The 57,671-nt window shown below is 51.7% G+C and carries 51 protein-coding genes and 2 tRNA genes (1 of these 53 running past the window's edge); 21 read left to right on the top strand and 32 right to left on the bottom strand.

Features of this window, described 5'->3' with window-relative positions:
- The 10 genes from NGM66_RS09040 to NGM66_RS08995 form a co-directional block, all read right to left on the bottom strand.
- Positions 1-915, bottom strand: partial view of an APC family permease gene (locus NGM66_RS09040; protein ID WP_208910857.1) — the 5' portion only. It extends 489 nt beyond the left edge of the window; only the first 915 of its 1,404 coding nucleotides appear in the window; it begins with the start codon at positions 913-915; its stop codon lies beyond the left edge, outside the window.
- Between the two features lie 62 nt (positions 916-977).
- Positions 978-2,012, bottom strand: a complete 1,035-nt coding sequence (gene ptcA / locus NGM66_RS09035) for a putrescine carbamoyltransferase (RefSeq protein ID WP_208910859.1) — start codon at positions 2,010-2,012, stop codon at positions 978-980.
- Between the two features lie 385 nt (positions 2,013-2,397).
- Positions 2,398-3,255: a hypothetical protein gene (locus tag NGM66_RS09030; RefSeq protein WP_258115561.1), complete on the bottom strand. Its 858-nt coding sequence runs from the start codon at positions 3,253-3,255 to the stop codon at positions 2,398-2,400.
- A 270-nt stretch (positions 3,256-3,525) separates the two neighbouring features.
- Entirely contained in the window at positions 3,526-5,037 is a 1,512-nt protein-coding gene (gene gltX / locus NGM66_RS09025) for a glutamate--tRNA ligase (RefSeq protein ID WP_209279984.1), read from the bottom strand.
- A 65-nt stretch (positions 5,038-5,102) separates the two neighbouring features.
- Positions 5,103-6,548: a glutamate decarboxylase gene (gad, locus tag NGM66_RS09020; RefSeq protein WP_208910862.1), complete on the bottom strand. Its 1,446-nt coding sequence runs from the start codon at positions 6,546-6,548 to the stop codon at positions 5,103-5,105.
- 59 nt (positions 6,549-6,607) lie between these two features.
- Entirely contained in the window at positions 6,608-8,113 is a 1,506-nt protein-coding gene (locus tag NGM66_RS09015; protein WP_208910863.1) for an amino acid permease, read from the bottom strand.
- Between the two features lie 210 nt (positions 8,114-8,323).
- Positions 8,324-8,914: a TetR/AcrR family transcriptional regulator C-terminal domain-containing protein gene (locus NGM66_RS09010; protein WP_208910864.1), complete on the bottom strand. Its 591-nt coding sequence runs from the start codon at positions 8,912-8,914 to the stop codon at positions 8,324-8,326.
- A gap of 279 nt (positions 8,915-9,193) precedes the next feature.
- Positions 9,194-9,757 carry a GNAT family N-acetyltransferase gene (locus NGM66_RS09005; RefSeq protein ID WP_208910865.1) on the bottom strand — a complete coding sequence of 188 codons (564 nt, stop codon included), beginning with the start codon at positions 9,755-9,757 and terminating at the stop codon, positions 9,194-9,196.
- Between the two features lie 77 nt (positions 9,758-9,834).
- A tRNA-Gln gene (locus tag NGM66_RS09000) sits at positions 9,835-9,906 on the bottom strand.
- Between the two features lie 10 nt (positions 9,907-9,916).
- A tRNA-Glu gene (locus NGM66_RS08995) sits at positions 9,917-9,989 on the bottom strand.
- 199 nt (positions 9,990-10,188) lie between these two features.
- On the opposite strand from NGM66_RS08995, the gene NGM66_RS08990 reads away from it, so the two are divergent.
- The 6 genes from NGM66_RS08990 to NGM66_RS08965 all read left to right on the top strand — a co-directional run bounded on the left by NGM66_RS08990 (position 10,189) and on the right by NGM66_RS08965 (position 14,218).
- Entirely contained in the window at positions 10,189-10,722 is a 534-nt protein-coding gene (locus tag NGM66_RS08990; RefSeq protein ID WP_208910866.1) for a helix-turn-helix domain-containing protein, read from the top strand.
- 30 nt (positions 10,723-10,752) lie between these two features.
- The gene (locus tag NGM66_RS08985) at positions 10,753-11,556 is read left to right on the top strand and encodes a hydroxymethylpyrimidine/phosphomethylpyrimidine kinase (RefSeq protein WP_258115560.1); all 804 of its coding nucleotides are present in this window, start codon (positions 10,753-10,755) and stop codon (positions 11,554-11,556) included.
- The gene (locus NGM66_RS08980; protein WP_208910870.1) at positions 11,553-12,053 is read left to right on the top strand and encodes an ECF transporter S component; all 501 of its coding nucleotides are present in this window, start codon (positions 11,553-11,555) and stop codon (positions 12,051-12,053) included. The genes NGM66_RS08985 and NGM66_RS08980 overlap by 4 nt, the downstream gene beginning before the upstream one ends.
- An 18-nt stretch (positions 12,054-12,071) precedes the next feature.
- The gene (locus tag NGM66_RS08975; RefSeq protein ID WP_373418485.1) at positions 12,072-12,632 is read left to right on the top strand and encodes a TIGR01440 family protein; all 561 of its coding nucleotides are present in this window, start codon (positions 12,072-12,074) and stop codon (positions 12,630-12,632) included.
- A gap of 162 nt (positions 12,633-12,794) precedes the next feature.
- The gene (locus tag NGM66_RS08970) at positions 12,795-13,964 is read left to right on the top strand and encodes an acetyl-CoA C-acyltransferase (protein WP_208910874.1); all 1,170 of its coding nucleotides are present in this window, start codon (positions 12,795-12,797) and stop codon (positions 13,962-13,964) included.
- A gap of 62 nt (positions 13,965-14,026) precedes the next feature.
- Positions 14,027-14,218, top strand: coding sequence for a hypothetical protein (locus NGM66_RS08965; protein WP_208910876.1), 192 nt, complete (start codon positions 14,027-14,029; stop codon positions 14,216-14,218).
- Between the two features lie 52 nt (positions 14,219-14,270).
- On the opposite strand, the gene addA is transcribed toward NGM66_RS08965, so the two are convergent.
- Both addA and NGM66_RS08955 read right to left on the bottom strand, forming a co-directional pair.
- Entirely contained in the window at positions 14,271-18,059 is a 3,789-nt protein-coding gene (gene addA / locus NGM66_RS08960; protein WP_208910877.1) for a helicase-exonuclease AddAB subunit AddA, read from the bottom strand.
- Complete coding sequence (locus tag NGM66_RS08955; RefSeq protein ID WP_258115559.1) at positions 18,043-21,648, bottom strand: PD-(D/E)XK nuclease family protein; 3,606 nt, start codon at positions 21,646-21,648, stop codon at positions 18,043-18,045. Before NGM66_RS08955 ends, addA begins: the two co-directional genes overlap by 17 nt.
- 182 nt (positions 21,649-21,830) lie before the next feature.
- Here NGM66_RS08955 and NGM66_RS08950 point away from each other — a divergent pair, with 182 nt between their 5' ends.
- A complete protein-coding gene (locus NGM66_RS08950; protein ID WP_258115558.1) occupies positions 21,831-22,973 on the top strand; it encodes an ArgE/DapE family deacylase in 1,143 nt (380 codons plus the stop codon).
- Between the two features lie 66 nt (positions 22,974-23,039).
- Here NGM66_RS08950 and NGM66_RS08945 read toward each other — a convergent pair whose 3' ends face one another.
- The 3 genes from NGM66_RS08945 to NGM66_RS08935 all read right to left on the bottom strand — a co-directional run bounded on the left by NGM66_RS08945 (position 23,040) and on the right by NGM66_RS08935 (position 25,991).
- The gene (locus tag NGM66_RS08945; RefSeq protein ID WP_208910885.1) at positions 23,040-24,062 is read right to left on the bottom strand and encodes a polysaccharide deacetylase family protein; all 1,023 of its coding nucleotides are present in this window, start codon (positions 24,060-24,062) and stop codon (positions 23,040-23,042) included.
- A gap of 264 nt (positions 24,063-24,326) precedes the next feature.
- Positions 24,327-24,704, bottom strand: coding sequence for a hypothetical protein (locus NGM66_RS08940; RefSeq protein ID WP_208910888.1), 378 nt, complete (start codon positions 24,702-24,704; stop codon positions 24,327-24,329).
- Between the two features lie 684 nt (positions 24,705-25,388).
- Positions 25,389-25,991: an SDR family oxidoreductase gene (locus tag NGM66_RS08935; protein ID WP_208910889.1), complete on the bottom strand. Its 603-nt coding sequence runs from the start codon at positions 25,989-25,991 to the stop codon at positions 25,389-25,391.
- 149 nt (positions 25,992-26,140) lie between these two features.
- Here NGM66_RS08935 and NGM66_RS08930 point away from each other — a divergent pair, with 149 nt between their 5' ends.
- The 3 genes from NGM66_RS08930 to NGM66_RS08920 all read left to right on the top strand — a co-directional run bounded on the left by NGM66_RS08930 (position 26,141) and on the right by NGM66_RS08920 (position 29,252).
- On the top strand, positions 26,141-27,124 hold the full coding sequence (locus NGM66_RS08930; RefSeq protein WP_208910890.1) for an aldo/keto reductase: 984 nt from the start codon (positions 26,141-26,143) through the stop codon (positions 27,122-27,124).
- A gap of 219 nt (positions 27,125-27,343) precedes the next feature.
- On the top strand, positions 27,344-28,654 hold the full coding sequence (locus tag NGM66_RS08925) for an NCS2 family permease (RefSeq protein WP_208910891.1): 1,311 nt from the start codon (positions 27,344-27,346) through the stop codon (positions 28,652-28,654).
- A gap of 88 nt (positions 28,655-28,742) precedes the next feature.
- The gene (locus NGM66_RS08920) at positions 28,743-29,252 is read left to right on the top strand and encodes a hypothetical protein (RefSeq protein WP_208910892.1); all 510 of its coding nucleotides are present in this window, start codon (positions 28,743-28,745) and stop codon (positions 29,250-29,252) included.
- A 185-nt stretch (positions 29,253-29,437) separates the two neighbouring features.
- On the opposite strand, the gene NGM66_RS08915 is transcribed toward NGM66_RS08920, so the two are convergent.
- Entirely contained in the window at positions 29,438-30,046 is a 609-nt protein-coding gene (locus NGM66_RS08915) for a TetR/AcrR family transcriptional regulator (protein WP_208910893.1), read from the bottom strand.
- 119 nt (positions 30,047-30,165) lie between these two features.
- Here NGM66_RS08915 and NGM66_RS08910 point away from each other — a divergent pair, with 119 nt between their 5' ends.
- On the top strand, positions 30,166-31,053 hold the full coding sequence (locus NGM66_RS08910) for an NAD(P)H-binding protein (RefSeq protein WP_208910894.1): 888 nt from the start codon (positions 30,166-30,168) through the stop codon (positions 31,051-31,053).
- A gap of 180 nt (positions 31,054-31,233) precedes the next feature.
- On the opposite strand, the gene NGM66_RS08905 is transcribed toward NGM66_RS08910, so the two are convergent.
- The 5 genes from NGM66_RS08905 to NGM66_RS08885 all read right to left on the bottom strand — a co-directional run bounded on the left by NGM66_RS08905 (position 31,234) and on the right by NGM66_RS08885 (position 37,076).
- Positions 31,234-31,620: a hypothetical protein gene (locus NGM66_RS08905; RefSeq protein WP_208910896.1), complete on the bottom strand. Its 387-nt coding sequence runs from the start codon at positions 31,618-31,620 to the stop codon at positions 31,234-31,236.
- Positions 31,621-31,638: 18 nt separating this feature from the next.
- Complete coding sequence (locus NGM66_RS08900; protein WP_208910898.1) at positions 31,639-32,097, bottom strand: hypothetical protein; 459 nt, start codon at positions 32,095-32,097, stop codon at positions 31,639-31,641.
- Positions 32,094-32,582 carry a hypothetical protein gene (locus NGM66_RS08895; RefSeq protein WP_208910899.1) on the bottom strand — a complete coding sequence of 163 codons (489 nt, stop codon included), beginning with the start codon at positions 32,580-32,582 and terminating at the stop codon, positions 32,094-32,096. Before NGM66_RS08895 ends, NGM66_RS08900 begins: the two co-directional genes overlap by 4 nt.
- Positions 32,583-32,985: 403 nt before the next feature.
- On the bottom strand, positions 32,986-33,900 hold the full coding sequence (locus NGM66_RS08890; RefSeq protein ID WP_208910900.1) for a prenyltransferase: 915 nt from the start codon (positions 33,898-33,900) through the stop codon (positions 32,986-32,988).
- 98 nt (positions 33,901-33,998) lie between these two features.
- Positions 33,999-37,076 (bottom strand): YfhO family protein, encoded by a 3,078-nt coding sequence (locus NGM66_RS08885; RefSeq protein ID WP_208910901.1) that lies wholly within the window; start codon positions 37,074-37,076, stop codon positions 33,999-34,001.
- 200 nt (positions 37,077-37,276) lie between these two features.
- On the opposite strand from NGM66_RS08885, the gene NGM66_RS08880 reads away from it, so the two are divergent.
- Entirely contained in the window at positions 37,277-37,798 is a 522-nt protein-coding gene (locus NGM66_RS08880; protein WP_208910902.1) for a QueT transporter family protein, read from the top strand.
- A gap of 625 nt (positions 37,799-38,423) precedes the next feature.
- On the opposite strand, the gene cls is transcribed toward NGM66_RS08880, so the two are convergent.
- Positions 38,424-39,881 carry a cardiolipin synthase gene (cls, locus tag NGM66_RS08875; protein ID WP_373418484.1) on the bottom strand — a complete coding sequence of 486 codons (1,458 nt, stop codon included), beginning with the start codon at positions 39,879-39,881 and terminating at the stop codon, positions 38,424-38,426.
- A gap of 119 nt (positions 39,882-40,000) precedes the next feature.
- Here cls and NGM66_RS08870 point away from each other — a divergent pair, with 119 nt between their 5' ends.
- Positions 40,001-40,156 carry a hypothetical protein gene (locus tag NGM66_RS08870; protein ID WP_208910903.1) on the top strand — a complete coding sequence of 52 codons (156 nt, stop codon included), beginning with the start codon at positions 40,001-40,003 and terminating at the stop codon, positions 40,154-40,156.
- Positions 40,157-40,349: 193 nt separating this feature from the next.
- Here the strand turns inward: NGM66_RS08870 and NGM66_RS08865 are convergent, their stop codons facing one another.
- Entirely contained in the window at positions 40,350-41,168 is an 819-nt protein-coding gene (locus NGM66_RS08865; protein WP_208910904.1) for a DNA/RNA non-specific endonuclease, read from the bottom strand.
- A 260-nt stretch (positions 41,169-41,428) separates the two neighbouring features.
- Here NGM66_RS08865 and NGM66_RS08860 point away from each other — a divergent pair, with 260 nt between their 5' ends.
- The 3 genes from NGM66_RS08860 to NGM66_RS08850 all read left to right on the top strand — a co-directional run bounded on the left by NGM66_RS08860 (position 41,429) and on the right by NGM66_RS08850 (position 42,591).
- Entirely contained in the window at positions 41,429-41,968 is a 540-nt protein-coding gene (locus NGM66_RS08860; protein WP_208910905.1) for a hypothetical protein, read from the top strand.
- Between the two features lie 57 nt (positions 41,969-42,025).
- A complete protein-coding gene (locus NGM66_RS08855; RefSeq protein WP_208910906.1) occupies positions 42,026-42,199 on the top strand; it encodes a hypothetical protein in 174 nt (57 codons plus the stop codon).
- A gap of 68 nt (positions 42,200-42,267) precedes the next feature.
- Positions 42,268-42,591 (top strand): transposase, encoded by a 324-nt coding sequence (locus NGM66_RS08850; protein ID WP_208910907.1) that lies wholly within the window; start codon positions 42,268-42,270, stop codon positions 42,589-42,591.
- A 533-nt stretch (positions 42,592-43,124) separates the two neighbouring features.
- Here NGM66_RS08850 and NGM66_RS08845 read toward each other — a convergent pair.
- From NGM66_RS08845 to NGM66_RS08825, 5 genes are all read right to left on the bottom strand, one after another.
- The gene (locus NGM66_RS08845) at positions 43,125-43,769 is read right to left on the bottom strand and encodes an HAD family hydrolase (RefSeq protein ID WP_208910908.1); all 645 of its coding nucleotides are present in this window, start codon (positions 43,767-43,769) and stop codon (positions 43,125-43,127) included.
- Positions 43,770-44,028: 259 nt separating this feature from the next.
- Entirely contained in the window at positions 44,029-45,360 is a 1,332-nt protein-coding gene (locus NGM66_RS08840; RefSeq protein ID WP_208910909.1) for a C1 family peptidase, read from the bottom strand.
- Between the two features lie 237 nt (positions 45,361-45,597).
- Positions 45,598-46,242 (bottom strand): TetR/AcrR family transcriptional regulator, encoded by a 645-nt coding sequence (locus NGM66_RS08835; RefSeq protein ID WP_208910910.1) that lies wholly within the window; start codon positions 46,240-46,242, stop codon positions 45,598-45,600.
- Between the two features lies 1 nt (position 46,243).
- Positions 46,244-47,425, bottom strand: coding sequence for an ABC transporter permease (locus tag NGM66_RS08830; protein ID WP_208910911.1), 1,182 nt, complete (start codon positions 47,423-47,425; stop codon positions 46,244-46,246).
- The gene (locus NGM66_RS08825; protein ID WP_208910912.1) at positions 47,403-48,146 is read right to left on the bottom strand and encodes an ABC transporter ATP-binding protein; all 744 of its coding nucleotides are present in this window, start codon (positions 48,144-48,146) and stop codon (positions 47,403-47,405) included. Before NGM66_RS08825 ends, NGM66_RS08830 begins: the two co-directional genes overlap by 23 nt.
- Before the next feature lie 472 nt (positions 48,147-48,618).
- Between NGM66_RS08825 and NGM66_RS08820 the strand changes: the two genes are divergently transcribed.
- Complete coding sequence (locus NGM66_RS08820; RefSeq protein ID WP_208910913.1) at positions 48,619-48,861, top strand: hypothetical protein; 243 nt, start codon at positions 48,619-48,621, stop codon at positions 48,859-48,861.
- Between the two features lie 220 nt (positions 48,862-49,081).
- Here NGM66_RS08820 and NGM66_RS08815 read toward each other — a convergent pair whose 3' ends face one another.
- Both NGM66_RS08815 and lepB read right to left on the bottom strand, forming a co-directional pair.
- Positions 49,082-49,549: a MarR family winged helix-turn-helix transcriptional regulator gene (locus NGM66_RS08815; RefSeq protein WP_208910914.1), complete on the bottom strand. Its 468-nt coding sequence runs from the start codon at positions 49,547-49,549 to the stop codon at positions 49,082-49,084.
- Positions 49,550-49,710: 161 nt separating this feature from the next.
- Positions 49,711-50,304, bottom strand: a complete 594-nt coding sequence (gene lepB, locus NGM66_RS08810) for a signal peptidase I (RefSeq protein ID WP_208910915.1) — start codon at positions 50,302-50,304, stop codon at positions 49,711-49,713.
- Between the two features lie 350 nt (positions 50,305-50,654).
- On the opposite strand from lepB, the gene NGM66_RS08805 reads away from it, so the two are divergent.
- Entirely contained in the window at positions 50,655-51,848 is a 1,194-nt protein-coding gene (locus NGM66_RS08805) for a multidrug effflux MFS transporter (protein ID WP_373418483.1), read from the top strand.
- 625 nt (positions 51,849-52,473) lie between these two features.
- Here NGM66_RS08805 and NGM66_RS08800 read toward each other — a convergent pair.
- Positions 52,474-53,682: a condensation domain-containing protein gene (locus NGM66_RS08800; RefSeq protein WP_208910916.1), complete on the bottom strand. Its 1,209-nt coding sequence runs from the start codon at positions 53,680-53,682 to the stop codon at positions 52,474-52,476.
- Positions 53,683-53,855: 173 nt separating this feature from the next.
- On the opposite strand from NGM66_RS08800, the gene NGM66_RS08795 reads away from it, so the two are divergent.
- The gene (locus NGM66_RS08795; RefSeq protein ID WP_208910917.1) at positions 53,856-54,380 is read left to right on the top strand and encodes an acyl-CoA thioesterase; all 525 of its coding nucleotides are present in this window, start codon (positions 53,856-53,858) and stop codon (positions 54,378-54,380) included.
- A gap of 152 nt (positions 54,381-54,532) precedes the next feature.
- Positions 54,533-55,654, top strand: a complete 1,122-nt coding sequence (locus tag NGM66_RS08790) for a D-alanyl-D-alanine carboxypeptidase (RefSeq protein ID WP_208910918.1) — start codon at positions 54,533-54,535, stop codon at positions 55,652-55,654.
- Positions 55,655-55,836: 182 nt separating this feature from the next.
- Here the strand turns inward: NGM66_RS08790 and NGM66_RS08785 are convergent, their stop codons facing one another.
- Complete coding sequence (locus NGM66_RS08785; protein ID WP_208910919.1) at positions 55,837-56,388, bottom strand: GNAT family N-acetyltransferase; 552 nt, start codon at positions 56,386-56,388, stop codon at positions 55,837-55,839.
- A 123-nt stretch (positions 56,389-56,511) separates the two neighbouring features.
- Between NGM66_RS08785 and NGM66_RS08780 the strand changes: the two genes are divergently transcribed.
- The gene (locus NGM66_RS08780; protein ID WP_208910920.1) at positions 56,512-57,159 is read left to right on the top strand and encodes an NAD(P)-dependent oxidoreductase; all 648 of its coding nucleotides are present in this window, start codon (positions 56,512-56,514) and stop codon (positions 57,157-57,159) included.
- Positions 57,160-57,671: the final 512 nt, after the last annotated feature.

Genomic DNA, 57,671 nt, shown 5'->3' with positions numbered 1-57,671 from the left:
TTTACCAGCGTAATCGGCAACGTAGTTCACACCTAACGCCCAGGAGATCATTTCAGAAACCAAGATGTATAGGAAGAAGATCCCAATCAAAATGACAAACCAATTCATGTGACCAATCAACAGAACGAAGCTGTCGATCAAGCCGCTGGATGCAGACAACTTGTCCGTTGGAATCGCGGCCCCCATCCCAAAGGCTCCTAACAGGTAGGAAACGGCAATCAAGATACCACCAATAATGATGGCTTGAGGAATCTGCTTCTTGGGGTTGTCCATGTCATCAGCCATAGTGGCCACAACTTCAAACCCTAAGAAGTTGAAGATAATAACGGATAAATTGCTTAAACCGGAGAGATTCATTTGTGGTAATAAACTGTGAACGGTGAAACTGTTTGCGACACCGCGCGTTGCGGCGACGTAGATACCCAAGCCACCTAAGGCCAGGATCGTGACGATCTTGGCAAATGCCGCCAGGTTCATGATCCATTTACTCTCAGAAACTGGCTTATTGCCAACTAACACGACAAACCAAACGAATGCGAGTTGAATGAGGATCGAGCCCCAGGTGTTCACCTTAAATTTAAAGATTTGCTCGGCAATTTGGACGAATAGTACCGCCAAACTGGCCATCCACAATGGATAGTTGATCCAGTACAACCAAGCCAGCCGACCGCCCCAGCGGGGACCAAATGCCTTTTTGACCCAATCGTACAGGCCCCCATCACCAGTGTAGGTTGTCCCTAGCTCGGAAGAAATCAAGCCATATGGGATAAAGAACAAAATCAGTAAGAAGAACCACCAGAAGAACTGGGAGGGTCCAATGGCAGCTGCGGGCGCAACTGACTCGACGACCATTACGACGACGACCGCCATCAGGACGGCATCGAATAATTTAAATTTTTTCTTGTTAGTGTCCATGATCCTATCTCCTCTAGTCCGCGAACGTTTGATGCCGTGCGGATCTCAAACTGAAAAACGGGTTATTTCGCATTCCGTTCATCAACGGCGTTCCGTAGCATCAGTTCAAATTCAGCATCGTACTTGTCAGCAACGGCCTTAGAAGCATACTTTAAATCTGGATTCAACAGGTAAACGAAGATTGCGCGCATCGCCGTCTTACGGTTTTCAGCTTCATCCCAAACAATGGAGTAATCGGAATCGATGACTTCATCGGTCACTTCTTCGCCACGGGTAGCTGGCAAGCAGTGCATGAACTTCACGTGATCGGAGGCCTTGGCAACTAAGTCAGCATTGACTTGGTACTTCGGGTAGAAGATCTTCATCCGGTCATCCTTGGATAATTCGGCTTCGTACAGACCGTACCAAACATCGGTGTAGATAAAGTCGGCATCCTTCAAGGCTTCGTCAGCGTCTTCCGTAACTAAGACAGAACCGCCAGAAACTTCGGCGTTCTTCTTACCAATTTCCAGGGTTTCAGGCTTGATTTGGAAGCCTTTAGGGCCAAATTGTACGAAGTCCATCCCCATCTTGGTAGCCATGAACATAGTGGAAACACAAACTTGAGTCGCATCACCGACGAAGACAATCTTGCAATCGCTAAGCTTCTTGCCCTTTGGTAAATGTTCCGTCATGGTAATGATGTCGCCAAGCTCTTGGGTTGGGTGGTTGTAATCACTCATGAAGTTAACGACTGGCACCTTGGCAAATTTACCAACTTCGGCAACGGTGTGGTGACGTTCAACCCGGGCACCGATGATGTCTAAGATCCGGCCGAGGACTTGTGAGGTGTCTTCGATGGATTCATGACCACCTAATTGGATTTGGCCGGGAGCTAAGTATTGGGCATGGCCACCTAATTCGGTCATGGCTGCTTCAGCAGAAGTCCGAGTCCGCGTGGAAGATTGTTCAAAGATCATGCCCAGTGTCTTGTTCTTCAACAGTGGTGGGTAGTAACCATTCTTGATGGATTCCTTAATCTTGATCCCCAAGTCGATCATGTATTGGATTTCGTCTTTCGTGTAAGTGTTGGTGTCAATAAAATCACGTTTAGTCATTTCAATTACCCCTCTGTAAGTTTATTTGTGTAGTTCGTATCAATTGATTACGTGCTTAGCATAAAGGAAATATGCACTCTTGGGAAGCGTTTTCAACGAAGCTGACACCCACTATACTGGGGTGTTTCTCGTTTCATTTGGTGAAACATGTTTCATCGGTTGGGGCGCTAAGGCCCACGCTGACTGGACTTATTGATTTGGTGCCAACACGTCTTTATTACATATCGTGAAATATGAAACAAGATAGCACAATACCGATGTACCGGCTCTGCTGCCGCGTTTTTATGCACAGGTCGGTATTTTATTCATCAGATTCACTCACCCACTAGACGAAAAAGCCCGCTAATCCGCTGACCACGGATTAACGAGCTTTATTGCATTCTATCTATTCTTCTTGGTCAAAATTCTTTACCCAGTTGTGTAGATCAATGCTGGCCTGGTGTCGGTTCACTTCCGCCCAGGTATAGGGAAAATAGTTTTTCCAAATATCATCTGTAAAAGCCGCTTCGTAAGGTTCCAATTGTGGGACCACCGTCCGATCTGGCTTTAGCAGGTTAGCAATGATTTCAAGACCAACTGTTGAGAAACAAGTAGTCACAATCTTGCCAGATTCATTGGTGACAAACCCATTTTCATCACCGTTCAGGAAAGAAAAGACATCTCGTTCGACTTCTTCTAGCTTCCGTTTTTGTTGGACCTTGTAGATATTCCATTCATTCAGCGTTGGGTAATACAGCCAGAAGTAATAGTCTTGGAGAAACAGCGCATAGTTACCAGAAAATTTCGTTGCGGGTTGAATGTCTGGACCCGATGCCCGTGAAAATACCGAAGTCGTATCCAACAGATTTTCAATCGTCCCAAACGGATTTCCTTGCTTGATGAACATCGACAGGTACCGCATTTGGCGGCGATATAGCGCAATGGCTTCTTCAGGAGTCATTGCCCGGACCGTCGTCAACGCTAAGGACAAATCGACCTTGTCAATATAGCGAATTAAATCGTCAGACAATTGCCCTGTTTCTCGCAAATGCATGACATTATTTTTGAATTTAGCCAAGAGTTTTTGCCGTTGATGATCATTGGGCAATTCGTCCTTGGGAAACGATCTAGCGTAGACATACGTGTCTCCAATTGAGGAATTCCAAGGAAGCTTCGAATGCAAGTAACACTTCATAGCTTCGGCTTGTGTCAACGGGTAGCTGGGAAAACTCTCAGTAGCATCGTCGTTCTTTTGCTGCTGCATTCTGTCCACTCCTTTATACACAAATAGGTAGTAACCTAATCCTGCCGCTAATAGTACACTGCTATACATATTCAAAGCTCCCTTCTATAATTTGTTATCTAATACGATACACCAAACTGTCCAAAAATAAAGTAAAGCCCGTTATTTTTTTAAAGTTCAATCGTAATTTTACTTAAGTATCCGCTTATTTGCCCAGCACAAAAAAGGGTAATCCCGTCAAAAAATCTAACGGCATTACCCTTTTTTATTCTTCCTGAAAGAAGCTGAAGCTTACAATGCTGAAATTGCTTTATTCAGCAAGGCAATAATCGTGCTAGTTGAGTAGAGTTGAAGAATTTCATTGATTTGCGGTGCCGATTGCGACCCCGTAAATGAAACGTTCAATGGGAAGTAGAGGTTCCGGCCCTTAACCCCCGTATCTACGCTAACATCTTTGATGATTTGGTTAAAATCACGAGCAACCACATCTTCTTGTAACGCTTGAACATGGCTCCTGAAGCTCTTCAATACTGCTAGTGTTTCGTCTCTGTCAAATTGATTGAGTTGACTGTAATCAATCTCTTCGTCCAGAATATTCGAGTACCAAACAATCTTCTTCATAATTTGACTCAGTTGATAAACTTCTGATTGATAGATCTTGCAAATTTGCTTTGTAAATCCACGTAAGTCAGGCAACTGTAAGCCTTGAACTTGCTTAGCAATATCTGTTTGACCTTCATCTACCAGGTTCAACACCCGATCCGTCATATCATCTAAATCAAGTTTCTTAATGTACTCCGCGTTTGTCCAATCCAATTTGTTTTGATCAAAGTAAGCTGGCGACTTCGACATCCGACTAGGATCATACAATTTAATTAACTCTTCCCGTGAGAAGATTTCCTTTTCACCAACTGGTGACCAACCTAAGAAAGCAATAAAGTTAAAGATTGCTTCGCTCAAGTAGCCTTGGTTCTTGTATTGGCTAATAAATTGCAGGGTTTCCTTGTCTCGCTTACTTAACTTCTTTCGCGTCTTTGGATTGTAAATCAACGTAATGTGGCCAAAGTTAGGCGGTGTGATTCCCAAAGCTTCGTATACGGCGATTTGCTTAGGCGTGTTCGCAATGTGGTCATCCCCACGTAAGACATCCGTGATATCCATCAAGTAGTCGTCAATAACAACAGCAAAGTTGTAGGTCGGCATCCCATTACTCTTTTCAATAATGAAGTCACCACCCATGTTGTCAGAGTTAAATGACACATGTCCCTTGATGATATCGTCCCACGCGTATTCATGATTGGCAGGCATGTGCAGGCGAACACTTGGCTTCAGTCCTTGTGCTTCTGCAGCTTGTTGTTCGGCTTCACTCTTGCCATACCAACGGCCATCATAATGCGGTGCTTCGCCTTTGGCGCGTTGTGCGTCCCGCATTTCCGTTAATTCTTCTTCGGTTGCGTAGTCCTTGTAAGCCAGTCCCTGATCCAATAGCTGTTTAATGTAACGGTGATAGAGGTCTTTTCTCTCGGTTTGGTGATAAGGCGCATACTTAGGATTAGGCTTATCTGGCCCTTCATCCCAGTCGATCCCTAGCCAATGCAAGTTTTCAATTTGGCTATCTTCACCATGTGGTACATTCCGCTTAACATCAGTATCTTCAATCCGTAGCACCATCGTTCCGTTGTAGTGACGCGCAAACAAATAGTTAAACAAGGCGGATTGGGCGTTACCGATATGCAGGAAACCAGTTGGACTGGGGGCATATCTCACCCGTACGTTCTTTCTCAATCCTGAATTTTCACTCACACTAATTCCTCCTCTATGCTCTTACATTTACTAACTATTATTCAAGTGCTGGCTTAGCTTAAAACTTAGTTGTGAACTGTCGTCTTGTTATCAGTATCCGCATTAGCGGCATCTTCTGTACCAAAACTGTGATTCAACCCATCAATAGCTAACTTCAAGTCATCCAAGAAATCATCCGCAATCGTCATGGTCATTGAAGGCCGTACAACGATCCGACTGATGGTAACATCGTCACGGTTCTTTGGTAGTGGGTAGGCAGGTACTTGCCAACCGTACTTAGCTAATTCAGATTCCAAATCATACAACGTCCACTTAACATTAGCGTCATCAGCTAATTTCCAGCAATTGATTGGTAATTGTGAACCGTCGACTAAAATGTCAAAGATCCCGAATTTCTTTAAAGCATCGGTCAGTTTCAGAGAAACCTTCCGAACATTTTGCATAATAGCCTTGTACCCATCTTTACCGAACCGGATAAAGTTGTAGTATTGTGCACTAATATGCGCCCCACTGTGGGAGAAGTTAATGGCAATGGAGTCAACCGTCTTGCCTAAGTATGGAACTTGGAAACGCATTTCTTCTGGCAGCGTATCAGCATTGTTGTGACGCCATACGATCCACCCTAAACCAGGGTAAACCATGCCGTACTTGTGACCAGAAACGTTGATTGAAACAACGTTCTTCAGACGGAAGTCCCAAGGCTTGAACCCGTCAACGAATGGGGCAAATAACCCACCGAAGGCAGCATCCACGTGAATGTGTACAGGCATTACGGCAGTCTTGTTGTACTCAGTAACTAATTGATCCAAGGTTTGGATATCATCAACTGAGCCAGTGTACGTAATCCCTTCAATACCGATAATACCAATAGTATTTTCATCAACATAACCCATAACACTATCCATATCCAAAGATACTTGATCACCGTTGATTGGCACTTGACGCATTTCAACGTTCCAGTACGTGCAGAACTTTTCCCAAACAACTTGGTAACCAGACATGATAACCAAGTTTGGCTTGTGGGTGTGTAAGTCATCAATGTCAAAGCCTAAGTCCTTGGCACGGTGCTTCCAACTGTGTAGTAAGGCCAAGCCACCTAACATGCAACCTTCAGAAGACCCAACTGTCGAAGTCCCGATAAAGTCATCGTAGATCTTTTCGCTTTCAGGAATGCCCCAAAGGTGAGCAATCATGCTAACACAGTAGTTTTCCATGGCCGCCGTCTTAGGGTACTCGGACTTGTCAATCGCGTTCGTGTTCAACGCGTTCTTCATTAATTCATCTGCTTGTGGTTCCATTTGCGTGGTGCAGAACGTTGCCAAGTTTTGGTTGGCTTTTGCTTCGTTCAACCGGTAGTGTTCTACCAATTGTGCGGCAACATCCGGTGCCATTGGGTGCTCTGGCAACGTGTTCGTTGGCAATGACTTGCCGGCTTCAACGCTACCTAAGAACGTCTTTTCTAAATCAACATCACTGATAATCTGCTGCGTTTCCTGATCCTGTTTAGTCATAATGTGTTGTCATACCTAGCATGCAGGTATGGCTTACCTCCTTAATAAATATATTTAGCTTACTTAGTTTCCTTTTCCAATGATTCATCCGCTGCGACACCTGGTACTTCATCAACATTGATACCCAATTGATTAGCCCACCGTTCATGGAACCGATACAGAATAAATGGTAAGACCAGCATAACCACGAACGCACTAATCAAGAGAATTGAGTACGTATGCTTGGACGCTAGTGACAAATCAGCTGGTGGGAAGAAAGTAACGACAAATCCAAAGGCTGACAAAATAAATCCTAAACCACCGTAAACGATCCGTAAGGTACTTGACTTAGAAGCCACAAAGCTTCGGTGAAGATCCTTGTAACGGAACTGTAAGACTAAGTAACTGATGAACATCAGCATGTACATCAAGGTGTACAGTGCCACCGTCAGACTCATAGCGATTTGGAAGGAAAGGCTCGACTTATTCCCCCCAGCACCAAAGGTCAACAGTGCACCAACGATAGAAACAATTACCCCTTGAAGAATCATGACATTGGTTTCAATGCCATACTTATTGGCCTTAGAGAACCGTGGTGGTAAGTAACCCGCCTTAGCGGCTTCAAACATCCCGGAGTTTGGACCAACTACCCAGCTGCTAATTTCACCAAGAACACCAACAGCCAGTAAGAATCCAGTTAATTTTTCAACAAAGACGACGCTGACGCCGTAATCTTTAACCAATGCACCGTACGCGTAAACGATCCCGTTGCTCAATTGAATTTGATCGTTAGGAATCGTCATGGCAATTGCCATACTACCGATAATATCGGAGCAAATAGCGGCGATTGCCAAGGCCATCATAACCTTCGGGTAGACGCTAGGCTTGTCCAAGTCCTTAACGTGAGGTGCAGAACCTTCTGCCCCCGCAAACGCTAGGATGAATGGCACAAACCCAACTAACACACTACCGCTCCAATTCTTAGGCAGAATCGTGTGTACGTTAACATCGATCATGGTTGGATTGCCTTTAACTAAATACATAATGAATAAGAAGAGCAAGAAGAAAACAGGAATAATAACGCCCAACGTGAAGCACCATTGTGCAATCTTACCAGTAACACTTGTCCCTCTTTGTTGCAGAGCAATCAATCCCCAGAGAATAACCATCATCAAAATAAATTTGACGAGCGGATTATCTGTGATGATTGGCAACCCAAACGTTACGGAGAAACAACCGATAATGAAGTACATCATCGTGTTCATACCCACCGTAATGTGAATCCATTGATAGAACAATGCCGACCAACCAGCGCGTTCACCTAACATATTCCGTGACCAAGTAAAGATACCACCTTTACTCCAGCCATCGATAGAGGCCATTTCCCCTGAAGTTCTCGTTACTGGTAAAAACCAGAGAATCCCAGCTAGGAAGAGGTAAAAGAACGCTGTCGGTCCTTGCTTAGCAAATGCCGCAAATCCGTAAACCGTCATGACCATGGAGGTAGTCATTGAAAATAACTGGAACCCAGTTATCCGGTTAGCTTTTTGCGTATCAATCTGCTGTCCAGACTTATTTTCATCCACTTTGTACAATCCCTTCGCATCAAATTGAAACGATTGACCGTCTCGCCATTGAAACGATTGTTAGCGTTTTCAATTTGAATATTGAATACTCGGCCGAGTATCGAAGATTACCCACAAAACCAGTTTGCAGATAGTTATTTTGTTAACAAGTTCAGGGTAATCCCCCGGCCCAAAATAGAGAATAGACAGTGAATGTGTTATGTATAAGAGTTAGACAGATAATACTTGTTGTTTAAATAATGTCAGTGCTTCATCGCTTATGCCATCAAACAGTGTACCCATTTGTTGCCTACTGACTTTACTGACACTTTCAACCAATATTGCTGGATTCTCTCGTAACCCATCGCGAAACCAGTTGCGGACTATACCTTGTAGCCCATATTCAAATAACAACAACCCAGACTGATCCTTAATTCTCAGCTGGGGACACACCTGCTGCAACGATTTTGTTAATTTAGTAACAATCAAATCGATGACTTGCAAGATAAAATCGTCCCCATACGAATACGCATGCGATTCACTAATGTGCTGAAAGAAGTTCTGATGCGTATCAATGTAGCGGAACAAACTTAGATATAACTCTAACCAATTAGCAGCCGTAACTTCTCCCACTAAGCGATTGGCATCCTGATACAGCTGATACTGCAAGCAGTCATACTTATCTTGAAAGTGGTAATAAAAAGTTTGCCGATTTACATGACTTTCTAAAACCAATCGTTTAACTGTGATTGCGTCAAATTGTTCATCTGAAGCCATTTTTTGTAGCGTCGCCCCCAGAATGTCCTTCGTTCTTGATTCCATACCCTCATCTCCATTTCCATAGGTTGCTCCAAGGTCAATTTTGCCCCGTGGCTATTCAATTTAGTATAGACACATTTGATGATTTGTATAGGATACTGGCTAAAATGAATTAACTCGGATAATTTTCACATTTTTTAGTAGTTTTTGGAAAAACTATCACCCCATAACGTCATCTCAGTTGTTAGCCAACCGTAAACCTGCGTAAAAAGCCGGTTTGCTTTCAAATGATTCTTGAAAACTAACCGGCTTTTTAAACTAAAATATGTCGAATTTTATAAATTAATCAACTAATGACTCACTAAATTGTTTTTGATGAACATTAGTGTTTAACCGTTCATAGGCGAAATTGTTTGTATGTGGTTTCCCAATTGCTGTCAAATTGACCGTTCCAATTTGGGTGAAGCCACACTTCTTAATGATGTGTTGCATCGCCTTATTTTGTGGATGGGTATCAATCCGCACACTCGCAAAGTGATCTGACTTTTCAATTTCCTTCAATATTTGACGGATCAAATTTTCAGCCACGCCCTCGCCATGATGCTCAGTCGACACCATCACGCGATGAATCGCTAAATACGCCGAGCCATCTGTCAGCCATTGTCCTGTCATAATTTGCTGATAGGTTGGATCAAGGCCTGGAACGACTGCCGCTGCACCTAAAATCTGATTTGCTTGTACCAACACGTAGGTGTGCTGGTGCTGTATGTCGGCGACTAATGTTGCGGTCTTAGGATAGACTCCTTGCCATTGATCAATTCCTTGCGCCGCTAAAAATTGCCTACCATCCCCAACCATCTTTAAAATTTGTGGTAAGTCGTTCATTTGTGCTTGTCTTAACAGCATGCCAGCACCACCTTCTAATTTATTTTAAAAGGAGGTATCTGCACAATCCCTGACGCTTCGCAGATACCTCCTTTTGATTGGGCTAGCTGGATTCGAACCAACGCATGACGGGATCAAAACCCGTTGCCTTACCGCTTGGCTATAGCCCAAATATAAAAATGACCCGTACGGGATTCGAACCCATGTTACCGCCGTGAAAGGGCGGTGTCTTAAACCACTTGACCAACGGGTCATACAAGTTTGTCAGCTAAGTTGTTCTTGCTTAACTCAACAAATACATTATGCGCCCGCTACTGCATTTCGTCATTATACAGAACGCTTGATTTGTCAAAAGAACCACTCCTTTTGACAATACTGCTGAGTTGTCTAAGTCAATTTATCCCGGCCTCACCTACAATTAACTTATTCCCTTAGAAGAAAGGAAGCGCATAATGGCACCCAATCAACTCTATTTATCTTTCAAAATCAGTCAGATTCGTCAACGCCGTTTTGCTGATAACTATTCACGCTTTACGCAGGAAATCATGACACTTACTGGAAAAAGTGTCGGTCGGGGTACGCTCATTCGTTGGGAAAGAGGGCAGTCCATTCCCCGACTTCCCTTCCTTATCGCTATTGCAGAATTAGGGGCGACTAGCTTGGACAACATGCTGAAACCTAGTTACGACCTCTCAACCACTGACGTTCCCCCGGAACTGTTGACACAACTGTCAATGGAGGGACTACAGGATGTTCCAGCGAAATTTTTTCAAATCCAAAATTATCCGCAAAAGCGTAGTGTTACTAAATTTTCTCGAGATATTTTTAATCAGTTTGGCTATCAGATTAGTACGACCAAACTGGCCTATTGGATCAGTGGGGACCATCGCCCCAACCCGCTTTACCTCTATCCATTAGCCCACATGGCAGATATTTCCGTCGACGAACTACTTGTTCACCCTTATCCTTTGGACTTAAATCGATGAGGCATCTTTAAGTATTGGAGGTCTAAACTCTTGGAAAATGTCCTAACAATTGCTGGTTCTGATAACTTGGCTGGTGGAGGGATTCAGGCAGACTTGAAAACATTTGAAGAACTCGATGTCTTCGGTGTTAGTGCATTAACTAGTGTGGTCAACGTTGTTCCTGGTGAGATTCATCCCCATACATTATCCTCGGAACTTTTAGCTGAACAGCTGGACGCCACACTATCTCAGCTCCCGATTCACTTTGCTAAAATTGGGTTAATTGGTAGTTTTTCTAATTTATTAGTTATTATTAAAAAACTAATGAATACTGATATTGAATTAATAGTTGATCCTGTTTTATTCTTCAAAGAAGGCACGCATCACTTTCAAAAACTCTACGCGGATGCCATGAAATCATTGCTCCTCCCCATTGCCTACCTGGTGACGCCCAACCTAGAAGAAGCTGCCTACCTTAGCGATACCAGTAAGCTTGAAACTCAGTCTGACATCCAACAAGCCGCCCAAAAGATCCAGGCCTTGGGCTGTCCCAACGTCGTCATTAAGTTCGGCAGTCGCTTTCCTGGCGACACCGCCTACAATTACTTGCTGACCGAATCTGGTGATTACTGGTTCGACACACCAAAATTAGCTGTTACTACGACTGACGGTGCTGGCTGTACTTTTTCCGCAGCCATTACGGCCTTGCTAGCGCGTGATTACTCCCTGGTGGAAGCTGTTCGCCTGGCCACACGCTTTGTTTACCTGGGCATTCAGGCAGGCATCCCCATCAGTCCACGCCTCGGTAGCGTTTGGCAGGGCGCCTACCGTCAACAAAAGGAGGTCCACCCATGACTCATGCACATCTCAAGCAAGACATTCTCGCCGCAATTCTGACCGCGATGACCGTCGCACTTTCAATCCTAGTCGTGATTCCCGTTCCTGCTACCAATGGCTTCGTTACCCTTTGCGAAGTGGGTATCTACACCAGTGCGATTCTCTTTGGCCCCAAGGTTGGCGCCATCGTGGGCGGCGGTAGCGGTTTTCTAATCGACATTATCACGGGCTATCCCGTTTGGTGTCTTTTTTCGCTAGTCATCCATGGTACTCAAGGATTTACCGTCGGCTACCTTACCTCCCAACAGCAACCAAGGCTCAAAACCTATCTGGTGCCGCTCCTAATTGGAAGCGCCATCATGGTAGCTGGTTATTTCTTCGCGACAGCTTTACTCTTCGGCTGGCCTGCTGGCTTAGCCTCTGTATTTGGCAATTGCCTACAAGTCGCTTTCGGCATGGCAGTCACGACCGCAATGGTTGGCAGTCTGCGCAAACTTGTACCTCATTCAATTTAAGAAAGGATTTTCATTATGATTTCAATTGACACTGTTGAATTTACCAAGCAACTTACCACTGACATTCAAAATATTCTCACCACCGCGCAACTTCACCGCGGCGACATCTTTGTTTTGGGCTGCTCGACCAGCGAAATCGTTGGTGGTCATATCGGTAAAAATTCCGATTTGACCGTGGGTGAACTGGTCATCAAAACCTTGAAGCACCAACTTGATCCATTGGGCATCAACTTAGCCGTTCAGGGTTGCGAGCACATCAATCGTAGCCTGGTCGTCGAACGTGCTGTCGCCCAGCAGCGTAACTTAGAAATCGTGACCGTGGTCCCTGCCCTCCACGCGGGTGGCGCCTGCTCCATCGCTGCCTTCAAGCAGTTCACTGATCCCGTCGAAGTCGAACACGTCACCGCTACGGCGGGCCTAGACATTGGCGATACAGCAATCGGCATGCACGTTAAATTCGTTCAGGTCCCCGTTCGACCAACCTATACCGAACTGGGCGGGGCTCACGTCACCGCACTCCGGTCACGGCCAAAATACGTTGGCGGACCACGTGCTAACTATGATCTATCAAAAATTTAACACGTTACTTGGGAATCAGTGTTTACCCGCACTGATTCTTTTTATTTGCCGTCGATTCCTTAAGAAAAAGCAAATCCCCCCAATTTAAGCCCAAAATTCAAGACAAATCCGGAAAAGTCAGTTATATTTGAGGTTCGGAGACTATCGAAAAGGAGAATCACCATGGCAGATGAAGTTGTGATTGTAAGTGCGGTGCGGACCCCCATTGGCAAATTTGGGCGGAGCTTGCGGGGGCTTTCGGCCGTTGAACTGGGCACCATTGCGGCCCAGGCTGCCGTTACGCGGAGTGGGCTCGCCCCTACCGCGATTCAACAAACGATTTTTGGCACGGTCCTTCAAGCCGGGCTAGGGCAAAATGTAGCGCGACAAATCGAACTCAATGCCGGTCTACCGGTCACGAGCACCGCAATGACCATCAATCAGGTCTGTGGCTCGAGCCTGAAGGCCATTCGGTTAGGCCAAAGCGCCATTCTCATGGGCGACGCCGACGCTGTACTCGTGGGCGGCACCGAAAGCATGAGTAACGCCCCCTTTTTAAACAACGACATTCGTTGGGGACAGAAATTAGGCCACACCACGCTGGTCGACAGCCTGGCCAATGACGGCTTGACCGACGCTTTTGGTGGCGAGGCCATGGGCATTACCGCGGAAAACGTGGCCGCCAAATACCACGTCACCCGCGCCGAACAGGACGCCTTTGCCCTACGTTCCCAGCAAAAAGCCACCCAAGCCCAAGCCGCGGATCGTTTTACTGACGAAATTATCCCCGTGACCGTTGGTGACACGACCATCACTGCCGACGAGGCCGTGCGGACGACCACATCTCTGGACCAACTGGCTCATTTGAAACCAGCCTTCAAGGCCGATGGTACGGTCACAGCCGGCAATGCCGCGGGTCTAAACGACGGCGCGGCAGCCATGGTGTTGATGCGCAAATCAGCGGCCCAAGCGGCGCACATTCCTTATTTGGCCACGTTGCGCGGCTACCGAGAAGTGGGCATCGACCCTGCCATAATGGGCTACGCACCGGTAACGGCCATCCAAGGTGCACTGGGACAAGACGACCTGACTATTGCGGACATTGACCGTTTCGAGATCAACGAGGCCTTTGCCGCTCAGTCCGTTGCCATTGCCCGCGACCTGGCCATCCCCGCCGACAAGCTCAACGTCAACGGCGGCAGCATTGCCCTCGGCCACCCATTAGGCGCCTCGGGGACCCGCATCGTCGTCACCCTCTTGCACGAGCTGATCCGCGCTGATCTACATCGCGGTCTCGCATCCATGTGCATCGGTGGCGGTATGGGCATTGCCCTAACACTCGAACGCGATTAGGCGCTGCCGACCAACAAGTCTGGTATAATGGCGTTAAATAGCTATGGTAAGGGGCGCATGCGATGTTAACCACAGACTTCGATGTTAAATTAAAACTGATCATCATGCTGGTCGTTGGCCTAATCGTTCTGGCCAGCATCATCGGTTGGCTGTTCCACCGCGACCACCACTACACGCGGTATTTTACTGGCGTACTGGTCGTCATGGTCGTTCAAGTCTTTATCTTGATTTCGCTATTCTTGATTCATCAATAATTCAAAAAAACGAGGACGGATCGTCATTGCGACGGTACGTCCTCGTTTGTTGTTAGTCTGGTAAATTCTGAATTTTCTTCACCGGTACTGCCAACAGGTCACCACTCGCCAACAAGTAGAGGTACTGGGCGACTACAGGTTTGCCCGTCATCTGCTTTAAAGCCGCCGCGTATAAATTGACCTGGCCGCCATACCGGTCCAGCAATTTGGCCTCACTCTGCGCTTTAGCCGCCACGTTGACGTGGTCCGTCTTGTAGTCAAACAGGACCACACCGGTGGGCGTCTCCAAATAGCCGTCCACGATCCCATGGACCAGCACCTGTGAGTCGGCTTCTTTAAAGTTTCGAAACAGGCTACGGGCCGGCATCAACAGGGAAAACGGCACTTCACGATGGAGTTCATCCGGCGCCGCCAAAATTTGTTGGCCCAGCTCACTGTCATAGAAGCGCAGGATGGCCGCCGGTTGAATGCGTTGCGCGACTGCGGCCGTTAACACTTGGTCGGCCACCAGTTGGTCAATGACCGCCTGCACACTCGCCGCAGTGGGTGCTGCGTGCACATCCAGCTTTTGCAAGACCAAATGCGTGGCGCTCCCAATTTCGGTCGGCAAGGGCTCACGCACGGTCTGGAGAAATTCCGGTCGGGCGAAGTCGTGTGTCACGAACCGGTGTCCCGTTTGTCCCGTAGCGCTGGCTTGATATTCGCCAATCGTGGCGTTGTCGGGGTCCTCGAATAGCCGCTTGGCTTCTGACACGGACTGGTACGCCGTGGTCACGGTCGCCGCCTGGTGCGGGTAATGGAAGTCCATGATGTGTTGGAACTGTTCACCGTCGACCGCCGTTGCCGGCACCTGTGCAGCGGACGCGCTGTTGGTCTTTAGCCAATCCACGGCCGCCGCATTAACGCTTTCTGTCGGCGCCAGCTCACTGGCCGTCGCAAAGGTCACGCTAAAGTTGGCGGGATCACCAGCCAGCCCAGAGAACGTCGCCGTCCCCTGGCGCAAATCGTCGGGGAATTTGCCATCCCGGACTAAGCACATGCCGATCCAATCCAAATAATTGGCCACCGTGCTCTTCTCCCGCAAGGTCGCATTCAAGACCAAGTCCGGACTCTGGTAGGCCTGTTCCCAAGCCGTGATTGCTTCAGCCTGCGTCTTGTGTGACCCCACGATGTACAACCGCGATTCGGCCCGGGTCAACGCCACGTACAATTTCCGCATTTCCTCGGCAAGACTGGCCCGAGAAATGGCTTGGGCGGTGACTAGTTTTTGCAGACTAGGTGTCTTGACACGACTCTCCGGATCCAGGTAGTCAATGCCAATGCCGCGTCGGCCACTCATGACGTAATTGCCCTGCTGGTCTTGTTTATTGAATTCCCGCGAGGCATCCATGATGAAGACGACCGGAAATTCCAGTCCCTTACTGCCATGAATGGTCATAACGGACACGGCGTCTTCAGCCGACTGAACCGGTGCACCGGCCAAATCGGCCTCGCGTTCCTGGAGTCGTTCCACGAACCGGACGAACTGAAAGAGGCCTTTGAAGCTACTCTTCTCATAGCTCTGCGCCCGTTCATACAAGGCGTGAAGGTTGGCCTGACGCTGTTCACCAGCCGGCATCCCCCCGACATAGTCCAAGAAGCCGGTATCCTGATAGATTCGCCAGATCAGCGTAACCAATTCGTTTTGCTGAGCCACGTCGCGGAAGGTCTGGAGCTGTTCCAGAAAATGACTGAGCTTGTTATAGACGTTCAGCTGAAAATCACTGGCCGTCGTGGCCGCAAAGGTCCGTTGGTAGTGCAACAATGCCTGATAGTAGTCGCCGGTCTTTTGGTTGATCCGCAGTTGGGCGAGTTCATTTTCATTTAAGCCCACGATGGGTGACCGCAAGACCGCGGCCAACGGAATATCCTGGTAGGGGTTATCGATAATTTTTAACATCGCCATCATGATTTGAATCTCGGTGGTCTTAAAGTAATTTTGCGCATCATTGACCACGACAGGGATTCCCAGACGGCGCAGTTCATCCGTAATGATTAGGTTATTGGTCCTCGTTGGTGTCAACAGCGTAATGTCGCCGTAAGAGATCGGCCGAACCTTTTTTTGGTCGCGGTCATAAAATGGCGTCTTGGTAGCCACCAACTCCTGAATCTTCTTCCCCACCAGGAGCACTTCCCCTTGATGCTTGTTGTCCACCTGAAATGTCGCATCAAGGGGTTCACCGTCCGTATCCGCAGCCGAATCGCCCTCGGTCAAATAGACCAACAGCTCGGCCGTACTGGTCACGTCCGGCGCCTGGTCATCGTAGTAGGTGGCGCCATACTTCAGCTGTGCCGACCCAGTATAGGCGATTTCGCCTAGTTCTCGGTCCATTAGCTGCTTAAAAATCAGATTGGTAAAGTCGTCCACATTTTTCATCGACCGGAAGTTCTCGGCCAGGACGATCAGCTGGCCATCGTCACCATCCGTGGCGTACCGGTCCGTCTTGTCCATGAACAAGGTGGGGTCGGCCTGCCGGAAGCGGTAGATTGACTGCTTGACGTCCCCCACCATAAATAAGTTGCCGTGTGGGGCTGGTTGAGCGATGGCCGTCAAAATGGCTTCTTGCAGACCATTGGTGTCTTGGTATTCATCAATCATAATTTCCTGATACTGGTCGCGCAATTGTGCCGCGACCTGTCGCGACTGGTCGGTGTCACTGGTCAAGATCTCCAGCGCGGCGTGTTCAATGTCGGCGAAGTCCAAGACGTGACGCCGCTGTTTTTCTTGACGATAGGCATCCCGAAAGGCCGTCACCACCCGGGCCAACTCCCCAACTAGTTCACCGGACTTGGTGATAGTCGTCAGGACCTGTTCTTCCGTCTGCAGCAGATAGGATTTCTGGAGCGCCGCCAACTGCTTACGGGCCGGGTCGTAGTAGGTACTCTTCAGCTCGTTATAGACCGGATAATCTTCATTATTTTTTCGGATATAGGGCATTTTCCCCCAGGCAAAGTTTTGAATCGCCGCGCGCAACGCATTCCAACTATCACCATCCACTAGATCTTGAATCTCTTGTACCTGGCCAAGTAGCGGGGTCAGATGCGCCTCTTGTTTGGTCAAATCCGCCTGCACGGCCAGCTGTTGTGCGCTGGTCAGGTCGGCCTTGACCTGCTGGAGTTGCTCAGTGAACAATGGCTTGACCCGCTGCTGATAAAAGGTCGTGCCGGTCAAATGGTCACTGTCCAACTGGTACGGTTGTGGTAACGCCGCCAGCCAGGCCGCTGGGTCCGGGGTCGCGTTGGCAAACGTATAGGTCTGTTGCACCAAGTCGGCTAGCCCCTGATCATTCCGGTCCCCCGAAAAGTTCTCGGTCAGCCGGGCAAACACCCCCGATTCATCATCGGCGTAGAGCTGTTCGCGCAGATCGGCCCAGACCTCATCCCGCAGTAGCGTGTTTTCCGTTTCGTCCGCTAGCAAGCGGAACACGGGGTCCTGGTCGATCACGTAGTAGTAATGCTGCAGAATGCGCAGACAAAAGGCATCCAGCGTACTGATGTCAGCGACCGGTAACTGGTTCAATTGGCGCAGATAAAATTGTTGCTGCTCACTATTGCCTTGATTGGCAGCCAATTCCTTGCGCATCTCGGTTTGAATCCGGTCGCGCATTTCCGCGGCGGCCGCCTTGGTAAAGGTCACGATCAAGATGTGGTCGATACCCATCCCGGCCTTGAGGTGCTCGATCACCCGCTGGACCAGCACCCGGGTCTTCCCAGAACCGGCCGAAGCCGAGACTAACAGGTTATTGCCCGTCTGGAAAATGGCTTGGTGTTGGCTTTTAGTATAGTTAAATTTTGTGCTCATCGGGGCCCTCCTGTCCTTGTTCTGCCTTGATTTTCGCCATGACGTCGGCTTTCTTTAACGCCGCGAGATCCCGGTAATTATTTTCCTTTAGTAAGGGGTCAAACTGCATGATCGACTTGTACGGCGAATACTGTAGGGCCGTGCGACTCTGTTGCCGGAACGGCGCCAGGTCCACGTGGCCCTCAAAGATTTCCGTGGCCGCGCGTTTGATCAGGCGTTCCGTGTGGGCTAGCAGTAATTTCAACTCCTCGGGATTCACAAGCAGCTTGCCATAAGAGCTGATGCCCTTCTTGGTCTTGCGCAGCCCGCGGAAGAGTAAGGAACTCCCGGTGAAGTCAGGGTCCGCGAACAGCGTGTCCAAATTGGTCAACAGGTCTGGGTCATCGAGTAACAGGCCCTGATACTGCTCCGCTTTCAACAAGGCATCCCCCAGGTCCGTCCCCAATACGTCGGCGGCCTTTAAAATCGGGTTTTGCAGGTGCAAGTACACCGCTCCCGCCAATTCGGCATCCTTAGCCGTCACGTTATCCAAAAGATCTGGCATATTCTTCTGGACGGCATCCAGATACGTCAGCATTTGCATGGCCTGACCGTAGTAGGCATCTTGGTAGCTGAACTTGTGCTCGGAGCTCTTGTAGTCCACGATGCCCAGGTAGGTCTTATCGTTGACCTGCATGGCATCCAGCCGGTCGATCCGGCCGCGGACTGTGACCTGGCGTTGCTTACCAACGTCAAAGGACAGCGCCGCTAAGCCTTGCTCGTCCCCCAGGCCAAATTGCACCTCGGTCCGCTTGGGCCGGAATTTGGTGCGTTTACTCTGTTCCTGCAGGGTCGACGCCATCCGCCGCATCGTCTTGATCAATTGCTCGCGAATGTAGGTCATCCGGTGGGAACTCTCCAGAATGGCGAATTGCGGGTTGGCCGTTGTGTCGAGAATCTTGGCAATGACCTCGTCCGTCATTTCGCGCAATTGCTGGTCGTCCATCTCGGCTAGATCAAGGTGCTGGCGGTTAACCAGCTTCATCAGGCCATCTAAGGTCGCGTGGAAGAACTCCCCGGTACTTGCCGGTGAAAGCTCAAAGACGTCGCGTTCCTGCAGTTTTAGGCCGTATTTCAGGTAATAGGCGTACGGGTTGGCATAGTATTCCTCCAACTTGGAAATGGAAGTATTGATCTTATTGCCATACAGTTGGGTCACGATGTCTGGCGTCAGTGACGTCGGCACGTTGCGGTAGCTGAGACTGCCCAGTAATTTGGTCGTTAGCTCACCATAATTGGGGTCCGCGCGCAACAGTTGTAGCACGTACAGCCAGGCATTAGACAGCGGCTTTTCACGGAGTTGACTGTCATGGCCGGCTTGGACCAGATGTCGTAGCGTGGTCCGCCGCGTCCCGATGAACGGTAAAATGTCGTCGTCCTCGGCTTGAGGAGTCGCCGCCGCAATTTGAGTGGGCAGTTGGAAATAATCGCGAATCCGCGCCACGTACGGCGAAATCTGCAAGCCATTGTGGTCCGCATCGCTGGTGACTGGATAGCTGAAAATCAGCTGTTCGCTACCACTCAAATAAGCCAGGTAGTTTAAATATGGCTCACCGGCCAATTGCGTTGCGGCATCGTCGCGGAGATAGCTATTTTCATCGACCTGCTGGAGCTGTTCACTCAGGTCTTGTCGATCGTTATCCGCCAGCAATGTCGTTGGCACCTGGTCGTCCGGCATGGCATCGGCCGTGGCCCCCATCAAGAAGGTAATCTTACGGTTATTGGCTTGGACGATCCCGCTTTCAGAAATCGTGACCTGATCTAAGGTCGACGGAATCTGATTGAATTTAGCCCCCGCAAACCCGGCCTGTAGCAATGCCTGGAAATCCGCTTGGACAAACGGGGTGTCGCCCAAAATCGTGTGGAACTCGTCTAAAATTTGGCAGAAGGTGCCCCAGGTCTGTTCGGGTTGCCCAGCCTTGACCAGGTCCCCCGCGTCAATGGCTTGGTCCCGCCAGGCCATCAAGCGGTCGGGCACCCCGGCATTGGCCAGAAATTGGTAGAGCACGGCCACGGCATCGGTGTAGGTCGCTGCCGCCTTGAGCCGGGCAAAGAATGGCGGCAAGGTTTGCTTGACGAAACGGCGGATCACGTTGATCTGCGTCGTCGTTTGCGCATCCTTAGTGGTTTGTACTCCGCCATCCCCCGCGGCGAAGCGGTTGAAGACCCAGTCCGCTTCCTGCGTCCAGCGGTGTTGGCCCTCGTAACCAGTCTTCAAGACCAAGTTCTCGGTCAGTGCCAGCGCTTGGCGGTAGGCTGTCAATGACATCGGCTTGCCATCCGCGGCTGTGGGCAACAATAATTCTGATTTCAAGACCCGAAAGACGTCGGCGTAGCGGTAGTTCTTACGCTGCACGTCAAACAAACCATTGAGCAACTCAACAAAGGGGTGGTCGGCCATTTGGACGTCGGCGTCATCAAAGTACGGAATCGCCTGTGCCTGAAAGATGGGGTCGATCACCGTTTGGTAGGCGTCCAAATGTCGTGCCAGCACGAGAAAGTCTTGGTAGCGGTACTTACCCGTCACCACCAATTGGCGAATCTGCGTGGCGACGCGCGAGACCTCCACGTAGCGGTTGTCGGCTTGGACGATCTGAATGTTGGTCGGCGTCACGGCTGCGTGGGCAGGCAAGGGCGCCAAGGTGTTACTGGCCTGCCAGTAGTCATCAAGTGCCTGTAGGTCGGCAGAGACCCGGGCTGATTTCGCCCGCTGGTCCACCAGCACGCGGACGTGATTGGCCTGGGCCACCGTGTAAAGTTGATGATAGGTTTTAGCTGATTGAAAGAATAGATTGGTGGTGTCTGGCAAGTCTTGCGGATACGGCTTATCCAGGTTCAAGGCCACTGTCACGCTGGCGGCTTGTTGAATCAAAACCGCCACCAACTGCCGCTCCTGAGCGCTCAGTTGCGAGAAACCTTCCAGATAGAAATGCGCATGGCTCAGGTCAACGCGGTGCGTGAGGTAATCGGCCAGCTGATTGAGCAGGTCGGTGTTTTCAATGTATTTGCCCAGCATCTGGGTCTCAAATGCGTCATAGATAATCATCAGGTCGTGCAGCTTGGCCTGCAGGTCGGCGTTGGTGCCCGGCAGTTGATCGATAGCGCTCATGAGGTCGGCGGCCGTGACCTGACCCACCTTGAATTCGGCCAATTGTGTCGTCAGTTGGCTGACGAAGCCGGGACGGTCAACCTCACCCCTGAAGATGGTCAGCTCATCGGCGTGGCTCTGGATAATCTGGTAGATCAGCATGTTGAGTCCGGCCGTAGAGATTCGGGGCAACTGATAGACCGGTTCATTTTTCATGAAAAACCAGGCCAATCGCGTAAACGAAAAGACCTGGACCTGCGTCTGGGCAAACAGCGGTTGGTCCGGCGCAATCTTGGCCTTTAACGCCGCCAAGACATCGACTTCCGTTTCAAACTTGATATGGTTCGGCACCAAATAATAGCCCTGATCAGTGGGCTGGTCCGTCACCTGTTGTGCCAGTGCCGCGACCATCGGCGCCCGGTGGTCCTGCCCGGCGCTTCCCAAAATAAATTGTAAACTCATCAGCCAACCTCCATTTTCGTTCTCGTCTTAGTTGATTATATTCTAGCATATCCGTCAGCAAAAGCGAACAAATGTTTGCCATAAATTTTGTGATATTCAGCAACTTTACGGGCCATTTTTCTGAAAGCGTGCTACACTGAATTATAATATTAAAAAATGGTGAGAAAGTGGGCTGGTATTATATGAAAGACAGTGCAGCAGTGCAGATTTTACAGGACTTGGTCAGCATTAATTCCGTCAACGGTAACGAGGAAGCCGTCGCGACCTATATTCAGCAGCTCTTCGCGGAGCACGGGATCGCCGCCAAACTAATTTCTTACGCTCCCGGCCGTAGCAACGTGGTAGCCGAAATCGGTGACCCCGCCAGCGATAACGTTTTCGCGCTGGCTGGTCACCTAGACACCGTGGCCACGGGCGATTTGGCCGATTGGCAGTTCGACCCATTTAGCGCGCATATTGCCGACAATACGCTTTACGGCCGTGGTGCCGCAGACATGAAGAGTGGCCTGGCAGGCATGCTGATCACCTTCATCAACCTTGCCGACGCTCAGGTCAAGCTCAACGGCCGGTTGCGGTTCATCGGGACCGTCGGCGAGGAAAACGGGGCCATGGGCTCACGGATGCTGACTGAACAAGGCCTCGCTGACGATCTGACTGGCATGGTCATCGGCGAACCGACCGGCGGCAACTTAGTCTACGCCCACAACGGATCACTGAACTATCACGTCTATTCTCGCGGGGTCGGCGCCCACAGTTCGATGCCAGAAAAAGGTGTCAACGCCATTACCAATTTGATCAAATACGTGACCGCCGAAGCTACCGAATTTGACGACGCCCCGGTCAGTCCAGAACTCGGGCCGCTAGTCCACAGCGTGACCGTCTTCAACGGTGGCGAACAAGTTAACAGCATCCCCGCCAAGGCCGAGCTTCAAGGCAACATCCGGCCGATTCCGGAATTCGACAACGCCGCCGTCATTAAGCGGTTGAACGAGACCGTCGACCGCCTCAACCAAGAAGACGGCGTGGACCTGACCTTGCACGTGGACTACAGCTTCAAACCAATCATCAGCGCACAGGATTCCCCGCTCGTCAAAACGACTAAGGCCATCGCGGACGCCGAATTTGGCCACCCCATCGACCTGCAAGTCATCCATGGCGCCACTGACGCATCGGAGTTCACCAAGTCAGCCAACACCTTCCCCGTCATCGTTTACGGCGCGGGCAAATGGTATGACGCCCACTCGCTGAACGAATCCGTCGACCTCGACGAATTCCGCCACGTCCAACACGTTTATGAACAACTGGTCAAGCAATTGTTGGCCTAATCTATCGCTACAGCAAAAAACGATCAGTCTCACGGGAAAATGTTCCACGTGAAACTAATCGTTTTTTTATTTGCCAACGACTCGCGAATCGTGCGCGCCAAAGTATTGTAACCCCGGCAGCGCCTGATTGTTCAGCAGTTCGCTGACCGTGACCAATTTGTACCCCTTGGCCTTGAGGCGCTTGATGATCGTTGGTACCGCGGCGACGGATTGCTTGTGAACATCGTGCATCAAGATGATGTCGCCACCCCGCGTGTCTTTCATGACTTCTTTAATATCCTTCTTGCTATTCAAATATGCCCAATCGCGTGAATCCACCGACCAGCGAATGATCGGCTGCTGGAGCTTGCGGCCTTCCGCAGCGGTAATGCTCCCGTATGGCGGCCGAACGTATTGCGGCAAGGTCTTCGTCGCTTGATAAATGGCTTGATTGGTCCGCAAGACCTGTTGCGCCGTCTTCTTGGTCCCAATGCTACCAAAGTTCGGGTGGTTCCAGGAATGGTTCGCCAACTCGTTGCCCCCTGCTAAAACGGCCCGGGCAATCTGCGGATAGCGTTTCACACTTTGACCAACCTCAAAGAACGTGGCGTGCACGTGGGCCTTCTTCAGCGTCTTGAGCAGGCGCGGCGTCAAGGTCTTATCCGGTCCATCGTCAAAGGTCAAGGCCACCATCTTGTTGGCGTTGATCTTCTGGGTGCGGTTAGCCTTGGGTAAGTAACGATTGGCAATCTTGCCCGTTAACGCGCTGTAAGGCACCGTGACGTGTGACAGCTTAAAACTGTTCTTCAGTAGCGGCATCTGTAGCCCCTTCTCGGCCAGTCCCGCCTTCTTCGTCATGTGGGTCGGCAACTTCACTTGATATACCGCTGGCACCCGCTTACTCTTAGACTTGGTCGTCTGTAAAATCGCCTGACGCGCCGCTTCCCGAACAGCTGCCAGTCGATGTGGATTTTTGTTGGTCAACTGCCCGTACGTCACCATTTTCATCGTTGCTTTAGCCTTCGCTGGGGCCACAACTGGTGCGGACCCCCAACCCAGGGTCAATGCGAACAGCGCCGTACCCAAAAGTAATTGCCAATACTTCTTCATGAGATCTCTCCTCCAAAAAAGATTTCTTCTCCCCTATCGGTATCTCCATCTTACCAGTTTTACGTGCGCAATAGCGGCTTGACGCGAAAATGTCACAAAAAAATACCAGTTCGCTTAGTCGCCGACATTTGGTGACTTTGCTGGCATTTTCCATGTATCGTTTAATGCTGTTTGCCATTAATCTTTTCCGTATAACTTGGTCAAATCACCTGTTGATTATGGCGGCCCCATTTCAACGCCTAACAAAAAGGCGACCAACCTAAGCTAGTCGTCTGAATCAGTCGCGTCTTCTGGCGGATTGATGGTTTGATGATTTTCTTGCAACACCGCATTCGTGTAGTGCTCCAGATCGGCCAAGACCGCCGCACTGTCACCCTGTTGTTGGGCCGCCATATTTTCGGCAACTGCCCAGCGCGCTAACGTGGCCGTGATGGGCACGATGTCTTGGATAATCGTCATGTCGGAGTCGTCTTGATGCTGGTCGCGAATCGTTCGGAAACTTTCGATATCCGTGATGAGGCGCAGGACTTTACCAGTCGCCCGTTCCACGGACTTAAAAATTACGAAGTGGGCGCGTTGATTGGCCTCATCCATACGCTCGCGAATCGCTTCTAATTGGTCTTGATCAATATTAATTGCCACTGCTTTCACCCCACTAGCTCTATTTTAACAAACATTTCGGCAACCCACGACTGAATTCCTCAGGTTTTGGCAAACTTTAATCAGTTAGCACAAACAAGATGGTCCGTGCTGGCCGCCTTACCGTTCGCCAAATGTGGACCGTGACGCTGTGGGAAGGACCGGTCGAAGCCCAAGAACGGTCTTCAACCTCGGCTGAGTCCAAATTCAGCTCACTCACGGCTACGTGGAGAATCACCCACCAATGTAGCTGAACGTTGCTATTTCAGCAATGTTCCTGCCAATTTTGTGACCGAGCACTGCTGTAACTGTGGATGTCGGGTGTGACCCAATTTAATAGTCATAATTTCTGTCACCAGCTTCACTGCTGGTTGGCGTTTATCAGCAGCATTGTCTGCCCTTCAACGCTGCCAAGAAACACTCCGACTGGTGATAAATCATCCCCGTAGCTGAGAGTTCGCCAAATATGAGCTCAGCCGTGGGAGATTCCTTAGCGGCACGATTCACGCCGGTTAGGGATCTGGCGACTTCGAGACGCGGTCCTTCGGCTCAAAGTCGAGGCGTCGAGACCGCTTCTTGGCTCGACCCGTCCGCCCACCGCGTTCCGGCTCATATTTGGCGAACGGAAAGCGGACAGCTCAGACTGTGTAGTTGTACGCACCTAATTTTCCTGCCAGCTTTAATCAGTTAGCAGATCGCCAACGACTGATAATCTGCGCCACCGTCAGTCATCAGCTGGACAGCGACCTGAGCGACTGTTTCACGTGGAACAGTCCCAGCCGGTACAGCCGCGCCCTCTTTGATGATCCGAGGGTCGCGTTTGGCATCGTCATTCAACGTTACCGGCCGCAAGATGGTGTACGGGAATTCCGCCTCGTCCACCAATTTGGCCGCATACCGTTGCTGGTTCAGGTATTCCTTGACGTCGGTGATGCCCGAGTAATGCAAGTCGCCCGTGACCTCCTGATCGACGCCGGCCGTACTCAACATCACGAACCGCGTCAACGTCAGGCGCTGGTGGTATTGCGCATCGAATAACGCCTCAAACGCCAGGTCCACGTCCATGCCGCTCAATGCCGAGAAAATAATGGGTTGGTCTTGCAGGGCCGGACCGTAAGTTGCCTCTTGCGTCAGGTCCCCTGTCAAAACCGTGACCTGTTGGGCTAATGCGGGCGCCACCACCTCGTCAGGCGCGCTTAAGAGTCGCACCGTCGCGTCGGCTTGCGTTGCCAGTTGTTGGGCGACCGACTGCCCGAGAGCACTCGCCCCCACGATTAAGTAAGTTGTCATTTTTCACCGCTCCTTTTCCTTGCCTTCCAGTGTACCAGAAAGTGGCGCTGGCTAACACCAGACCAAGTTATTTTTCACGCTCGGTGAAATCCGCTATAATAGGAAATGTATTTGAATCCGGTTTCACAACTTCATTAGGAGGGTCATGTATGACACACAAACAAGTTACGATTGGTAAATCTGATGTGCAGGCCACGCCACTCGGTCTCGGGACTAACGCGGTCGGCGGCTACAACCTCTTCCCCAATTTAAAAGATGAAGACGGCTTGAACCTGGTCAAGGCCGGGCTGAACAACGGTATCAAATTGCTCGATACCGCCTACGTTTACGGCCTGGGTCACTCCGAAGAACTGGTCGGCCAAGCCATGCACGACTTCGACCGGCACAGCTTTGCGCTCGCCACCAAGGGCGCCCAGGACTTTTCGAGCGGCGAACAGGTCATCAATAACGACCCCAAGTTCCTGACCGCCCAAGTCGAGGCCAGCCTGAAACGGCTCAACACCGACTACCTGGATATTTACTACATTCACTTCCCCGACAAGCAAACACCTAAGGCCGAAGCAGTCGGCGCCTTACAACGCTTGCGAGAACAAGGCAAGATTCGCGCGATTGGGCTGTCCAACTTCAGTCTGGACCAAGTCAAAGAAGCCAATGCCGACGGGTATGTCGACGTGGTCGAAGACGAATTCAGCCTGCTCCACCGCGATCACGAGGCTGATTTGATGCCATATCTCAAGGACCACCAAATTAGTTTCGTCCCATACTTTCCGCTGGCTTCCGGCCTGTTAACTGGGAAATACGATCAAGACGTCACCTTCCCGGCCGACGATATCCGCAGCCAGATCAGTGATTTTCAAGAACCACGGTACAGCCAAGCTCTCAAGGCCATCGACGCCATCCGGCCGATTGCGGACGCGCACAACGCCACGGTCGCCCAAACCGTCTTAGCCTGGTACATGCAAGATCCACTGGTCAGCGTCGTCATCCCCGGTGCCAAGCGCGCTGCCCAAGTCGAGGCCAACGCCCAAGCCCTGGACGTCACGCTCAGCGACGCGGAATACCAAACGATCGACACGGCCTTTTCTGGCTTTAAGTCCATCACCAGCGGCAAGTCCCTGGCTGATCCGGATTAACCTGCATCAAAACATGACTGAGTCTGGGAAATTTCCCAGGCTTTTTTTATTTTTCGAGATAATCACGAACTAGTCCATTATAAAATTATTTATAATTCGTGATTGCTTTTATTTTTAGAACGTGATAAGCTCTATAAGGATTGATTAAGAATAAAAACACGAACGATAGCAATAAACGTTCGGATTTTACATAAATTTGCCTTAAAGGAGCAATCATTCATGCAAAGAATCGCTGACTTTTTCCATTTTGAAGAATTGGGCACAAACTACAAGAAAGAAACGCTGGCCGGTTTAACGACCTTCGTTTCCATGGCGTACATCTTGTTCGTGAACCCGCAAGTGCTGGGGGCTTCCGGCATTAGCCAAGGGGCCGTGTTTACCGCGACCGCCTTTGCCTCAGCCTTTGGGTGCATGTTGATGGGGATTCTGGCCAACTACCCGATCGCCATCTCCGCCAGCCTGGGGATCAACGCCTTCTTCGCTTACTCCGTAGTCATCGGAATGAAGGTGCCTTGGGAAACGGCGCTGGCTGGTGTCTTCGTGGCCTCCATCCTGTTCATGATCCTGACGGCCTTCAAGCTGCGGGAAAAGGTCGTCGATGCCATTCCACGGGATTTGAAAATGGCTATTAGCGCCGGGATCGGCCTGTTCATCGCCTTTATTGGGTTGAGCCAAGGTGGCTTGATCGTCGCCGACAAGTCCACGGTCGTGACCCTCGGCTCCCTGCAAGTTGGAAGCACGTGGTTGACCATCTTCGGGTTAATCGTGACGTTAGTGCTGATGAGTGCGCGCGTTCCTGGGGCCATCTTCATTGGGATGGTGGCCAACTCCATTTTGGGACTGTCAACCGGCTTGATCGCTATGCCTAAGCAATTGGTCTCCGGTGTCCCAAGCATCAGCTCCACCTTCATGGTCGGGCTGACCCACGTTACTAGCATCAACTCCTTACAGCTGGTGGTCGTCGTCTTGACCTTCTTGCTGGTCACCTTCTTTGATACCACCGGGACCTTAGTTGGCCTGGCCGAACAAGCCGGTCTGGTCAAGAACAACAAGCTGCCACGGATCGGTAAGGCTCTGATGGCCGATTCCAGCACTATGGTCGTCGGTTCGCTGTTAGGGACGTCGCCGATGGGGGCCTTCGTCGAATCCTCTGCCGGTATCGCAGTCGGTGGTCGGAGCGGTTTCACTGCCATTGTTACTGGGATTCTCTTCATCTTTGGGGCCTTCTTCTCCCCACTGCTCGCGGTCGTGACCAACCAAGTCACTGCCCCAGCCCTGATTATCGTGGGTGTGCTGATGGCCCAATCCCTAAAGAACATTCACTGGGAAAAATTCGAAGTGGCTGCCCCAGCTTTCCTGATCGTCTTGGGCATGCCGTTGACCTACAGTATTTCTGACGGTATCGCCTTGGGCTTCATCACCTACCCGCTGACCATGATTGCGGCCAAGCGCGGTAAGGAAGTCGGCGCCATGATGTACGGGTTAGCCGTCGTCTTCGTCTTGTTCCTGTGGATCTTAAACGCTGATTAAGCTTCATTAACTGAAATCCCGCCGTTGGGCTAACTGCCTGAACGACGGGATTTTTTGTGCTATGCTGAGCCTTAAAGGAGCCCTGCCCATGACCCATTACGACCCACTCAAGCGGACGCTATTAATGTCCCTCCACCCGGAAAATGTGGCTGCTATCGTAAACCAAACAAAGATTATCGAGTACCGCCGGCGTTTCTTTAAGGCGGCCTTTCAAGCCTTCGTCTGTACGACCGGCCCGCACGGCGGCATCGCCCTATTTCTCGACTGCGACACGCCCATCGCCGCGGATGCCGACCACCTGGCGCAGCTAGGCCAACGCCTTCAGGGTGATACTTATTCGGAAATTTTTGACTACTTTCAACCCCGTAACACGGGCGTCATCATTCCCATCAAGACGGCCATTTCCTTACAATCACTGGACCGTCATTGGCTGCAACAGACCTTTCCCGGTTTCAGTGTCCCACAGGCCTATCTATTCCTGGACACCCCGGCCAAACAGCCTTTGCTAGATTGCCTACTGCATACACCAACGACGCAGCAGTGGACCCTGGATTGGACCAGTCGCTACGCCCAAATTGCACAACTCCTGACCGACTAAAACGAGAGTGGGACAAAAGGCGGTTAGCTGGCGAGCATTAAGGCTGGTAAGCGAATAATCCCGGGTTGGGATTGTTTGCTTATCAGTTTTAAGCGGAACCAGTTGCCTTTTGGCCCAGGTTTCAACACCAGATATTCGGAGACACAAAGGGCCTGAGACTTTTGTCCCAGACCCGTTTTTTCTGATCAACGGTCCGCCAACCACGACTGGTAAGCTGCCGGTCGCAAGACAGCCCCCATGATCATGGTGGTCAAATCCGTCAAGTTCTGCGGGGTATCGGCGTAAAGCCCCGACTGGACCCCGGCCGCTAAATGAAAGACTGGTCGCGCCAAAAAATAGCGGCTCAGGTTCAGATCAGCATTGCGCAAAACTTGCTGCGCGACTCCCGTTTGCAACAGCTGTTGGATCTGCTGATTGGCCTGGTCGTCGGCTTTCAATCGTAACTGGTGCTTTAGCTCCGGATCATCGAGTAAGACTTGCAGTGCCGCCACCGTTTCCGGATGATTGCGGGCAAAGTGGTACAGCGCGGTGATACTAGCCGCCAGCTGCGTCACCACTGACGTCGTTGCATCTAACGCTGTCACGACGGCCACACTCTGCTGATGGACAGTGTCTTGATAGATGGCCTCAAGTAATCCCTGTTTGTTGGCAAAATAAATATAGACGTTAGACTGCGGAATTCCCGCCAATTTAGCTACCTTGGTCGTGGAAAAATTAGCGAGTCCCCCCTGTGCCAAGACCGTGATTCCTGCTTGAATCAGGCGGCTATGCTTCTCTTCATCTTTAAGCTTCATTGGTAAGCCCTCACTTTTAGCATTTTCTTTAGTTTACCAGTTGACAAAAGATAAATCTATCTCTTATAATGGGGCCAAGTTAAAAGATAGACCTATATTTTAAGAAAGAAGTCTTCTCAATGAAATTCACCCTAACTGGTTCCCTTGGCCACATCAGTCGGCCCCTCGCCCAACAGCTACTGGCTGCTGGACACGACGTCACCATCATCAGTCACAGTTCCGACCGTGCCGCTGAAATCACTGCGCTAGGCGCCACCCCAGCAATCGGCAGTATTGCCGATGCGCACTTTCTGGCTCAGGCATTCGCTAGGGCCGATGCTGTTTACCTAATGATCACGGCCGCTCAAGGTGATGCTGACCTCTTTGAAGCCGGTCGGCAACAGGCCATCACTTATGCCACTGCCGTCAAAGCTGCCGGTGTCAAACGGGTGGTCAATCTGAGTAGTGTTGGGGCCAACCTAGGGCCCGAAGTCGGGGCACTACACATCTACAACGTGATCGAACATCAGCTGACGCACGACCTCCCTGGCATCAGTTTAACTTTCCTCCGACCTACCGCTATGTTTTACAACTTGTTCAGCAGTTTACCCAGCATTAAACGGGATCACACCATCTATACCAACAGTAGTCTGACCAAGAAGAACTCATGGGTCGCACCGGCTGACATCGCACCCATTGCGGCCCAAGCCTTGGTTGCGCCCCAGCCTGGCATCACGAGTCAATATATCGCTAGCGATGAACAAAGCTACAGCGACGTCGCCACTATCCTCGCCACCGCATGTCATCTCCCCGACTTGAAAGCCGTACAGATCAGCGACGAGGCCATGTTGCAAAATCTTTTGGCTAGCGGTGCGCCCGCAACCTTTGCCCGTCAGTACATCAAGATGACAGCCTTTGAGCGTGACCACGACTTCTACGCTGATTATCGCGCACATCATCCCCTCCTGGGACCAACGAAGCTGACTGACTTTGCCACCACCGACTTTGCCCAAGCCTATACCCGCTAGCTAAAAGAGAGTGGGCCAAAAGGCGGTTAGCTGGCGAGCATTAAGGCTGGTAAGCGAATAATCCCGGGCTTGGATTGTTTGCTTACCAGCTTTAAGCGGAACCAGCTGCCTTTTGGCCCAGGTTTCAACACCAGATATTCGGAGACACAAAGGGCCCGAGACTTTTGTCCCAGGCCCCCTTTAGTTGGTCCGCCGATGCTTACGCCAACGGGCCGCTAGCCAGTAACCGATCGTCAGGACGGCAAAAGCCAGCGTCACGTAATTTACACCATTGGCCACCTGCCACAAGTAGACCGACCACCCGTGCATTGTGGAACTGGTCCCCATGAATAAGTAGAGTAGATCTAGCAGAATGATGCCACCTAACTCTATACCGGGCCGAATATTCCCATGCCGCAATTCATGAGTATGCTGGGACCAAAAAATCAGACTCGCATTAAAGAGGACTAAGAAGACCCCCAGATGGGTGAAGCGCAGCCACCACGGTCCCGCTAAGGTCAGCGCCGTATAGCCAGTGGCCAAGTTTCCCACCAATCCTATGAGTAGTAGCCACCCGCGTTTACGCATACGTTTCTCTCCCCTTACTTAATGCTGGTAACGAATCAACCAGCGTAAAATATTAAACCCCAAAATACCCACCACGCAGACCAGACTGTCCAGCCCGAGAAATAACAGGGCCGTGGGCGGCAGGGTCAACACACCATCCAGCAGACTGACGCCCGCCATCAAGAGGACTAACCCCAAGATCACGCCCCGCGACCAGGTCCACCAGTTACGGGTAGGATTGGCGTCGTGTTCATTTAGCAAATATAGCCAATGCGTCGTCGTATCTACCGGCTGACTGTGGCCGCTGCCGCGGTAGTGATACCAGGCGTTACTGCCAATCAGACCGGCTAGTATGATGAATAGGATTCCCAAGACAGTCACGCGCCACGGCCAAAGCTGGTCCCAGTCTAATAGTGACAAGGCCAGTTGTCCCGTGATGAGGATCTGGAAAATATCGCCAAAAAACAATTGCCAGTAATCACGTTGTTGTTTTGTCATGCCTGACCTCCCCGTACTCGTGTGTAATGGCGCCACCAGCGCACCGCCCAAAGGCCAATCGTTCCCAACACGAAGCCGAAAACCACGATAGCCACCGTAAGTTTCACGGAGAGCTGCAGGTTGGCCGACCAGCCCAGTGCCGAGCCAAACTGTGTTATCACCAAATTAAAGAGGGCAGCGCCACACCAAAAACCCTTCGTCCAGTTCAGCTGGCGAAAGTCACCCTGCGGTTCATTGGCCAGGTACAGCCAGTGGGCCGTCTGCGACCAGGTAAAGTCGCGGGCATCTGGCCGCGGTCGCCAAAGACCCACGACCAGTAGCGCCAACACCGCCAGTAAATAGCCCCCAAATAGTAGCGACGATCCCCACTGATAGTACCACGCGCTCAGCCGCGGCTGACCCAACGGCACACTGTTGCCTAAGACCAGCAAGATAAACCCATTACTAATCTGCTGCAGTAAATAATCCCGTACATGTTTTGTCACTTGATTTCCTCCCCTGGAAATACCGACTGCCAACATTTTATAACCCGGGTTAACTCGGGCTATTTCCCCTAACTGTTCCCAAATTGATGCCGATGCTCAGTGGTAATCGTAACGGCTCTTTTGCAGGCATAGCCGTTTACTTAATTTCCAACACCAATGGGTATACCCCTACGATACCGTATTTCGGTGCGCTTGCAAAGGGAGAATTTTTTCATCGGAACGCGTAGAACGGTTTACGCCGCTATTTAAATATAACCCGGGTTAACCTGGCGTCTTTGTTCCGTTTTTTTTGCGCAAGGACGCTATTACCGCCACAGCAAAAAGGACGGCTAACACAGCCGTCCATCCCATTTTTCAGTAACGCCCAGCGTAGATTTCAAATATAACCCGGGTTAACCCGCCCTCACAACCAGGTCCCCAGCGCAAACAACAGCGGGTAGGCCACAAAGAACAGTGAGGCGCTTTTCACCATCGTCATGAACGTCCGGTGCTTGTCTTGGACCGCAAAGAAGGGCCGCATTCCCCGCCACATCACGGGCAATAACAGCACCGCCAACGCCGTCCAAACCGGCGCAATGCCCAGTGCCACGTTCACCAGCGGCCACAGACTGCCCACCACCACGACCACTTGGATCAGCCGCACGGACCCAGGCTGGCCCAGGTAATACGCCAGTGTGTAGCGGTGATTGGCGATGTCTTCATCCCGGTCGGCCGTATCATTGGCCATCTGGAGTGTAAAGAAGATCAGCGTGAGTGGCAGGCACAACAGGAAGGTCACGCCCACCATCGACCAGGTCAGCGGTCGTTCCCCGTAAATGGACACGTAGACACAGGTCAGCTGGATCAAAAAGGCAATCGCTAAGGCCACCACGATGGCTGAAACCGGCGTCGCGTTGATTGGTCGCGGTCCCGCGGTGTAAAAGATACCAATCAGATAGCCGACGGCACCAAACACCGCCACCGGCCAACCGGTCCGTAAAACCAAGACCACGCCGGGCACAGCGGCCAGCGCATACAAGCTCCACGCCAGCCGGGCCACCCCGGTTGCTGGCAACGCAAGTCGGCCGACCGGATTGGTCTTTTGCGCGTACCCCGCCCGGTCATGGGCGTGTTGATAATCATAATAGTTGTCCGCCACATTGACGGCCAAATCAAAGATGAAGACGACCAGCAGACACAACCCGACATTTAACCAGTTCACCGTTCCCGCATAGTACTGGGCAATCGCTGCCCCCAAGATGAACCACATCACATTGAGTGGCGCCGTGTAGATCTCCGTCAATTCGTAGAACACGGGCCACGTTAACCACCGTGACATTGTAATCACTCCCCTAAAAGTTTTACTGCTTCTCTAGTGTACCAAACCACAGACAAAATGGCGGCCCTCAAGTCTTGAGAGTCGCCATTTTATCTGGTTTACGGTCGCCGCCAATACCGCCAACCGACCTCGCTCAGTAATACCAAACTACCGAGCGCCGTCAGCACCCAACCGAGCTTGAGGCCGGGCGTCTGATAGGTCAGTTGAATACGGTGGGTCCCGCTGGTCAGCCGAGCCCCAACAAAGCCGTCGTTGACCACCAGCGTGGGTGTTGTCCGGCCATCGACCGTCAAGCGCCAGCCGGTAGAGTACGGGATCGACGTGGTCAGCACACTGGTCTGGGCCGTTGTCAGGTCACCGGTCACCTGGTTGTTGGTGACCCGCTCGTGCTGCAGGCCGCGGCGCTGTACGCGGTGGACCTGCTGATCATAGGTCTTGCCAAATGGTACGGCGATCAACCGGGCAGATTTGAAATTGATCTGCCGGGTCGCGTTGAAGGTCACATCTACCGTTTTACGCAACTGCTTCGAGTAGCCCAAGTTGAGCAAGACGTGTTGCTTGGGCTCGTAGTCGGACAGGTTATCGATGCCAAATTGGGAGAAGGTCTTGGCCGCATTGCGCGTCTTGGCCGTGACCCAGTAGTCGCCCAAATCCGGATTGCGCGTCGCCGTCCGCCAGGCATTTAGCTTGGTCAAATCCGAACGTGGCGTGGCCCCTAGGACGCTGGTATTGTCCTGAGCTTGCAGCTGCCCACGAGTGGTCAATTGATCCGATGTGATGCCGTCTAAGGCCAAGTACAGTTCCGTGCCCTGAGCGCGCTTGGGGTGCTTGAGCGTCAGCGTGTAGCTGATGGGCTGCCCCTGCGCGTCGCTAGCCAATTGACGCAGGCCGTTCGCGTTAGCTTGGGTGGTCCGTTTTAAGATGGTTTGGTTCTGCGTCAAGACGTTTTCTAAGGCTTGACGATGGCGCTGTAGCCCCACCATTGGACCGTATTGCTGGACGTCGCGGCGACTGATCAGGCCGTTCTTATCGACCGTCAGCTGGGGCGCCTTGATCGTTGCCCCATACGTTGCTAGTTGTTTGTCATTGAGCCCCGTCTTTTGGCCCGCGACCGCCTGCTTTAAGCGGTACTGAATGACCTTGTTGGTGCTGTCGATCACGGGGAGCGCATCTGGGGTTACCGTGTAATCCAGCTGACGCTTGGGTGAGCGGTAGCCAGCTGACTTCACCCCGGTCACAGTCGTGGGGGTTACCGCCGCTTGGGTCAGACTGCGTTCACGGTCCACCCCACTGAGCTGCCGCCAGGCCGTCGTCGTGAGGGCTTGTGGTTGCGTATAGACCAGCGGAAAGGCCAGGTTGGTGCGTAACACCTGGGTCCCTACCCCGTTAGATAGCGCGTACACGGGCTTTTCCGTGAAGACCTTTCCCGCAGCATGGTAGCCGTACGGGAGGGCCTGATGCGTCGCCACTTGATCTTCCCGGGCGAACAGCGTCTTGACGCCGAGCAGTTGATTCAGCGTGGTACGGCTATCACCTTGGCCAATGGGCGCGTTCATCGCGTACTCAGAGTTCTGCAGGTCACGACTGAACTGCCCCACGTAACCATTTTGCACGGAGAAGTACGACATGACCCCGTTCAAGCCGTGGGTCATGGTCATATTGTTGCCGACCGTGCGAAATAAATTAAAGTTCCGCGTGGCGTCGACCCGGCTAAAGGTGCGGTCGCGCTTAGCCACAGTCTGGGCGCCGTCAAAGTAATCTTGGATGTAGCGCGTCGCATCCCCGCGGCGCAGCTCTTGGGTCGCCTGTACCCCGGCGTTGGGATCGTAGTACCCCCAGGCGTTGCTGACCAAATTTAGCCCGACCACGACACCCACCAGTTCCAGCGTGAGCCGGCGAGGCGCTTGAATCATCAGGATCGCCGTTAACGCCAGCAGTAGGCCGTAGGTGATGAGGTCCCGGGCGGCATTACTGAAGATGAGCCCGTTACTCAGGTAGACGACGGCGAGGAGTCCGGCCGCACTACCAGCCAACCACCAACGGTCACGGGGCGTCAATTTCCCCAGTTGGTCGGCCAAAGTCATGGTCGCCAGGCCAAACGGCACCGCCGCCAGTAAGATCCAGCGATTCGATGGCGTTGAAAAGACGTTGAAGACCGCAGCTACCGCCGGGATGCCCAGGGCCACCACAATGGCGACCAAGGTACCGGCCAACCAGCGATGACGCCGCCAGTGAACCAACGTGTAGACACACCCGAAGAAGGTCAGCCCACTCAATCCCAGCACCGACCAGTAGTTCAGCGTGTTCCCCGTGGTCAAGATGGCGTTGCCCAACGTCAGGTAATAGCCCAGCGGATAGGTCACCAGGCCGTTGGCAAAGATGGCCCCGGTCCGCGTGGATTTCAGCATCATCAATAATGAAGGCACCAGCAAAACGCCAGAGACCAGCATACCGGTCGCGGCCGCGGCGAGAAAGCGCCCAATCACGACAGGGAGCCGAATGGCCAGCGTCCCCTGCTGTTTCACGTGCAGGTAGTGGATCACGGCATAAATCAGGCTGCCCAAGCCGAGAATGTAGGCGAAGTAAAAATTACTCAGAATCGTGAGCCCGGTCATCAGTGCCAGCAGCCCCCACCCTTTGCCGTGGAGAATCCGGTCAATGCCCACGAATAACAGTGGCAGCCAGATCATCGGCAACAAGAAGAACGGGTGATGGACCCCAACCATCAGCGAGTAGCCGGTAAACGCGTACGTCAGCGCCCCCAACAACCGACTGCTGGGCCGAAAGCTGTAGCGTTTAGCCAGCGCCAGGAACGCCAGCCCACTGGCATACAGCCGCAACACGATGCCCCAACCGTAGCCAACTTCTAGCAAACGCGTGGGCAGCAGCGCGACCAGGTAGGCAAACGGATCGCCCAACACGTAATAGGCCAAAGTCGTGAGTTTGTCCGCCCCTAATCCCAGCGTCCACGACCAGCCGGCCAAACCGCCGAGGCCTTCTTTGACCAGTAGGCGGTGGAGCTCTAAAATCAGCGGATAATGCTGCGTGACACCATCCATATACCAAATCATGGTCCGATTAGCCAGGCCAAACACGCCAAAACCCAATGCCGCGATCACCGTAAACGCTAGGGTGTACAGCCCCCACAGCGGCCACTGGCGGTGTGCGATTTTCATGATGACGCCTCCAATTTTTTAAATGATTTCAGTTAAGTTAGTCTTAACTTACACAACCACCCGGCTTCGTGTCAATGCTTCTTCCCAGACAATACCGGATTGTAATGTTTCACATGGAACATTTTGCCAAATCCCGTGGTTTGCGGTACCCTTATGTATGCATCAAAAAATTGAATAACTAGCAAAGGAAGGAATTTCTCGTGAATTCTAAGAAAAGTTTTCTGGGCATCGACGACACCCGTAGTATGGTCCTCGCTGCCCTGGTAGCTGCACTCTACGTTGTTTTAACAACGGTCTTGTCAGCCCTGAGCTTCGGCCCCTTTCAGGTCCGCCTGTCGGAAATGTTTAACCACTTAGTCGTCTTTAACAAGCGCTACATTGTCGCAGTCACCTTGGGGGTCTTCATCTCAAATATCATCGCCTCGCCGTTTGGTTTCCTGGACATCGTGACCGGGACCGTCCAAACGCTACTGGCCTTGCTGGTCATGTACTGGCTCAGCAAGTTCGTCCACAACCGCATCGCCCAAATGGCGGTCAACACGGTAGTCGCTGTCTTCTTCATGTGCATGATTGCCTGGGAGATCGCCATCGTGGGGAGCGCCGCCTTCTGGCCAACTTTTTGGGCCAACTGGCTGTCCATCGGCTGGGGCGAACTCGTCAGCATGGTCGTTGGTGGGGTCGTGGTCTACTTCTTGAGTCTCGCCATTGATTTTACGAAATAGGTGACGCGATACAACTAGGATTTCACCAATCAAATAAGTCCTTAAAATGCCCCGCAGTCGGTCGACCGCGGGGCATTTACTTTACTGTCTGTCTATCCCAGCGGCTTAGAGGGCACTCCCATTTCTCATGTCAAATCAGGAAGAACCCCCTCGTTCAGTAAGACGGATTGCCCCCTTACTGAGCAAGCGACTTAACCAATCGTTCCTTAACGCGATTGTTAAGCCATTTCATTGTGTTTGCCGCCTTGCTCAGTTAATATAACACTTGTGGATGGGGGCGGTTGTCCGGTCTCATCTATGGATTGCATTGGCACCCCTAACTAGTCAAACCAATTCAGCAAAGAACCATTTAACCAAGCATTTGCCACTGCCCCAGCAACGCTTTCGCTGGGGTATTTTGGTCTAAAAAAGAAGCCTGGGCACTTCACCCAGACTCCAGCGACTCAGACTTTTACGACACTAAAGGGCGTCACTGCCGCCCGACCGGGATTCCGGCCTCAATCCGGGCCACCAGCGTCCACCACTTTAGCGGCTCCATCATAACATCTGGTGTGACCCGGACCAACCAATCTGCTTCGTGCGAAACCTGACCCGCACTATTTTCCCATGCCACACAGATTAGGCGCTACAAGATTGGGGACAACAACCGTGAAGCCGTCTGTTTGAATTTCAAATAAGTTGATTGCGCCTTGAACTTTTCCGGTGTGATCAGCTCGCTGTAGCGCATGTCCGCCTCGTAGATTTCCTCCAGTTGCGTGGCCACTTGCGGGTCGTAAATAAAGGCGTTGATCTCGAAATTCAACTTGAAACTCCGATAATCCATATTTGCTGAACCCACCGAGGCGATGCGGCCATCAACGACCATCGTCTTGGCGTGAATGAACCCGTTGTGATAGAAGTAAATCTTGACCCCATCATCGGCCAACTGCCGGGCGTAGTACTGCGTGGCCCGGTACACGAAGGCGTGATCCGGCTTGTCTGGAATCATGATGCGCACATCGACGCCAGCCATGGCCGCGATCCGCAGGGAGTCCAAGACGCTATCATCTGGAATCAGGTATGGCGTCTGGATCCACAAGCGCTTTTCGGCCGTCTGAATCAGCCGCATGTAGCCCATTTTGATCTGTTGCAGGTCGGAATCCGGCCCACTGGACACGATCTGCAGGCTGGTCGCGCCCTTGACCTTGGTCAGCGGGAAGTATTTATGCTCGATCCGGTCATCCTTGAAGGGATGGTCGCGGTCGGTGGCGTTCCAATCCAACATGAAGCGCGCCTGCAAGGAGAAGACCCCGGACCCCACGATGCGTAAATGGGTGTCGCGCCAGTAGCCGAATTTTTCCTTACGGCCCAGGTACTGATCGCCGATATTAAAGCCACCGACGTAACCAATCTGCCCGTCAATCGTCACAATCTTACGGTGATCACGGAAGTTCAGCCGAAAATCGATCACGGCTGAACGCGTACCCAGGAAGGCCTCGACGTGCCCACCGGCAGCAATCAAAGGCTTGAAGAAACTCTTCCAGGTCCCCATCGACCCCCACGGATCATAGATGACCCGGACCTCGACGCCAGCGCGCGCCTTTTTAATCAGGAGATCCAAGACGTCATTCCCAATCCGATCGTTATAAAAGGTGTAAAATTCAATATGAATGCTGGAATGGGCCCGCTCGATGTCTTCTAACATCAGATGGAACAGGTCGTGGCCATCCGTGATGACCCGCACCCGGTTCTTCCGCGCAAGAAAAGCGTGGTCGGTTTCCATAAACATATTTACCATATTAATGACCGAGTGACTAATTTGGTCAGACGGCATAATTTCATCGCCAATTTCTTCGCGTTGCTGGTTCAGCCGTTCCTCTAATTGAACGGCGACCTGCCGCTGCAGGCGAAACATCCGGCCCTTCGGCAGTTTCCGGCCGATGAAGGCGTACGCAATGAAGCCGACGACGGGCAGGAGTACCAACACCAGCATCCAAGCCCAAGTTGCCGCAATATCGCGTTTTTCCCGGAAGACCGTCACGAAGGCCAACGCCGCGTTGACCACCACAATGATTTCCAGGATGAGCATGTAATTCACGTTCACGTGTAATACCCTCCTCTAGGTCTCTGTGGTTTTCATCATACGCTAAATCGCTGAAAAGTCTTTACTTTTCCTTAATTTTTTCAGATAATTTTTAAAAAATTTCATCGGGAGATGGTTACATGCTGCTTCACCTCACCACCTTAATTGGCGGCTTACACGGCACCAGTCCACTACGCGTCGTCCACTGGCTCTTTCGCGACAATCCGGCAATCGGCCTCATTGTGCTGGCCGGAATTATTTTGTATAGCATCTACCGCTACATGAATCGGCGGTAACTTTAAAGGAGAGTGGGCCAAAAGGCGGTTAGCTGGCGAGCATTAAGGCTGATAAGCGAATAATCCCGGGCTTGGATTGTTTGCTTATCAGTTTTAAGCGGAACCAGCTGCCTTTTGGCCCAGGTTTCAACACCAGATATTCGGAGACACAAAAGGCCCGAAACTTTTGTCCCAGGCCCCTAATTTTCACCCCTTAAAAGCTGCTAGCGGGATTGCCATACTGACTGGTCCCCGTACTATAGTTGATTTTGACGCCGGCTTGGATATTAAAAATATAGACGTTATAAGAAATACCGGTATTCTTCACAGATTTGGCCTGCATGTGAACACCCCGTGCGACCAGCTCATTGCCCCGAAAGACGGGCTGCACCTGGTAACGCACGTAATCATTGGGGTGGCTCTTCAGGTAACTGGCTACCGGATTTTCATACGCCGTCATGCCAGGGTCGTTCAGCGACCGGGTCCCGGTCATCAAGTTTTTCAAATTGTTGTTTTGCCCGGTCAACTGATAGCCAATCAAATGACTACGGTTATATAGGTAGCCCTTCTTGCCGTTGACCGTGTAGGCCTTGTTCTTCCAACCAGTGGGACTGACGTACAGCGGCTGCCGTTTAGCCGTGGGCATGGTACTCTTGCTCAACAGCGCATTGGCCGTGGTCACCCGATTCAGGCTGTCCAGGTCGCCATACGTGGCCCAGGCGCCCTTCTTGGTCGACAGCTCGGCCGTGGTGAAGGTCGGCTTGTTGTGGTTGACCGCCACGATTTGGGTCCCGGTGTATTTCTGGTCAGCCAACGCCTTGGTGGCCACAGACTGCTTAGGCGTGGTCGTCGCTGAGCCCGCGTTCTGACTACTACTGGAACTGCCCACCAGGCTAGTCGCAACGTCCGTAATCTTACGGGCAGTCGGATTGCCCTGGCTGCTCAATGCCCCCACAGCCCCAATCAAAATTACCGCAATCGCTGTATAGATGGAGACTTTCCCTCGACGACGCCCCCGATATCGTTTGCTCATTTTCCTCTTCCTCTCATCTCTTCTAAAGTGATAGCTCTAGTTTACCAAAAGAACATACGTTTGTCTTCTTTTATTAGTTATTAATTATTGATTTTTAATAACTAATAATGATTATTAACGACTGTCACCGCAACTTAACACTTTTTTAACTGGGTACAACCGATTTTACCAGTAACCCCATGCTATACTAGTCATATAGAAGTAGGCGGTTTGTGTGTCGCGCACAAAACTGTTATTATTTTGGATGAGGTGATTGAGATATGAAGAAATCCCGTATTTTTGCCGCCGCTCTGAGTCTCGTGGCCATCATGGCTGTGGGCTTAGCCGGTTGCAGCTCAAGCAGTCAGTCCGGGAGCAATCAACAAGCTAGTTTTAAAAACAAAACGACGAAAAAGTCAGACGTGAAGTCCACGTTAACTAGTTCTAAGCAACTCTGGTACGTCACGGGTTCCGTGAACGCCAAGAGCAACTCCGGCCTAGAAGCCTACCGTTTCAACAGCAATGGTAAGGCCACGGTCTACAACGTCAACAAGATCTACAAGTCTTACAGCGCCGCTAAGAAGGACAATGCCTTGAGCAAGGTGGGCACGCTCAACACCACCTTCAAGACCAAGGGTGACAACACTGTCATTAAATTCAAAGGGAAGCTGTCTGACATTCCAATGACGCAAAAGTTTACGGTCAAGCAGACGTTGACGGGTAAAAATAACGCCGCTAAATTAAAGGTCGCCGGTTATCACATTAACCGCGACGTTGACAATGACGTGACGAAAGCCGTCTTGGTTAAGGTTGCTGAATAATCTATCCGCAAACGGTGCCGAACTTTTCGGTGCCGTTTTTTTCTTGGGAGGAACCCTATGATCAACAAATTTATCCCGTGGGGCGGCGGCCTGCTAGTGCTCGGCGGCGTCTTACTTTACCAACAGTATCGTCATCTCAGTGGCATCGTTATCTTGGAGACCGGTCTACTGGGCATCGCCGTCATTTTGGGGCTCTTGCATCTTTGGAGCCTGTGGCGGAATCGCCGTTAGAAAAAATGGTCCATTAACTGACAGCGCTTTCTCTTTGGGGTATGATAGGGCCAAAGGAGCGTGACGATATGTTTAAAGACAAGTTAGCGGCCCCACAAGTGTCGGCCGAAGAAATGAAGGAACACCGCGACCGTTTTTCTGCATTGATTGCCGAGTATCCGTGGCTGATTCCCGCCACCGTTTCGCTGGAAATCATTCCAGTCACCGTAATGATTCATGGCTTCTGGAAGAACCGGCAACTCAAGAAGCAACTCCTGATTGAAAAGGAACATACCAAACAACGCCAGCTCGGTGGCGGCTGTCACCACGGCCACGGCGGCCATTGCCATCACCATCCGGACGGTAAGCCCCAACTGTTGGCTGGTCCCCATCACGGCCATCATCGGGACTAAGGGCTCTGTGTCAAAAAATCAGATTAAATCTAAATGGACTGGGCAATTGACCGCTCAGTCTATTTTTCTTAATAAAATCTTAATATTTAAACCAATATGCTAAAACTTATCAATAACATCAGAAATATAAATTTATCTCGATGACAATGACTTAATATCTCTGATTTTATATAAAAATATGCCTTAAACGATTAGAAAAAAGTAATCCAACCCCCGTTCAATTGCCGGAATCATCGAAAAACGATAGTCATTAAGATGATTCTAATGATAAGCATTATCAGACTATAAATTTTCTTCACAATTTCTTCACAATTGCCAGCTAGGATACAAGCATACCAATAAAAACCTATTAACCAACCTTTTTTCATTTTATTCACCAAATAAAATGAACGGCTTGCCCTAACCAAGCGAGTCGACGCCGTCCTCTAACCAGGGACGGTTTTTTTTCGTCAAAAAAAGTTTGGGAAAAACCACCCAAACTTCGCTCACGAGCTTAACTAGCCGAAACCCGCGCCTAATTCTCTATTGCCAATCTATCTAAAAATCATCAGTAATGCCGCTGGCGTCCGTAACAGGTACGTCGGCTTTTCGGCTTTCACGGAAGCCGGATCTGCGGCTCCCCACATCGCTGCGGCTGTCGCGATTCCCGCGTTATTGCCCATCTGCATGTCGTATTTGGCATCGCCGATCATGACGCTTTGTGCGGGATTCAAGTTGAAACGGTCCAGCAGGCTCAAGATGCCGTCCGGCGCTGGCTTATAGTGCGCCACGGTGTCTGACCCACTGATGGCCTCAAAGGTCTGACCCAGGCCAATTTGGTCCAAATTTCGCTGCAAGGGAACCGAATGCTTGCTTGAAACAACAAACAGCCGCGCGCCCCGCTTCTTGAGGGCGTCCAAGGTCGCTGCCATGCCGTCAAACAAGGTGATGCCCAACTTCTCAGCCTCGTGGTACTGCGCACGAAACTCCGTGTACAGCTCTTCTAAGGCGGCGTCACTCAAAGACTCCGTTGCCATTTTGGCAAAGGAGACTTCAATCGGCACGCCCATGTAACTCACGACGGCATCACGACTAGGAACCGTTAATCCCTTGGCCGCGTATGCTTTTTGGGTCGCCAATACGGCTACATCGCGGGTATCCGCGAGGGTACTATCAAAATCAAATAAAAAGTTGTGCATCCTATCACCTCATCAGTTTGTCTCGTCAGCGTCTGCTTTAATTCTACGCGTTATGTAGCGGTGATTACCAGTCCTAACCCATTTTTTACTGAAATTTCTGCCGAGATGTTTCACATGAAACATTGCCTAAAAAATAGCGTGGGACGAAAGGCAGTTAGTTGGCCCAGGCTTCAACACCAGCTACTTGGAGATAACAAAGGGTCTGAGACTTTTGCCTCAGACCCTTTGTTATCTCTGAACTTCTATTGCTGAAATCTGATTAAGCTAAGGAATCCCACGGTGCCAAAACGTGTGGCTCCGCGTTCAAGAGTGCTTGTTGGGCCGACGTCAAGAAACGCTTGTGGACGACAACTTCATAAACGAAGTCATCGAGCCATTCATCGGTCATCACGAAGTACCCTTTGTCACCATTCTTTTCGCCCCAGCTGTTTTCAACTTTCCAACGGTTAGGCGCGTCATCCACCAAATTGACACCGGTCAGCGTCATCGCGTGTGACACGTTGGCTTCACCCGTGGCAAGACGTTGGGCCTTGGTCAGGCTCAGGTCCACGCCAAACAGGTCGCTGATCTGGAACAAGTGGCTATCCAAGAAGCCGCGTTCTCTGCTCATCTGTTGAAGCACATCATTGCCAAACCAGACCGCTTCACCGCTTTGTAATTGGGCGACAGCGGCGCGTTTCATCTCCGCCAGCGGCAGGTTCAAGAAGGTAATGTGCTTGCCACCGACGATATTTTCCTGACTCGGCAGGCGGTATAGCTGATCAAAGGCCTTGTCTGGTGAGTTGGAAATGACGACATAATCATCCAGGTCAATGTCAAAGTAATCCTGGAAGAAGCCCTGTGGCGTCAATCCCGCGGCCCGGTGGAGCTTATGGTCGTCGTCCTTGAATTCCAGGTCAAACGTTGCGGGCGGTTCGCCAAACGCGTAGACCGCCATCCGGTAGATTTCCTTTAGGGCTTGAGCCCGCGTTGCCGCAATCTTTTCTTCGCTGGCACCGTCTGCGACCAACTGCCGCAACGCCAAAGCATCCTTACGTAATTTCAAATTCATCGCCGCACCAATTCCGGTGGTATCGTTGCTGTTAAAGGATTCTGGCATGGCGCTGGTCGGCACGACCCCGTACTTTTGCACGAGCGCCGCCCCCATCGCCCATTGCCCACCATCATTGTCGGGACTCTCCAAAATACTGGCCACTTCGCGGTCATCCAAGGGCTGGTCGGCCGTACGCAAAATGCGGTCATAGAAGATGTTAGCCCGTTCGACCCGGTCCCAGAAGAACAGATAACTCTGAGACAACTCAAAATCTTTGACGTGGTACTTGGCCGCAAACTGATGACGAATCACATTCAGCGTGGCAAAGAGCCAGCAACGTCCGGAATGCTTTTGGTTGGCCACTTTACCCGTGGGTAGTTCGACAGAGAAGGTCCGGTTCAACCGAACAGCGGCTTGGGGATCTTCAGACGCCGCCAACACCCCATTTTTAATGGTAGCGCGGCTGATGACTTGATGTGCTGGCTGGGCCTGTAGATCGGCCTGCAGGGCCGCAATCTCGGTAGTGGTTAGTTCATGATCTAATTTTGTTTCTGGCATAAAACGAACTCCTTTCCGGTACCCTCATGAGAATTCTCATTATAATCTCATAATTTAGTTGTTTTCATTCTAGCGCTTTCGTTTGGCAAAGGCAATTAAATTCTGACCTAACGCATCAATTTCACCGGTGTCCGGCCAAACCTGGTGAAGCCAAAACGGCAGCGGTTAGCTGGTTTCAACACCAGATATTCGGAGACAGAAAAGGCCTGAGACGCTTATCCCAGACCCTACCAATCCTTATTTAGGGGCCAAGCCCTTTTCCAAGAAATCAATCATGAGCGGGCCCGCCGTCGTGACCGGTTCAGCGGCCAGATTGCTGCGGACAAACTGGCTGACCATGGTCCCAATCATGAACTGGGCGATGCGGTCGTTGGGCCAATCCACTAGCTCCCCGTCGGCCTTGAGCCGCTCCAACAAAGGATACAGGTTACGCTGCACCAGCGGCACCGCGCGCTTCAGAAATTGTTCTCGCAAGTCCGCCCGCACCATGATTTCCGTCGCCAGCACCCGCATGACCTGCCCGTTGTCCTGCAAAAATTGCAGCCGATCCGTGACGACCGCCGTGATCAGGTCGTGGCGCGTCATGTATTCTTGTCGGATCACCTTGGCCGCAAATTCCTCGACCAACCGCGGCAAGACCTCCGTGGTAAACGGCGCCAGCACGGCCGCCAGCAGCTCATTTTTCGTCTTATAGCGCCGGTAAACGGTGCCCTCAGCCACGTCGGCGCGCGCAGCAATTTCCTTGGTGGTAGTGTTGGCAAACCCGTGGGCCGCGAACAGCTCGAGGCTCGCCGCCAACACCCGTTTCTGTTTTGGGGGAATGTCCCCGCTGGCCGCCATCACGTCTTGAAAGGCGGTTTGAATATTCATTTCCTGTGTCATGTTAGACCCTCCGATAGCGTTTCATCCCAACGACATTGAGTACCGTAAACAGTGCGGTGAAGCCCACTAGAATTGCCAGCTCACCAGCAACGCCACTGAAGGTCATCCCCCGTGTCGCCACATTCATCAGCGCATTGCCGCCGTAGTATAGCGGGAAGATGTGGGCGATCCACTGCAGCCAGTGGGCCATCTGGTCGACCGGGATCAGGCCGGAGAAGAAGACCTGCGGCACGATGAGGATGGGAATAAACTGCATCATCTGGAATTCTGAATTGGCAAACGTCGACACGAAGATTCCCATCGACAGCGCCACCAACGCCAGCAAGAAGTTGATCAGTAAAATCAGCCAGACGCTCCCTAACATGTGAATCTTAAAGACCGTCAACGCAAATGTCACGGTAATCAGCGTTTGGACCAGGGCAAATAGCCCGTAACCCAACAGGTAGCCGCTGATGATCTCGCCGCGGCGAATTGGCGTGGCTAACAACCGCGTCAGTGTGCCCGTCGTCCGCTCATTCAGTAGGGAAATTCCCGAAATCAGGAAGACAAAGAAGAAGACGAAGAATCCCAGCAGAATCGGTAAGAACGTATCGAAGAAGGTCGAGTCCGCGCTACCGTACAGGTAATGGCTGGTCACCGTGTAGGTCTTGGGGGCCTGAAGCTGGGTCTTAGCGGTCGCCGTCGCTGACGGCCGCTTGCCTTGTGACGCAGCCATTTGTTGTTGCTGGGCCATGACCGCCTTTAACGCCTTGGCCTGCGTGGTCAGCGCCTGCTTTTGTGCCTTGGTCGCTGCCACCAATGCCTGAACCCGCAGCTTGGTCAACCCGCCCTGCAAGGCCTGCCGTACCAGCGCCGAATCACTGGGCTGGCTGTTTTGGTAGGTCACCGTTAGCTTGCCTGACTTTTGCTGAATGAAAGCTGCCAAATTATCTTCTCGCACCGCCGTCTTAGCGGTCGTCGTTTTGGTGTAGTGATGGAGCTTAACGTGCTTGTTCTTGACGGCCTTGACCAGACTGGTATCGACATTGCTGACACCGATCTTGGCCACCGAATCTGAGTTGGTATTAAATAAGAAATACATCAAAGATAAAATAAATAATGGCGCAATGAACATCAATGCTAACGTTCGCTTATCCCGCAGCATTTCTCGAATGACCCGTTTAAATATCGCGATGACTCTCATCTTGTAGCCGCCCCGCTTTCAAAAAGACTTGTTCGATCGTTGATACCGCATATTCGTGCTCCAGGTTCTGTGGTGTGCCCTGAGCCAACGCGATGCCCTCACGAATCAGCATCAGGTAATCACACCGCTCGGCCTCGTCCATGACGTGGGTCGTCACCAGAATCGACTTGCCGGCATCCCGCAGCTGGTTAAGTTCCGCCCAGATCTGTTGCCGCAACTCGGGGTCGATTCCCACCGTCGGCTCATCTAAGATCAAGAGGTCAGGGTCTTGCACCAACGCGATTGCCAGTGATAACCGCCGTTTCATCCCCCCAGAATAAGCGGACACGCGGCGGTCTAACGCATCCGTCAAATTGACCACCGTTGCCGCATGCGTAATGGCCGCGGTTAATTTGGCCTTCGGCACGCTCATCAGTTCCGCAAAGAACCGAATATTTTCGCGCGCCGTCAGGTCTTCGTAAAGGGCATCGCTCTGGGCCATGTAGCCGATGCGCTGCATGATCTTACGGTTAGGCATCGTGACACCCAGCACCGTGGTCGTGCCGGCATCGACCTTCTCCATCCCCAAGATTGCCTTCACCAGCGTGGTCTTACCCGCCCCAGACGGGCCGATCAACCCCATGATTTGGCCCGCGGGTAACCGTAGACTGATTTGCTTCAACACCGGATTATCGCCAAAGGACTTGGCCACATCCGTGACTTCAATGGTATTGGTGCGCATGAAAACCCCTCCTTTGCAATAATGAGTGGACACTCACTCATTTCTGTCTTTATCATAGAGCGTCTACCCGGGAAAGTCAACGCTTATTTGTTAGCGGTTTTATTACGGGACTACGACCAGTTCTAAAGTGGTGAGCCTACGCGGTAGAACCTAGCCGTGACAAGCTAAGGCTTCGTATTGCCATCTGCCCTCCACCTCATTTCTAGACGTAAACCTTTCGCTTCTTTAATTGCTCCTACAATTACCAGTATGCTGAGATCGTTCCAAAATTAAGAGGCGGAAACATGTTATGAAGACTATGGTTAAGAAAACATCGCGATTGCTTGCGGGGATAATGTTGTGTACACTAGAGGCACAGACTGAATTTAGCGCTGAAGTCTGCTCTCAAAAAAGCTGGTTTTAACAATTACTGGACCGGCGTTTTAGCAAAGACTAGCGCCTTCCTATCCTTCTAAAAGGGACGCGAATTTTAATGAAGAATTTATACAAGCGATACCGGGTACAACTCACCAATTACTTTGACAGCATCGAACTGATGGCATTCATTATCTTGTTGATTGTCTTCGCCATAAAGGGACCAATAGATTTGTTTACCAATGGTCACTACCACTTACTTAGCTATATCGGCCTTTCAATCAAGGCAATTATTAGTGTCGCCGTGTCATTTATCATCGTCTTCATCATTGATTGTATCAATGCCAATCGTAAATCTTAATCTGTATGCTAAAATAACCAGCAAGATAACACGCTTGTCTTTGCTGGTTATTTTTGTTCTTTGTCAGTTGCTGGGAAGCATTCGAGAGGTTCAATTCATTCTGCAAATTGGGCCTCTTTTTTGACTCGACTTTTAAAATCGATTGGCCAATCACAATAACTGTCGGCAGGCGGCTCAGGCCAGGCCATGTGGCTAGTCATCTTTTACCGGTCACTTTGACTTACTGATTTTTCGGTGCGGTCTTTCCCGGCGTCTCGTTGGCCACGGCGCGCAAGGCCACCTGGCGAATCTGGGCGACCAGCGCATCGTGGTCTGCGGCCGGCACGTCGGTCAGCAATTGGTCAGCGACCTCTTGGCGCAGCTTCACGATTTCTGGGTACAGGGCCTCACCGCGTTTGGTCAACGATAACTCATAGACCCGCTTATCGGCCTTGGACTGGCGTTTGCGGACATACCCCAGATTCACCAGCTGATTGACCGCGCGGGTCACATTGCTGGGGTTCAGATACGTCAGGGCAATCAGTCGGTCTTGCGTCAACCGCGGCTGCTCATGAATCCGCAAGATGTAGTAGTACATGCTGGCGTTGAGCCGGTATGGCTGCAGGCGCCGGTCCAACGCAATTCGGGTATAGCGATTGGCGATCGACAACCATTTTAAAATGTCAGGATCATTGCTACTGGTGACCATAGGCACCCTTCTCTCCTAAAATTACGTGCGCAAGCATATACTAAATTGGATTTGTTGTCAAGCAAAGGCCGCAGTGACGGCTGCCATCAAAAAAAGAGCTCGGCAGCAATGCCCCTAGCTCTTCTCTTCAGCCCGATTAACGTTCAGGCCACATTTTTAAATTAGTAGGCCAGCGAATTGATATTTGCCCGCCGCGTCTTGTTGGAAGCCCAGAATGGCACCTTGACGACGCCCAAGACCTTGTCCTTATCAACGAAGCCCCAGTAACGGCTATCGTTAGACACGCTCCGATGGTCGCCCAACACGAAGTACTTGCCCTTAGGGACGACCGTGGTAATGGCCTTGCCATCATTCCATTTCTGCGTCTTTTGGAGGCTGGCTAACGTCCAGTTACCGGTCCCCGAAGTCCGTTCACTCTTAGAAATGAAGCTTTGCTTGATCTTTTTGTGGTTAACGTAGATGTACCCATTCTTGCTGGTTACGGAATCGCCCGGCAAGCCAATGACCCGCTTGACGTAATTGGTATTGGCCTTGGCAGAAGGATCTTCACCGTGAGCATCGAATACGATCACGCTTAAATGCTTGACCTTCGCTTGCTTCCAGGCAAAAACCTTTTCGTTGTTTTGCAGGTTCGGTTCCATAGATGGCCCGTCAACCCGCACCCGGGTAAAGACAAATGACTTAATCGCAAAGGCGATGGCCAACCCGATGATCACCGGAATGATCCAACTCATAACTTCCTTGATTGCTTTCATGCTGCCGCTCCTTAATATTCAAATATTCATATACTGTTATCATACACCCCCGCCGTGGCCAGGAAAACTTTTCGCCATCTAAGGGGGTCGAGTTTAATCTTACCATTTACTGACCAAAACGCCCACGTTTTCGCTAAAATTAATCCGAGAGAATTCTCATCATCGGATTTTTCCCGGTCTAACAGCGTTTAGCACCGTTTACACCAACCTTACGATTTCATTACGAGCACCAACAGTGCTTGCAAATTTTGGGGATTCCAGCAATAATTAGAAAAAACAATGAGAGCCAGCCTGATGTCCCACTGACTCGCGCAATCATTTTAATTTTATTTATGAAAGGCTGACTGCTTTTGAATCCTACACTGACACGGCGCCGGCAAATTTGGCTGACGCTGTTACTGGGGACCGTGAGTGCGACCGGCCCCCTGGCCATTGACCTGTACCTCCCGGCGCTACCGCAAATGAAGGTCCAATTTGCCACCAACGCCTCGCTAATGCAGCTGAGCATCACCGCCTGCCTGATTGGGCTCGCGTTGGGCCAGCTGATTGCCGGGCCGTTATCTGACCAATATGGCCGCCACAAGCCTCTGATTACGGGCTTTGTCATCTTCGGGTTGGTTTCGCTGGCCATGGCCTTTATCCATTCGATCACCCTGCTGATCATTTTACGCTTTATCCAAGGCCTCGCCGGTGCCACCGGTCAAGTCCTGGCCCGGGCCGTGGCGCGCGACCTCTTTTCCGGCAAACGCCTGACACGCTTCTATGCGCTGCTTAATACGGTCAATGGCGTCTTTCCCATCATCGCGCCGATTATTGGGGGCGTCATGATCCACTACGTCGACTGGCAAGCCATTTTCATCTTACTGGCCATCATCGGCTGGGTCATCGCTTTGGCCGTGGCATTTGGCCTTCACGAATCCCTGCCCGCTGACCAACGCCAGACTGGCGGCTTTACCACTTCGCTGGCAGCCATGGGCAAGCTGGTCGTTCAACCCGCCTTTTGGCCCTTGATTCTAGCCACTGGCTTGGTTTACGGCGGCCTGTTCAGCTACATTTCCGCATCGACCTTCGTCTTTCAAACGGGCTTTGGCCTAGCGCCGCAAACGTTTAGCCTGCTATACGCCTTTAATGGGCTGGGCATCGTGGTCGGTAGTAACTTGCCCGGCCAACTGGCAAGTCGCTTCACCAACCGCCAACAAGTCACCAGTCTATTGACCCTAGCGGCCGGCGTCAGTGCGATTTTGCTGGCAACGCTGTTATTCCCGGCTAACGTCTGGGTCGTGAGCGTCTTGATTCTGGCGCTGGTCATCTTGATTGGCGCGCTGCTCACGCTGACGGTCACCATCATCATGGACCAAGCCACCAGTAATGCCGGCGGGGCCTCCGCGGTAATTGGTCTGGCACAAAATGCCTGTGGCGGCCTGGCATCACCGCTAGTTGGTCTGTCCGGTAGCTCATACGCGGCCATGGCCACGATGCTGTTGATCTGCAATGTCGGTGCACTCGGCTTGGTACGGTTCCAGGGACACACCGCGCGACAATAAGCGATTGACAACGCTGTGTTGGTTAAGTGAATTCCTCCAACTCCCAGTGTTTTTAGCCATTTCGCGGTGACTGGGCGACTTTCAAATCGTCTAACCCCCTGGTTTGTGAAAAACATGCTACACTACACGTACAGACAACGTTAAGGATACCGCCTCCTTCTTAGCACTCCCCCACGGCGCGGTAAACTTATCAGCTTAAACTTAAAAACGTCCGGTGCACTTCGGTGTCCGGGCGTTTTGTCTATCGTATTTAACAACGTTGCGTGGTGCTCGCCGACTTACGGTTGATCAAACCAGTTACCTGCGGCTGTCAGGCATTCCGCCTGCTATGGGGGACACCTCCAGCCTGAAAAGCGGGCTTCCGGTTCGCTTGAAAGCCTCGCCAAAATCGCGAGTCTTCCAAGTCGCCCCACGCTGTAACCTGGCCCAAAACGCCAGGTAACACCGTCGACACAGCTGGCTACACGCCTGACCGCCTCCGGTATGTTTGCCACTCGCGCGGACATGGCAGTGGTCCACCCCTCAGAACTCAGTGTTCTGGGTCCAATGATTCACGCCGGACGACCACGACAACTCTGTGAGTGGAACGCCTGACAGCCACAGGTGAATGCCATCCGGGTAACCGCTAGTTGCCGCGGCCCCACTGGGTCAGTTGGGCGACGACATTTTTCAAGATTTTGATGCCCAGCTGGTAGTCCGGCTCCGAGCCCAACATTCGAAAGGCCAGCGTCCACGCGTCGTGGTACACGCTGACGGTCAGTTGGAAATGCGGCATCGTGCGGTAGGCCCCGGCAAAGTAGATCTGACTGACCGCGGCCCCGGCAAATTGCAAGCGGGTATGGTCGATATGACCGAAGTTGGCAAAGGAAATAGCCGCTTGCGGCCGGTGTTTACCCGCTAAGCGCCGGACCAATTGTGGTGGTAACGCACGGCTCATGCGGTTGAGCTCGACTAACGGCGGCAGGTAGGCCAATTCGGCGCGCAACTGACTGATGGTCGCCTGCGTGCGCTGAACCACGTCCGCCAGTTGGTCGCCGGCTTCTACCGTAATGGGAATCGGCATTTCGCTGGTCAGGTTCGCGACTTGGACCACGTTGGTTGCCACGACCGGACCGTGCAACCGCAGATCCACTTGATACGGGATCACCAGCCGATTTTCACCGGTCAGGGCAAAGAGGGCCAGTGCGTACGCCGATAACAAGACGGCGTTCATGGTCACATTTTCCGCCTGCGTGCGTTGGCGCAACCGCCGACTGACGACGCGCGGAATCGTGGCCTCACCGCGGTGGTGGTGGACATCCCCCCGTAACCGCGGGAAGGTCTCATCCGAGTTGCCGTTCAACGTCGGCAAGGCGCGATGGGGATGGCGCAGGTGGGCCAAAATTTTCCGCACGCTGCGCTCATTGGTAAAGTTCGCCAGGTCCTGCCCATCGTAGGCCGCCGCCAACAAGTAGAGGTAGTGTTTGAACCCCTCACCGTCCGTCAACAGGCGGCTCATCGACAACCGCAACGCATCATAGTCGGGATGATGGAGGACTTGGATCTTCAGTTGCGGACCGGCTAAAACGTCTAAGGCCGCACGTCCCGGGTCATGGGCGGCCGTAAATTCTTCGATCACCTGGTCCAAGACGTCGGTCTCAACTTCGAACCGATTCCAACGTAAATTGTAGCGGCCCAACACCTGTGGGACCACCGTTTGTGTCGTGGCAATCGCGGTCTTCAACCGGTCCACGTCAATGGGGTGCGTCAAACTCAGTGTACACTCGAGCAACGGATACGTTTCCGCCAAATCTAGCGTTGGCATCAAGTCCAACGGTTCACCATGATAGAACATGCTAACACCCCTCCTTGCTGATTTACCCACAGTATAGCAAAGCTCCTCGCGTTGACCGCAGCATTTTACTCAGATATTGCGAAAAATTAATAAACCCGTAACCTACCGTCAGTGTCGCCGTTTCTCAGGGACTCTGTTAAAATGGGGGCAGCAAAAATAATGAGGTGACTCTTTTGACCAATAAACCAGCTCCCGTTTCCTGTAACGCCACGCTCATCGTGACCAGCCACCGGGTGTTTCAACCCGATCTCAACGAGCACGACTCCGTTTTCGGCGGTAAGATCCTGTCACTGGTCGACGACAGTGCGTCCGTGGCGGCCGTGCGGTTGACCCACAAGACTGTGGTGACGGCTTCTTTTGACCACGTCAGCTTTCTGCGGCCATTTCATCTGGACGATTCCATGTTCTTGGAAGCCTACGTGACTGGTACCGGGACGCGGTCGCTAGAGGTCTTCGTCAAAATTATTGGCGAAAACCTGACGACCGGCGAGCGTTTCGTCGGCTACACCTGCTTCATTACCTATGTCATTGAAGACCCAACGGCCAGCGACCCACTGCCAGACGTGGCGCCCGTCACCGCTGAGCAGCGCTACATTTGTGCCGGCTATGACAAACGAACCGCACAACGTAAGGAACGCCGGATCGAACAGCGCGGATTGAACGCCCACGTCACGGTCTCCTCACCGTGGCCGATGTAATGTTTCATGTGAAACATCCAGAAGTTACCTTAAACTAGCGCGGAACTGGGACTTACCTGGCACCGCGCTAGTTGTGTCTAAACTTCCGATTGTCCTCCCCGGTCGCAACCCGTATACTGAGGTGGTACCGACTATTCTAGGGGGAATTTAACATGAAAAAGATGGTTTGTCTCACGTTGCTCGCCGCCACGATCGGTCTCAGTGGCCTCATCTCGGCACAGGCGACAATCAAAACAAATTTTACCAATATTCATTACAGCGAAGACCTTTTTGAGCACGGCAAGTTCACCGACGTTGCCTATCATGCCAAGAGTCGGACCAAAAATACTTACATTTGGAACGATACACATACCAAAAAGCTCTACAACCTCAAATCATATCCAAACTACACTTGGTTCAAGCTGGGGACGGCGACATACAAGGGCAATTCTCACTGGATGAAAGTCGTCAACGCGGTCAATAGTAAGACCGGCTGGGTTTACAGTCCGCGTTTGACGAAGGGCTTCAATCCCAAGGGGTATCAAATCACCCGCCGCAGCTACGCGCAACCCAAGTACGCCGGCAAGACCTACCACGTGACCAGCGCCAAGAAAAACGCCTATTTGTGGAATTGGACCCACACCAAGAAACTTCTGAACTTGAAGCACTATACGAACCAAAATCTCTCCCAGATTCATTCTGTTCTGGTGTCCCATCAAGGGAAAACGATGTGGTACTACTACACGAGCGTTAACACGAAGAAGGGCGACATTCGGGGCTACGTTCGCAGTGATCAGGTCACCCTGGGCAAAACCACGGATCACCAGGGCCAAAATATTTTGTATCCCGACGCCTTTGTGACGACCAAGGATTACCTGCAATACATCAACCAAAGCAAGTACCAGAAGCTGGCCCGAGCAATTGTGAAATTGTTCCCGAATACGCCAGTCGACCTGGGCTTATCGCGAATCGCCGCATTTAACTACGCCACCAATGATACGTGGGATGAAGACCCGGATGAACCGGTCGCAACGACTGGCTACACCGACATCGTGCCCTTTAAGACCGTCGCCGCCTATCTGATGACCCACAAGAGTCAAACGAACGCCCAAAAGCTGGCGGGCGTTGAGAAGGCCCTCAACAAGGCCGGCTATACTAAGGCCAAACGCGCTAAGTTGACCAACTACCGCTTAGGAATTTACATCCTAAACAATGTGATGGGCGGTAAATACGACGAAGCCGGTGACGCCCACAAGGGGAACTGGTACGGCCTAATCATTGGCAAGACGGATTAATCTTTTGCTCACAAAAAATGAGAGACTACCGTGATTTACGGTTGGCCTCTCGTTTTTATTTGCCGAACTTTTAAAGGTAAAAATCGACCAGAGTCATTGTCGTAGTACGCCCTGGCACGATAAACCGGCTTGCGTGTAGCGACACAGCCTGAGTTAGCAGGCTCTCGGCTACAAGGTGATTGTTAATCCAGCACCTGAGCGCTCTGCCACTCGCGGTCCAAGATGCCGTAGCTGTACAGATCCAGCCAGCGGCCGTCCTGGAACACGCCTTCGCGGTTGACCCCCTCGCGGACGAACCCGACCGCCTCGTAGGCGTGGATGGCCGCCAGATTGTTGGCATTGACCTCCAAAACGACCTTGTGCAGGCCCAGCTCGTTGAAGGCAAACGATAGAATCGTGTTCAGCGCATCCTCGCCAAAGCCCTGGCCGCGGTCACTGACGACGGGCAAAGCGATACCTAATGTGGCCCGGCGATTTTTAAAATAAACATCGTCGAGCACGACCCACCCCAGCAGCCCGTCATCGGCGTTGGCCCGGATCATGAAGAAGAACCGCTCATTGTTGTCGGGGTCCGCCGCGAGTTCGCTATAATCCGTGGCTGTCCACGGGTGAAAGGCATCCGCCGCCAAGTTGCGCAACAGCCCGTCTTCCCACTGCGTATCCTGTAGCCACTCGGCATCCCCATCACGCATTTCCGTCAAATGAACCAAATTTCCTTGAACAACATCCTTCATCGTACCCGACCCCCTGTGTGTTTTGTTCCTACTCTACCACAGGTTGTGACCGAGCCAAAATAGTTGGCGGCCACCACCATCTAGCCTATACTGAACCCAGCTCTTAAAGGAGGAATTCCATTTATGAAAATTATGGTAATCGGCGCCACCGGGATGGCCGGCTCGGCCGTGGTCGCCGAGGCTTTGCGGCGGGGACATCAAGTCGTGGCCGTTGCGCGTTCCGCAGAAAAATTAGCTGCGCTGGGCACTAACGCTAACCTCACCACCCAGGTGACTGATGCCTTTGCCCTGACGCGTTCAGACCTAACGGCGGTCGATGCCGTGGTTGACGCCTTTGCGACGGCTCCCGCGCAGGCTTACTTACACGTGGATCTGGCCGCGCACCTGGTAGCCCAACTGCGCGAGACGACGACACCGCGGCTAGCCTTTATCCTGGGCGCCGGAAGCCTCTATACCGGGGCGGACCATCACCTGTTCGTGCGTGATCTGGAAAAAGACCCACACGCCGCCGACTTCATCCAAGTCCCGCAAAACCAGCTCAAGGAACTGAACTTCCTGCGTGACGTCGACAACGTCAACTGGGTCGGCGTATCGCCAGCCGCTGATTTTCATGCAGGAGCCGCCGTGCCCGCCCTGTTAGGGACCAACGACTTACTGGTCAACGCGGCCAAGCAATCTGGCACCAGCGCCGGTACCATGGCCGTCACCATTTTAGACGAGCTGGAACGCCCGCAACACCACCAGACGCGCTTCACTGTCGCCGATAAATAATCATCCCCGAGTGCCTGAGACTAAATTGCTCAGACACTTTTTGAATAGTCGGATTTGAAAGCGGAAATAACGTGTTGCTCCCTGGAACGAAAGTATTTTGTCCGCTAAAATTAGTTAAACTAGGGGGTTTGCGTCAACCAGGGGGTGGTACTTATCCGTAACACTGTGTTGGCTAGGGACAAGATTAAGTCGATTGTTACTGACCAGCACACTTGTAGCCGAGAGTTCACCAAATATGGGCTCAGCCGTGGGAGTTCCCTTGACGGTGGGTCTTGGCCGTTTAGGGAACTGGCGTCTTTGAGACGTGTTCTTCGGCTCAAAGCGAGGCCGAGACCGCTTCTCAGGCTCGGTCCGGTCCGCCCACCGCGTTCCAGCCCATATTTGGTGAACGGTAGGCGGCCAGTTTCCGCTACGCCGCCGTATCATCGCGCGGCGTTTTTTCTACCATTAGTCAAGTACTAATCCCGGTTTAATCCCGTTTCTTTTATGTGTCATTGGGGCTATCGGGTAAG

Origin of the sequence: Levilactobacillus yiduensis (genome assembly GCF_024718525.1) — a bacterium.
Classification (GTDB): Bacteria; Bacillota; Bacilli; order Lactobacillales; family Lactobacillaceae; genus Levilactobacillus; species Levilactobacillus yiduensis.
Note: the sequence above shows the minus strand (reverse complement) of the source record. Positions and strands in the feature narration are given on the sequence as shown.

What these genes read in the sequence shown, in the direction of transcription:
- NGM66_RS09005 (WP_208910865.1), bottom strand. Translation starts at nt 9,757, where the DNA reads ATGCTGTTAAGACAAGCACAAATGAACGACTTACCACAAATTTTAAAG.
- NGM66_RS08930 (WP_208910890.1), top strand. Translation starts at nt 26,141, where the DNA reads ATGACACACAAACAAGTTACGATTGGTAAATCTGATGTGCAGGCCACG.
- NGM66_RS08955 (WP_258115559.1), bottom strand. Translation starts at nt 21,648, where the DNA reads ATGAGTTTACAATTTATTTTGGGAAGCGCCGGGCAGGACCACCGGGCG.
- NGM66_RS08920 (WP_208910892.1), top strand. Translation starts at nt 28,743, where the DNA reads ATGACCCATTACGACCCACTCAAGCGGACGCTATTAATGTCCCTCCAC.
- NGM66_RS08825 (WP_208910912.1), bottom strand. Translation starts at nt 48,146, where the DNA reads ATGCGCACCAATACCATTGAAGTCACGGATGTGGCCAAGTCCTTTGGC.
- NGM66_RS08835 (WP_208910910.1), bottom strand. Translation starts at nt 46,242, where the DNA reads ATGACACAGGAAATGAATATTCAAACCGCCTTTCAAGACGTGATGGCG.
- NGM66_RS09010 (WP_208910864.1), bottom strand. Translation starts at nt 8,914, where the DNA reads ATGGAATCAAGAACGAAGGACATTCTGGGGGCGACGCTACAAAAAATG.
- NGM66_RS08860 (WP_208910905.1), top strand. Translation starts at nt 41,429, where the DNA reads ATGAAGAAATCCCGTATTTTTGCCGCCGCTCTGAGTCTCGTGGCCATC.
- NGM66_RS08965 (WP_208910876.1), top strand. Translation starts at nt 14,027, where the DNA reads ATGTTAACCACAGACTTCGATGTTAAATTAAAACTGATCATCATGCTG.
- NGM66_RS08830 (WP_208910911.1), bottom strand. Translation starts at nt 47,425, where the DNA reads ATGAGAGTCATCGCGATATTTAAACGGGTCATTCGAGAAATGCTGCGG.
- NGM66_RS08905 (WP_208910896.1), bottom strand. Translation starts at nt 31,620, where the DNA reads ATGCGTAAACGCGGGTGGCTACTACTCATAGGATTGGTGGGAAACTTG.
- NGM66_RS08815 (WP_208910914.1), bottom strand. Translation starts at nt 49,549, where the DNA reads ATGGTCACCAGTAGCAATGATCCTGACATTTTAAAATGGTTGTCGATC.
- NGM66_RS08980 (WP_208910870.1), top strand. Translation starts at nt 11,553, where the DNA reads ATGACTCATGCACATCTCAAGCAAGACATTCTCGCCGCAATTCTGACC.
- NGM66_RS08915 (WP_208910893.1), bottom strand. Translation starts at nt 30,046, where the DNA reads ATGAAGCTTAAAGATGAAGAGAAGCATAGCCGCCTGATTCAAGCAGGA.
- addA (WP_208910877.1), bottom strand. Translation starts at nt 18,059, where the DNA reads ATGAGCACAAAATTTAACTATACTAAAAGCCAACACCAAGCCATTTTC.
- NGM66_RS08780 (WP_208910920.1), top strand. Translation starts at nt 56,512, where the DNA reads ATGAAAATTATGGTAATCGGCGCCACCGGGATGGCCGGCTCGGCCGTG.
- NGM66_RS08850 (WP_208910907.1), top strand. Translation starts at nt 42,268, where the DNA reads ATGTTTAAAGACAAGTTAGCGGCCCCACAAGTGTCGGCCGAAGAAATG.
- NGM66_RS08910 (WP_208910894.1), top strand. Translation starts at nt 30,166, where the DNA reads ATGAAATTCACCCTAACTGGTTCCCTTGGCCACATCAGTCGGCCCCTC.
- NGM66_RS08845 (WP_208910908.1), bottom strand. Translation starts at nt 43,769, where the DNA reads ATGCACAACTTTTTATTTGATTTTGATAGTACCCTCGCGGATACCCGC.
- NGM66_RS08855 (WP_208910906.1), top strand. Translation starts at nt 42,026, where the DNA reads ATGATCAACAAATTTATCCCGTGGGGCGGCGGCCTGCTAGTGCTCGGC.
- NGM66_RS08840 (WP_208910909.1), bottom strand. Translation starts at nt 45,360, where the DNA reads ATGCCAGAAACAAAATTAGATCATGAACTAACCACTACCGAGATTGCG.
- NGM66_RS08935 (WP_208910889.1), bottom strand. Translation starts at nt 25,991, where the DNA reads ATGACAACTTACTTAATCGTGGGGGCGAGTGCTCTCGGGCAGTCGGTC.
- NGM66_RS08800 (WP_208910916.1), bottom strand. Translation starts at nt 53,682, where the DNA reads ATGTTCTATCATGGTGAACCGTTGGACTTGATGCCAACGCTAGATTTG.
- NGM66_RS08925 (WP_208910891.1), top strand. Translation starts at nt 27,344, where the DNA reads ATGCAAAGAATCGCTGACTTTTTCCATTTTGAAGAATTGGGCACAAAC.
- gad (WP_208910862.1), bottom strand. Translation starts at nt 6,548, where the DNA reads ATGACTAAACAGGATCAGGAAACGCAGCAGATTATCAGTGATGTTGAT.
- NGM66_RS08970 (WP_208910874.1), top strand. Translation starts at nt 12,795, where the DNA reads ATGGCAGATGAAGTTGTGATTGTAAGTGCGGTGCGGACCCCCATTGGC.
- NGM66_RS08885 (WP_208910901.1), bottom strand. Translation starts at nt 37,076, where the DNA reads ATGAAAATCGCACACCGCCAGTGGCCGCTGTGGGGGCTGTACACCCTA.
- NGM66_RS08785 (WP_208910919.1), bottom strand. Translation starts at nt 56,388, where the DNA reads ATGAAGGATGTTGTTCAAGGAAATTTGGTTCATTTGACGGAAATGCGT.
- NGM66_RS08865 (WP_208910904.1), bottom strand. Translation starts at nt 41,168, where the DNA reads ATGAGCAAACGATATCGGGGGCGTCGTCGAGGGAAAGTCTCCATCTAT.
- lepB (WP_208910915.1), bottom strand. Translation starts at nt 50,304, where the DNA reads ATGAAAGCAATCAAGGAAGTTATGAGTTGGATCATTCCGGTGATCATC.
- NGM66_RS08900 (WP_208910898.1), bottom strand. Translation starts at nt 32,097, where the DNA reads ATGACAAAACAACAACGTGATTACTGGCAATTGTTTTTTGGCGATATT.
- NGM66_RS08790 (WP_208910918.1), top strand. Translation starts at nt 54,533, where the DNA reads ATGAAAAAGATGGTTTGTCTCACGTTGCTCGCCGCCACGATCGGTCTC.
- NGM66_RS09030 (WP_258115561.1), bottom strand. Translation starts at nt 3,255, where the DNA reads ATGCAGCAGCAAAAGAACGACGATGCTACTGAGAGTTTTCCCAGCTAC.
- NGM66_RS08945 (WP_208910885.1), bottom strand. Translation starts at nt 24,062, where the DNA reads ATGAAGAAGTATTGGCAATTACTTTTGGGTACGGCGCTGTTCGCATTG.
- NGM66_RS08990 (WP_208910866.1), top strand. Translation starts at nt 10,189, where the DNA reads ATGGCACCCAATCAACTCTATTTATCTTTCAAAATCAGTCAGATTCGT.
- NGM66_RS08820 (WP_208910913.1), top strand. Translation starts at nt 48,619, where the DNA reads ATGAAGAATTTATACAAGCGATACCGGGTACAACTCACCAATTACTTT.
- ptcA (WP_208910859.1), bottom strand. Translation starts at nt 2,012, where the DNA reads ATGACTAAACGTGATTTTATTGACACCAACACTTACACGAAAGACGAA.
- NGM66_RS08870 (WP_208910903.1), top strand. Translation starts at nt 40,001, where the DNA reads ATGCTGCTTCACCTCACCACCTTAATTGGCGGCTTACACGGCACCAGT.
- NGM66_RS08950 (WP_258115558.1), top strand. Translation starts at nt 21,831, where the DNA reads ATGAAAGACAGTGCAGCAGTGCAGATTTTACAGGACTTGGTCAGCATT.
- NGM66_RS08890 (WP_208910900.1), bottom strand. Translation starts at nt 33,900, where the DNA reads ATGTCACGGTGGTTAACGTGGCCCGTGTTCTACGAATTGACGGAGATC.